Source organism: Pseudomonas sp. PvP089, assembly GCF_017875165.1.
In the GTDB taxonomy this organism is placed as follows: domain Bacteria; phylum Pseudomonadota; class Gammaproteobacteria; order Pseudomonadales; family Pseudomonadaceae; genus Aquipseudomonas; species Aquipseudomonas fortuita.
On sequence record NZ_JAGGME010000001.1, the window covers coordinates 4325576 to 4383009 of the forward strand.

Here is a 57434-nt window from a genome sequence, read left to right on the forward strand (position 1 = left end):
ACGCCATGACGGCGGAGGCATAGTCGTTGGAGCCGTTACCGATGGTGAGTGCGTTGGCTGCACCACTGGAGGTGATGTTGGCGATGGCGGGCGGGCTGGCTGATGCAAAGCGCATCCCCGTTGTGTCTTGCGTCTCTCCTGCCTTGAGGTAGTCAGCGATAGCGAAGTGAGCGCTGTTGTACACCGTGAGCCAGCCGGACCAGGTAGTTGCTGCCGTGGCGTAACGGAAGAAGCGCTCAGTGCCTGAGGAGAACTCCTGGCAGATTGCGGTCAGCGCCGATGAGTCCTTCCACTGCGCATGATTCACTAGGACGCCGTAGGTAGGGTCGCCTAGACCTGGGATAGCTAACCCTGCTGGCCCCCCGGAGATGAACCCCACCTGGGTGCCTGTGCCGTACAAGTCCGCTGGGGTTGCAGCCGCCATCGTGGTGCTTCGGAAGTCCACAACGGCCCCCAGGCCATGCGCCAGGTGGGACGGGAAGTATTCCAGCCCTGTTTCCGTGGAGTTCTGCCGAAGAGCCTGGAGCGCCTCCCCCGTTGCGGCAGGCAGCTTCAAGCTCGCAGCGTAACCGGCTGCCTGCTGCTCAGACGTTGCGGCATTGGTCTCGCTGGTTTTCGCAGAGGCCTGAGAGGCGGCACTGGCTGTCTCCGATGCCGAAGCTGCGGCTGCCGAGTTCGCGGCGTTGGTTTCGCTCGTTTTGGCAGCCGTTTGGGAAGCTGAGGTTGCGGCTTCTGCGGCCTGAGTGATGGTGTTGAGATCGTTCACAGCAGTCGTGTGAATCGCCTCCAGGTCACTGTTGGCGGCTGTACGGATAGCAGTGGTCTTGTCGATGGAGTCCTGCTCAATCGCAAGCATGGTGTTCTTGAAGTTGACGTTCATGTAGTTGAGCGTCATCAGGTCTTGCGCATCTACAGGGTCTGCGAAGTCAGTGCCACGGACACCTTGCCCATCCCATACGCCATCAGCGGTCAGGTGGATGCTAGCCTGGGTGCCGTCATACGCCTCCTGGGCGCAGTACAGGTTGTACGTGACCATCAGATCCAGGTCGGCTTCCAGGAGCGTGGAGCCATCCTGGAAAGAAACAATGGCGGAATCCTTGGGAGTGATCCGGCGAATCTCGACCACGCCACCAGCGACAGGCGCGGAGGCGATCTTGATGGTGTACGAATCTACCCAAGTGAAGTCCGTGACCACTGTGTCCACGGACACCTGGATATGGGCGGTGTCCAGGTAGGGGAAGTTGAAGGGGAAGTTTGTGGTTGCTCCGTCCGCTTTCAACTGGACGTAGCTGTAGGGTGTGTAAGCCAAATAGAGGGTTCCAAAAAAAAGAAAACCCCAGCCGAAGCCGGGGTTCCCGTTGAGGTGGTTATGTCAGTGCTGCTTCGAGCCGGTTGGGTAGTCGTTGGCGATCATGTTCAACATGGTGCTAACGGGCGCTACGTTGTTCAGCGGCAGGAGGCGAGCCCAGTTCTTGATGTCCGAAGCGGACGTTTGGGAGTCATCAGAGAGCCCGTTCTTGACGAGCTTCTTCATGGAGATGAGGCCGTTGATGGCCTGATAGGTTGGGTTGGAAACAAAGCTGGACAGGTCGCTGGTGGTCCGCATCCCCGAGAACAGCGGGTACGGAGACACCGTGTCATAGAGGTTTGGCAGAAGAGAAGCCTGAGAAATTTTGCCGAAGCTGTTGGCCACAATCTGGCCGGGGGCCATACGCTGGTCCAGGAACTTCTGGCGGTTCTCCTCATTCATCCCCATGGAATCCAGCATGGTTCGGCCCATGTAGGTCAGGCTCGCCAGGAATCCCCCGTGCAGGACAGTGGACAACGTGGCCCAGTCCCGGTGGTTCGCGGCGAAGAGCATGGACTTGTTCCAGCCGTGCATGGTGAAGGCCATGAACTGGAACATGGCTTTTCCTAGTGTGGTCCCCATGAGTGGAATCATGGAACTAAGGTCGTTCTCCTGGATGACACGGCGAGACTCACGGTGCATCGCAGTCATGAACCTGGAGTAGTTCTCAGGGGAGTCCTTAACCCAGGCCCCGAAGTCCAGCTTATGGGACGGCCCGAAGGCACCATTCCGGGGAGTGCTGTACTTCTTGAGGTCCGCCAGAACGCCGTTCGCTTGTTCTCTGCTCATCCCCATCCAGGCCAGTCGGTCATCGGTGAGGAGCTTGGACGCCGCACCATTGGCGTGATTGACCCAGTGATTCACCAGGGCGATAGCGTGGATGCGCTTCTGCTGGATCATGAGCGGTGTCATGCCGGTGCAGTCCAGGACGCCTTTGGCGACCTTGCGTAGCCCGTTGTCCACGGCATCCAGCTTGCGGTTGAACGCGGTGTCACCGTTATGGCGAACCCAATCGTCCTTGGCGCTGAAATTCAGGCGGGCCACGTAGTCAGCCCCGGCACCTCCGATTGTGTTCTCCAGGTGGTCCAGGAGGTCATCCGGGGCTTTGCCAATGGCGATGTCACGGCGCAGTGCTCGGAGAGTGGGCACGGCCTGAAGCGTGGCCTTCCATCCCATGGACCCAGTGATCTGCGACAGTTCGGAGACTTGGTTCCATACCGCCCCGCCCATGAGGCGGATGACGTTGAAGTTACGCCACATTTCCAGGCTCTTGTTGAGCGTGGAGAACTCCTCCATCGGGAGGCCCTGGATGCGATCGAAGGCGAACTTCAAGTCCTTTCGCATACCGGCCACGTTCGCGCCTGGGCGCATCCCTTCCCCGAACTTGTTCTCCGTGGCGGCCATGATGGCCTTTTCGATGTCCTGCCCCTTGTACACGTCCAGGTGCTTTGCAAGGGCCACGCTCCCTGCCATACGGCGCAGGTACGGCTCCACTACTTCGAAGGCGTTGGTGTGGATGAAATCGTTGAGAGAAACAGCGCTCTTCGTCCCATCGGCACCTGTCCAGGTCTCGGTGTGCAGCTCGTTCACGGAGTTCCGGTTCTTGAGGCTTGCGGCAGTACGCCCCGCATCAGTCCCCTTCGTGGGCAGCATATCGTCCATGACCCGGACGGCCTCCTCTTCGGAGTAACCGCCATTGAGCATCAGCGAGTGCTTCAAGGCTTCCCGGTCGGTGCCCATCATCATGGAACCCATCGCGTCCTGCGTGCGGTTCGCATGGGCCTCTTCGACAGTCCGAACGTACCACTTCGCCCAGCGGTTGGCGGCCTCATCCGAGATGCCCTCACGGGCTCCCTGATACGCCCTAGCCCACCATCCGGTGACAGCTTCGTGGCCCCAGGTGTTGACCATGGAGTTCCACTTGTTCACGTCATGCTTTCGCGGGAGGTAGTTCGGGTTCTTTTCCAGGGTGCCGACCACGGAGGTAGCGCCCGTGTCGGAGTCACGGATTTCCGTTTCAGTCAGGCCCAGCTTGATCCGCCCTTCATCCTTGAGCGGGTTGTTGATGTAGTCCGCCACATGGTCCAGGGTCTTTCGGACGGTCTCACCAGCACGCACTACCTCATCAGGGAAGTCAGCATCCCGGCCCCGGATGAAGTCCGACACCAGGCTACCGAAGTGGTCAAATGCCTCAGCCTTCTGGTGCCACTTGAAGCCGTTGGCCTGGAACCACTTCTGGAACTGCGGGAGCGAGGCTTTCTTCATCTGCGTGGCCCAGCCTTCTGCCCACTTCGTGGTGTCGTCCCAGGCATTGGGCCCGACCACGGAATGGTCCTTGTAGCCAATGGACGTGCCGAAGAGCTTGGCGGCCAGCGCACGGACTGCGGTTGGAGAGTCAGCTTTGCCAAGCTTGTTTTCCAGGCCGAGGCCCCAGCCGAACACTTCGGGGATGTGCGCAGCCTTCGCGGCCTGAGCATCCACGCTGCCTTCCAATGCGGGACTGCGCACCGTCCTGGACACGCCTCCTGGGCGGGTAAGTGGGTTCGCCAGCTCCACCAGGCGGGACAGGGCGTTGTGTTCGTTTTTGCCGATTCCTAGCAACTTTCGAAGGCCACCGACAAAACGGTCCCACAAGGAAGCATCGGGCTTGCCTGGAAGGGCCTTCCCCTTGAGCCACTGCTGGAACCGGGCATTAGTCAGTCCGTAGGCGATCATCTCCTTGGGGTTGTCCAGGTTAATCCCCAGGCGACCCTCCAGAGCGCTCTTCCAGTGTTCCCCGAACTCACTCTGCGCAGCCTTGAGCATCGAGTCGTGCAGCGTGCTGAGGTCCGTAGTGGCCTTGCTGATCTGCGGGTCCGTGGACATCAGGCGGTCGCTGGTGGCGTGCATCTTGTACACGGTGGCTGCGTGGACCAGCTCATGCACGAAGGTTTCTTCATTCAGGCCGGACAGGTCCGACAGACGCCCGGTGGGGCTCATGTAGGAATGGCCCCGGAGGAACATTTGAATGCCATCCCCGGTGGACTGGTGCGGGGTAAGAACCGCGCCCTTAGCAGTTTTAATTACCGCGTCCATCGCCGCATTGCCAAACTTCTGGCCCTGTTCGATGACCTTGAAGTTCATCTTGCGGAGGTCCACAGCCTTGAGGACACGGTTCAGCACTTTGACCGTCTCGGGGTTCTTTGAGTACGCCCGGACGTAATCGGCCAACTGGCTCACGCGGTTGACGCCACTGGGGAGGATCAGGTTGTCATCCCGGCCGCCACTGGCTTCGTAGCGGGGGGTGTCCCACTCTTCGCTCCAAGGCTGCTTGCGCCCAGGTGTACCCACTGATGGTTCCTGCGGCTCATCCCGTGGTTCACCCGCTGCCGGTGGTTCCTCTGGTGCCCGTGGCTCCTCGGGCGGCAAGTCCACGGTCTTGGGTTCCTCCCCCGGCGAATGGATGCGGGCGGAACCTCCGTCCTCCGTCCGCCAGATAATGGCGTTGCCAGGGGTGTTCTTCGTGTCCACGTCCTGGCCGAACCTGCGGAGAAACTCAGGCTGGCTCAGCGCGCCTTCACCGGGGCGCATGAGGCCCGCATCGGTAAGCTCCCTGATTTGCGCCTTGCCGGACTCCTGGCGACCCCACTGGGCCAGGCGGGCGTTTTCCTCAGCCAGCGGCCCCTCTACGCGAGCGAGGCTACCGCCAATGGCCCCGAGGCCCAGGCCCATCGCAGCGGAGATGTACAAGTCGTCATCCGTGCGGAGCGGGTTGTATCGGTTCATCAGCGCGTCATAGCCCACGTTGGTCCCAGCCCCGACCACGCCCATGCGGACTGCGTTGGCAATCCGTGAGCCAGCCGTGAGTAAGCCTTCGCCGCCCATACCGGGGACAAATCCGATGAGCGTGGGCAAATCCACCAGCCCGCCGACTAAACGGCCCCCAAGGCCTGCGACTCCCATTTCAGACAGCTTCTGCTCATCCTGCATGGACTGCTGCATACGGGAGCGCCGGAAGTCAGCATCGGAGTCACTTGTGGCCTGGAGGATGTAGTCCCAGTTCTTCTCGGGAATGCCCTCCAGGTACTTGCCAGCCTTGTAGTTGTCCCAGGAGAAATTCCAGTCCGTCGATTGGGTGCCCCTTTCCCGCCACCAGTTCACCACGGAGTTGTCCGAGGCGAAGCCCAGGGCCAGAGCTTGGGGGATATTCTCTACGTTGTTGATGAGCCCCCCGTTCTCTGCCCGCTGCTGGGCCTGCATCTGCACCAGGTCCGAGGCGGAAGCGCTCTGATCCGGGTTGACTGAATCGCCGGAGATGAAAGCGGAGGACAGGGGGTCAGGCTTTCCCGAGGGGGTCTGCCCTGCTGCGGGGGTGGTGCCGTTGAACTTGCTCAGGTAGTCCCGTGTTTCCGGCCAGGGACTCCCAGCGGCCAGCGCCTTGGCAGCCCGAGGGCCGCCGTTGTAGTCGGCCAGGGCCATATCAATGTTGCCGTTGTACTTAGCCAGGCTGTCCCGCATGTAGCGCCCAGCGGCATCAGCGGCCTGGGTGTAGTCGTGGGGGTCAGTGACGCCGTATGCCTTTTGAGTGGCGGGCATCAGTTGGAACGGACCTTCGGCGCCCTTGCCGCTTTCGGCATCGAGGTTGAACGATGATTCCTCACCGCTCATTTTGAACAGCGTCCCTTGAGGGAGGCCATATTGTTGCTCGGTCGAATCAGTGATTTTCCGGGCATCTTCCAGAGAAATTTGAGTCATTACTTACCTTTGTTATTGGAGATACTGCGGGTCAATAGGATTCAGCGCACGCTGCACTTCGGCGGCATGTTCTGCATTAGCTGCGGCTGTCTTGGCCTTGAGGTCTGCGGCGTAGGTGTTGCCAATCCACTTCTCAACCTGTTGGCGGGAGTAGTTGAGGACTTGGTGATTCACGCCTGTGAGGGGCACTCCCCCGGTCCACATGGTGTAACCGCCTCGGTCATTGGGCTCCATGCGGATGTTCCCCTTGCCGATGTCTTGCTCATCCGCGATCTTCCCTGGCACCTCGTCAATGAAGCGCTCGACCCACTTCCCCCGGTCTTCTCCCTTGGGGACTTGAGGCAGGTCTTTATTCAGGTACAGGGTGTTGTTGATGTTCGTGGAGACATTTGGGTCTTGCAGGTACTGCACGGTGGCCTTCACTGCGCTGGCCGCATCGGGCACCTGGCCGGACTTGAGGAGGAGTTCCGACCTTCGCCGGATGTCCGCTTGGACTGCCGTGAGGTTCGTCTGGTCATTGCCCCAAAGCCCCTCAGCCCAGTGGACGGAGCGAGATAGGAAGCCGGGGTTCACCACGTCATTCACAGCGCTCGCTACGTTGGCCTTCATGGCCCCCATATCGGCCTCGGTGACACCGGAGTTCCCGCCCTGATAGACCAGGGATGCCGCTGAGTTGGCATCGGGGAATCCGCCCTTCTCCATCAAGAACTGGATGTCGGAGAGCTTCTGGTATGCCCCACCGGCAAGCTGTTGGGCGTATGCGGGGTTCACCGCGTTGATGTGGTTGAAGGTGTCGATTGCGCCCTGGCCCTGCTGGTTAAGCTGGCCCTGCTGCTTCCCGTCCGGGGTCCAGCCGAGGGACGCCAGGTTGGTGAGACCCGACTGGAGAATGCTCTTCCACTGCGGGTTATCCACCTTGTTCGTGGAGTAGAACTGCACCTGCTTGTCGAACGGCATCTGCTCCTGCTGGACACGGTTTGCCATGTACTGCTGGGCGTACTGCTCAGTCTCGAAAGCCTTCATCTTGCCTTCGGGGCTCATCACCTGCTGGGGCTGGAGGTACGCCAGGTTGCCTTGGTCGATGGCTACCCGCGTGGATTGCTGGGCGTTCGCCATGGACTGCTGGGCGGTGGACAGAAGCTGGAAGCGGTTGATGTTGTTCTGCCGCTGATTCAACTGGGACTGGCTATGCTTGATGACAGCGTTCCAGGTGCTGGCTGTGACCCACCGTTCGTTCTTCTGCGCCCAGTCATTGAAGCCCTTCTGGTCCAGTTCACCGGCATCCGCTTGGGTCAGGAACGGGCGAATCTCATCATCCACACGCTTGCGCTGGTTCTGGTCATCCATGCTCTGCGCGTGGAGGCTCACTTCGGCAGCGGTGGTGCCGCCCAGTGTGGACGCCACAGTGGCACCGGATGACAGCTTCTGAGCCAGGAGCGCGTCCACCAGGGACTTGTTTCCGGTCTGCGCGATCTGGACCAGCGTGTTGTTCAAGGTGGTCTTGCGGGCATCGTCCCGGAGTAGCGAGGTGGACGACAGAAGGTTGAAGCGACTGGCGATGGCCTGGGCGGCTTGGTCAGTAGTGCCGTTGAACTGGTTCCCAGTGACATCCCCGACCACGTTCATGAGGTTGTCGCTGGACTGCTGGATGCCCTCAGTGATGGCCTTGGCGTTCATCGTCCGTGCGTTCGTGTCGAACACGTTCATGCGGAAGGCGTTATAGCCCTTGTCGAAGCCCGCAACGGCAAACTGGTTCTGCCCCTCAAGTGCCTCATTGCGGCTCTTCGTGAGGTACTCGTCCACCTGCTGCGGGTCGGTGAACTGGAGTTCGCCAGTCTGGATTTTCGACATGGTGTCCCGCTCCATGCCTTGCATCAGGTTCTCACCGTAGATGTGCTGGAGCGTGCCCTGGAAGGCTGGGGACTGGGAGGCCAGGATAGAGCCGTCTTTGATCTTCTGGCCCAGCTCGCCCACGGTCATGGAGTCGGCTGTGTCCTGGGCCTTCTGCCGCTCCTGTTGGTCCTCAGCGGAGCCGAACTGCTGGAGCGCCTGGGGGATCGCTGAGGAGCCCAGTGCCTGGGCCAATTGGTTCGCCTTCAATCCAGCCGTGTCATCCAGGTGCGCCCGGACTGGCTGGAAGGCGATTGGGTTTACTTGTTCCATGCCCTGGACGCCAGGGTCATAGTTCACTTGTCCACGCATGGGGCCTCCTTAGGAGCCATTAGGGGTGACGGTGGTTGAGCCGGAGTTGGCCCGGAGTTGGGTGCTGTAGGCCCCGAGAGCGCTGGAGCCGAGGCGGCTGGCCGCTTCCAGGTAGTTCGGGGAGTCCACAGAGCGGAGGGAGTTGAGCGCGCTTTGGGTGCCGTAGTAGTTGTTCTGTAGCTGGGTGTTGTTGTTCGCTACGGTCGTGCTGTAGTTCTGCTCTACGGATTGGTTGTAGTTGTCGCGCTGAGCCGAGAGGTCGGCCAGGAGCGCATCCACGGAGTTGCCCTCTACGCCCGCTTCACTCGCCTGGGCGCGCGCGGTGGACATAGCCGCTCGGGCCTTGAGGTTGTTCTGGTATTCCTGCTGAGAGGCAGACTGGCGGGCTTGCTCGTTCGCATACCCGGTCTGCGCTTGGTTGTCCTGAAACGCCTTCAAGTCGTTCTCAGACTGCTGCTCTTCATAGGCTGCGGTCGATTTCGCTTGCTGGTTCTGCTGGACCACGGACGCGGTGGTGCCAGCCGCTGCGATGGCCGTTGCGGCCCACGCTGCTGCTACGATGGTACACATGGGAATTGGACCTTCTGGAATTCCTGGAAGGCTTCGCCATCGGGGCCGAAGGGTTCCGGGTCGCAGAACTCAAAGCCCAGCCAGCGGAGCCACAGGAGATGAACAGGGTTGCCCGTCCACGCCCGGTTCATGAGGACCGGACGGAGTTCGTGCATTTGGTTGATGTAGTCCCGGCAGTGAGCCAGGAATGTCTTGCGGGCTTGCGGAAGCTCAGGGGAAGCGAGCATCCAGGGAGCGCCGACCATATCTGTCAGCGGAGCCACACCGAAGATGGCGACCACACGCCCATGAACCAGGAAGGTCCAAGTGCGCAGGGAATCCATCTGCCCAAGGAGCAATGCTTCCAGGGGTTGCAGGCGGGAGGACTTCCAGATTTCGTCCCGGTCCTCCTCCCGCATGTTGGCGGCCAACTCATGGCAGTGTGTCGGTGTCGTCTCAAGTACCCACGCGACCTCAGACAGCCTGGCTGCGTTTGACAAAGAAGCCCTCCCAGTCCGCGCTCAGGAAGGCCGAAGGCATCGGAGAGTCGTTCTGAATAACGATGGTGGCATCCGTGTTCTGCGTCATGATGGGGAACGTGAACTTGCCGGTGCTTAGCTCTGCCTGTCCTAATGTGGCGCTTGGGGTGCCCAGTACCTTGCCCGAGTAGGTATAGGTGTAAGTGTCCCGGTAACGTGGCGTCACCTTCACCTGGAAGTACCCGGTGCTGGCAAAGTTCACGGACGCCTTGCGAAGCTGGAGGCGGCCTTCGGTGTCGCTCTTGGTGCCCCCGCCTGCGCTTTGGGTCTTCACGGTGATGGTGCTTAGCTGGAAGCTGAACACGTACCGCCGACCGACGATAAGGTCCGAGGAGGTGTAATTCCCCTTCACCTTCGCTGTTGTCCCATCCCACACAATTTCAGCGACCACGCCAGGCTTGAGTGTCTGCCCGGTGGCGGTCACGGCCATGTACGTGCCGTCATCCATAGCCCACGAATGCGGGATGGTGGTGTAGCCATCCGCGTAACTCAGGGTGTCTTTCGTGACGTATTGCTTTCGGTCCAGGTGAACCAGGTACGGCTCATTGGTGCCCAGGCTGTCCGTGGCTACAGTGAGTTTTTCGAAGTACAAGCCATCGGCGCGGTTGATCGCCAGGAACACTTCGGAGTCCAGGAACTCCGCGCTCAGGATGGTATCGGTGTCCGGGAAGGTCCACTTGCTCCAGGAGCTTTGCACCTTCGTGTCACCGTCCCAGTAGAACTTGTACACGTAGATCGAATGGCGGTCCCCGGTAGTGAGGACGCACAACATATCCTCAGAACTGGATGAGGCGATCTTGAACACGCCCGAAGGGATGTACTGGGGAACATGCGAAGCCACGTCCGTGGAGTCGTTGGAGACATCGTTGGTGTCCGTGAAGTATTCCCGGATGGCCGTCCAGTTCTCCCGGTCAGAGGCGAAGTACACGTTCTTGCCCACGGATTGAGGAGTGGTCAAGGCGTTGCACACGAACTCCGTGGACGGCTTGATGGAGATGGTTTTGGGCGTGAGGGTGTCCCCGTTGTCGATCAGGAATTGGACCTCATCGGAGAACAGCAGGAGTTGCTTGTTGAACGACACCGCGTGCTTGAGGATCGCGACTTTGGTGTACGTGCTGGACACGTCGATAGGATCGCTGTCCAGAAGCTCCGTCACAGTGGTGCGGTAGAAGTTCCAGTATTTCCCCGACTCCGAGAAAATCACGGCCTCATCGGCTAGGAATCCCAGGCGGTTCCGGTAGAAGACAACATCGTTGATTGTCCGGCCCACAAAGGACGGGTCTTCGTTGGTGTCCGCATCGCCTGCCACTCTGTCCGTCCAGGTGGCTGCCTGGAAGGTGAAGGTGCCGTCCGCGTTACGGACCAGCGTGTGCGGCATGGTTGAGCCGTCCAGGCCCAGTGCCACGCCAGGGCCGACACACTCACGCCACACGCCAGTGCTGTCAGTACCGACATCGTAGTAGACGTAGTAGTCGTCCGAAGAATCGCCAGGGTCGCCGGTAATTTCGAACAGGCAGCCACCGGCCTGGGTGCAGTTGGAAGGCAGCGTGGAGAACGACTGGACTACCTTCTTGTACGCCTTCATGGCGTTGTTGTTGAAACCATCGTAACAGTCGATGGTGAAGTCCGCGGTGCTGGTGATGTACAGACAGGAGCCCGCCCGCACGCATGTGAAGCCCGCGCTTTGGATGCCCGCCACCAGCTCCGTGGCGATGTAGTCCGTGGAGGCCAGGGAGGTTTTCGTGGCATCGGACCCATCTGGGGTCGCGTATGTAGCAACGGTCACGCCGTTGAGGATGACCCCGTAGGTGCGCCCGTAGTTACCCTGGATGACACTGATGAGTGCCTCGGGCCCACGGGTGGCACTCACGGCTGCACGGTTCGCCACGGTGATGGCCTTGTTCACGATGAAGGTGTAGTCCGCCACGGTGATCGCGGTGAAGTCGCTTGCCGGGTCGCTTGCGGCTAGGTAGCCGGTTCCATCCGGGAAAGACACCGTGCGCTCAGTGCCGTCTACGGCAAATACACGGAGTCCGCCGTTGGTGATCGCCACTTGGTAGCGCTCGCTCGCATCGCGGTTGATGGTGTGGACGAATGCCGACTCCAATGGGGAGGCTGTCACTCGGGCCAGGTGGGTGGTTGGGGGGCGCTTCATCAGTCCCTCAGAGACGGTCGAGATGCCGTTCTCTTGGGCGTCCAGTTGGGAGGACAGACGGAGGGTGAATGGTTGCTGTGAGACGCCGTTAACGAAGTTCGGGATGGAGGATGAGATTAAGGACATAGGCTATCGGTCAAGTACCCGCATGACGGAGTAGTTGCCGGTCAGCACGTTGTAGCCCCCGGTCTCCGAGTCGTACTTGCGAATGGCGACCAGGGCCCGCGTTTCGTCCTTCTCGGTGAAGCCGTTGAGGACATCGGAGCCCACATTCCGCTGCTGGAACACTCGGGCGGCCCGGACGGTGATGTAGTGCCGCACCGATTGTGGAAGTTCGGAGAAGTCCAGGAGAACGATCATGTCCACGGTGATCGAGGAGCCGAACTCATACGTGTGGTTCTGGCGGTCGTAAATGCGCGTGCCCCGGAGAGTGATGTCCAGGGTGGCGCTCTTGCCGCTAGGTGTGACCTCCAGGCAGTTGCCGGGGACGGTGATGTACTTCGTGAGGAGAGCCGGAGTCAGCTTGTAGTTGCGCTCAGTGTTGAACTGCCATCCAGGCGATTGCACGTCGATGGTGACTTCGCGGAGGACTGAGCGGGCGATGGCGGCATCCGCTACGGGAAGGCCATCATCCAGGGAGTTGACTGGCGACTCGCCAATGGTATTGAGCATGATGTTTACGGCATCTAGCTCGGTCGTTTGGGCGAGTGTCTTCATTTTCTAGGCACGAAAAAAAAGCCCCACACAAGGAAGTCCTTGAGTGAGGCTAGGTTGGTGGTTAGGCGGTTTTCAGCTCTACAGCGGCTGCTGGGCGGAGGATGCCGTGGCCCATGGCGTACTTGGCGACCATGAGGGTGCCTTGACGGCGGATGTCGTAGTCCGACTCCATCGCCAGGTCCATCAGCTTGACGGTGCCGACAGCGGCCTTGTGCATGACCAGGGCTGCGGTGCTGGTGGCATCTACAGCGTACTTGTCGCTGGTGCCTGCGGTCAGCGCGGTGCCGCCATTCGCAACGGTGGCGATGTTGGAACCGAACGGAGCGTGGACAGCTTTCACCAGGTTGATGCCCGCCACTTGTGGCAGTTCGCCCTTGGCATAGCTGCCTTGGCCGCCCCACAGGGAGTTCATCAGTTTGGTGTTCTGAGCCAGCATGTAGTACGCCGCTGGGGTCAGGTAGGCGTAACGCTCATCAGCCGGGATGAATTTCTCATCCAGCTTCTGCGCGGCTGCGAACAGTGCAGCTACCAGGGCTTCGCCAGTGGTATCGGTCAGCAGCGCGGAGTCAGTTACCGAACCGCCACCAGCTTCGGTCGAGACCGGGGCCGATGCGCGGGCAGCCAGGACGCCCAGTTGCAGGATGTGCTTATCGTAGGTGTACGACAGAGCGCGGCCCATCTCAGTCGAGTACGGACCACGGACATCGTAGTGGTTCATGGCTTCGTCGATGGAAGCGATGAAGGCGTGCGAGATGAGCAAGTCGTCGATGGTGATAACTTGCTCGTTCGCAGGAACGCTCAGGCCAGCAATCTCAGCGCCCGGAGTGTGGTACTGGGCCGAGATTTTGCCCAGGATTGGGAACTGGGCAGACTTGCCGCTGGTAATGGTGCGGACCAGGTGCTTGTCAGCGGTGACGCACGACTCCTGAAAGGCAGTCAGGACTTCGCCCGAGAACACTTTCAGGAACAGCGCTTTGGCATCGCCAGTCAGGTTCGCTTGGCCCAGGCGGGAAACAGTTGCATCAGACATTGAGGGGTGAATCCTTGAGAAAAAGTCGATGGAGCGAGCCGGGATGAATCCCGTGGCCCGCGTTGCCACCGCGCAGGGGCGCAGTGCGGCTGGACTTTTCTGTTGCTTCTCAAGGTGCTGAGGCGGCCCGTATTAACGGCTACGGGCCAGGCCGGGTTGATCAGTTGTCAGCGACAACGGCACCGGATGCAGCGGAGGCGCTGGTGGCGCTCGCCAGGGTCGAAACAGCGGCAGATGCCACCGCCTGGATTGCATCAGCCTTGGTCACAGTGCCGTCAGCGGCGACTTCGGAGACCAGGTTTGCCAGGACTTTTGCCAGGAACGACTCAGCGTCTACGGCTACGGTTTTCAGAAAGCTCATGGGGGTGTTTCCTTTTATTGGGGTGGGTTGGGTAGGTGGACCAGGCCGGACGGCTGGGTCACGTTTGCGGCCAATGCGTAAGCACGCACGGCCCCATAAATTACGGAGCGTTTCCACAGGGGAACTCCAAGGTCGGTCATGGCCTGGAGCAAGATCCGGTCGCATTCTTTTCGGGTGATGCGAATAGGCACGCCATCCAGTAGGACGGTGAGGGTCTCGCACAGGTAGTCATGGACGATTGCCGCCTGGCCGTATGTGCCCCATGGGGGAATCAGTGACCAGAACGGACGGGGTACAGAAGCTCCATCAGTGATGAAGCCAGCGGGGACATCCACGTACCGGCCAGTCCCTTCGGGACCGATCCAGTAGCGGAAAGGCGAAGATGCCCAGTAGTCCACGCCATCCACTTCCTCCATCCACTTGATGGAGAAGTGTTCGTCGGTGAAGCCGCTCATTGTTGTTTTTCTTATTGCGGCCAGGCGTCAGAAGACGTTGGAACGGAGGAGCTTGGCCTGGACTCGGGCACGGTATGCCGGGTCACTGCGGTAGCGCTTATCGCTCATCGCCTCAGTCACCTGGGAGGTGGATTCGAAGACATCGGCTGCGGCTGCTTTGCCACCGCCAATGAGGTTTGGCTCGCTGCCAATTGCAGAGCGGTACTGCGCGTTGAGGCCGTTCACGGCCAGCTTCGCTTGCTCCAGGCTGCCATTTACTGCGGTGTTGAAGGCTTCGATTTGAGCCGGTGCCAGATTGGCCTCGGCCCATGTGACCAGGCTTGCGTACGCATCGGCACCGCCAGCTTCGCCCTTGATTGCGGAGATGTGCTGGTCTGCCAGAGCCTGCTGGCCCGCCACATATTGGTCGACCACGCCACGCGGATAGCCCGCTTTTGCCAGGCGGTCGTAGCTTTCGGCACTCAGTGCGCCAGTTCGGTCGAACTCCTGGGAGAACTCATCCAGGTCCAAGCCTTTCGACTCCAGGGCCTTGCTCGCCTCATCCGGGGTGGCCGTAGAGGGTTCGGGCTCTGCGGTCGCTGCTGGAGTCTCGGGGGCAGGTGCCTTGAGGTCGGCGTAGGCTTTCGCCAATTGGTCCCAGGATTCGAAGCCTTCGGGCAAGCCCTCGGGGCGCTCTACGGTTTCAGCAGGGGTCGTGATGTTGTCGCCTACCGGGCCAGCATTGGCCTTGTCGATGGCGGCAATCATTGCCTCATCATGCCCTTCGGGGGCAGACGGGTTCGGGGATACGATTTCGATGCTTTCCATTAAAGGTCTTCGAGAACGCGGCCATTAGCGAACACGCGGTATCGCTTGGCCTGGGGGTTGATGTTGAATTGAACTTGCTCTGCGCCCTCACCGAAGTATTCGATAAGGGGCTCTGTTACTGCGCCCTCTTCGGGCTCTTTAGGTTTGCGCTTGGCTGCCATCGGGTTGGCCTTTCTCCATCATGCGACCAGCGGCCTGCACTGCCGGGGCTACGCCCGACTGCATTGCCTGCTGCATCTGTTGCTGTTGTTGTTCCTGCTGTACCTCTTGATCGGTCTTCACCAGGCCGTCTGTGTCGATCCCGAGGGCGGTGGCCCTGCGGGTCATGTAGTTGCCCCAGTTGATCCGGGAGGCGGCATCAGGAATCTGCATGATGGTGGAGATGAACTGGTCCAGTTTGGTCAGGTCATTGCCACGTCCAAGGGCCTCCATACCCGTCACAATGGTGGGGCTAACGGTGCCCTTGGGCAGTTCGGGGAGCTTCTTGCGGCGCTGCATCGAGAACATGATGCGGTTGACTAGCGGAAGCTGGAATTCTTGGCTGAGGATGGAGTAGACACCGCCCAAGGCGGCTTCCAATTCCCCGGCCATGTACCGGATTTCTTCGGCTGTCACACGCTCACCATTCCGCTGAATCGCGGAGTTCAGCATAAAGGCGAACTCAAGGCGCTCAGTGATGGTGTTGATGGTCTCCAGTGCCACACGGAAGTCACCGGACTTTTGAAGCTGGAGGGCCTGGACATCAGATGCCACGCCATCCACAAAGTCGCCGTTCGGCGCTTCGGCCAGCTCGCTGGAGCTAGTGACCCCGTTGGGGTTCACCAGGAACAGGACTTTCGCGGAGGCTGCGGAGCCTTCCACGATGGCCTGAGAGAGACCTTCCAGGGACTTGATGTCGCCCAGGTACTCTTCCACGTAGGAGCGGCCATAGTTCTCACCGTCGATCTTGACGAATCGAATCGGGAGCCAGGCGCACTTGTCTTTCGGGTACGTGCCTCGGGAGCCGGGAACAATCTGACCCTTGACCTCCTGATACACGTTCCAGGTCTCACCCTTGAGGGTGATGTGGGTGTAGATCGAGACGTTCTTGTTATGGTCTCGGGGGGTGTCGCCGGAGTCATCGCCAGGCTCGACTAATGACCGGGCCTCTTCTGGCAGTACCGCCAGGGAGACCTCCTCCTTGACCACGATGTCCAGGACGTTGCCCATTGGGTCACGCCGGACCACGTAGCGGTCAAGGGGGTAGAACTTCATGCCGCCCTGCTGGGGCAGGTACACAAGGCCGTTGCCGCCAACAATCAAATGCTTGAGCAACTCAAAACCAGTCACACGGATGGCGGTGGTTTCAATCTCGGTTTGCACCGCGCGCTCAATCTTCGCTAGACCCGCTTGAACATCAGCGTGCATCTGCGGATTGCTGGTCAGCTTCTCTTCGGTGAACTCGTCGATTTCCAGGCGGAAGAAGGGAGAGTTCGGCGGGAGCAAGGCCATGAGCAATTTTGCTCCGAGGTTGTTAACTCCTCGGGCGGCCACCGCTTGCCATGGGGTGTAGAACTTCGTGCCACTTGCGTGACCGGCAGGCGGGATCAGGGTGGGGATGCTGTATTTGGAACAGTCCCGCGCCCTCTGTAGGAAGGTCTCGCGATCTGGTTCGAGCTTGGCATAAAGACTTGCGGCAAGGCCCCGTTCGGGTTCTTGCTCGGTCTTCGCCATGGGGTCTCGTTATAGAGGGATGTTCAGCCCCGAAGAGCTACTCCCGGTGGATGCTTGGGTCAGGTCGATGCGGAGGGACTTGCGCCCATTCGCTGCAGACTGAGCCTGTTGGGTGTCGGTGCTTTCTGCGGTGTTGCTTGTCGCAGGCGCGGACTGCACCGTGGGTGCGGCTGGGGCAGGCGTTGGAGCCGCTACAGTCGTCTTTGGTGTGCTTGAGTGCGAACACATTATTGTGATTCCAGAACAGTAGTGTTTTGGATGTCGAAGCGGCTTCGCAGGAGTCGGATGACCTCTTGCTGTCCTTGGCGGATGTTCACTTCGTTGATGGTGGTGTGAGGGTCTACAGGCAGGACGTTGGGGAATCTCTTCTCCAGTTCCACCAGTAGCTCACGGGGAATGTTGGGGAATCTTTCCGTTTTCACGGCTCAGTAATCCTACTGTGGGCCCACGAATGGGCCCGCGTTTTTCGAAGCTAATCAGTCTTAACTCTCAGCTCAAACATGAGCGCTTCGCCTTTCGGAGTCAGGCGCCATACCGATGAATGGTTCGGATTATCGGGGACCTGGACCGAAACAAGCCCCAAGGCCCGCATCTGGATCGCGACAGTTTGAAAGTCTTGATCGTTTAGCGTGTTGCGTAACTTATTAATCCCTCTGCTTTCAATCACCCCCAAGTGAAGGTGAGTACGGATGGTGTCTTCATTCGTAGGCTTCATCAAATAGGGCGAGATCAAGAAGAAAACCTCACGCCACGTCAGATTAGCCGACCATTTCTGCCTAGCATTGTTTGACCAGTATGTACCGCGAATCGTCTGAACTGCATCGAGATCGGCTGGTGAAATTTTAGTCAAATCAATTGGTGCAGATGAAGGAACTGCCTTCTTTAATGCATCGTTCTCCTTACGGAGATCGTTAATTTCGCGCAAAAGATCTTCACTAGCGGCATTGGATCCTCGAATCCATCCTACTCGCGGGAATCGGGACATTGTCATCGCCATGCTGACAGCAACCTGCCCGGCCAGCTCGCTGCCAGTGTTCCAAAACTTCACTAGCCGCCCCGTTGAGGCACGGGCTCTAAACGCCTCTAGGCGCTCACGCATTTCAGGATCAAGTTCAGACTTAGACACTGGCAATGAACTTGCGCTTCCATGGAGCAAGGCAATGACAGGAATCCCTTGACTTATAGCGTAATCAAATTCTTTTTCTGTATAGCTGACACCCTCTTCGGTAACAGAACCGTAGCGACCACCAATAATCAGAAGGTAGTAATCGCTGTCATCTATTACTTTTTTTATGAATTCAAATTGTTCTTCATCCGTAGCGGGGAACAACTCCATCCCAGCAGGGATGCAATCCATCTGCATCAAAACCTGACTAACCTGTCCACGCTCTTCCTTCAAGTCGGTATAGGTTGAGCTAATAAAAACTTGATAACGCTTCTGCATGCCATCTCCCTTGAGGCAAGGTAAGGTGGCAATACGATAGCGCCCTGCTGCCTGCAAGTCGAGAAGGGTTAGCTCATGCCTTAGAAAGCGCCTAAGGCATTGAGCGCATCGTAGTTTTCGATGCAGTGATCTAGGTAGTGTCGCGCCTTCAACAAATCTTCCTTTTCGTTTTTCGCAGTACACCGGAGAACATACTTGACAACGTTTCCTCGAAAAAACCCTAAATCCCACGCTTTGACGATGTCAAACGGCTGGATTTCGCGAAGGTAGTGCGTGCCCCCCACCTGAGTGAGCTGGGTGGAGGATTCTTTTTGGCTTGGGGACATGAATAGCGGTTTCCATAGGTTGTAAAAAGGGCCACAGCCCTTGCACACATTGGGTTCAGTCGAAGCAAGGTTTGCACAGGACGCGCAGTTCATCACGGGGTCCACAGCTTCACCTTCTGGTTCTTGAAGTCGTAATCCGAGGCACGAAGGATGCGGGCCACACGGGCCTGAATCAGTGCTTCCTCTTCGCAGAGACCGGCCTTGTCGAAGGCAGCCACTACAGTGTCCCAGGTGGGTGACTTGTCTAGGAGCCGCTTGGCAGCCACGGGCCCAATACCTGGGCAGCCGGAGTAGCCGTCCGTGGTGTCGCCCATGAGGGTCTGGTAGAGGTGCCAGTAGTCGGCCTCTTCCTCGGTCACTTCGAAGAACGTGTCTGTGTTGAAGTTGTAGTGGTGGCCGGGGACCGTCTTAAAGTCCTTGTCGATGGACGCGACCACGATTTCCTCACCGAACTTTCGGGCTCGGGTCAGGAGAATGCCGCACACGTCATCGCCTTCCAGGGTGGGCTTGGAGATGGACGGGAAGGTTTCTTGAGCCCAGGCCGTGAGGTGGGAGCGGAGCAACGGCTGGACGGTCTTGCTACGGTTGTGCTTGTAGGTCGGGAGAACGGTCTTGCGCCAGTTCACCTTGTCCGAGAAAACAAGAAGGGCCTCATCGGCCCCTGTCTTGTCTATCAAGTTTTGCACCATCCCGGTGAAGGTGGCTTCGCCATCCTCTTCAAATGCGTGGAGGGTCCAGAGGGCTCGTTCACCCTCCTCATCGCCTCCCCAGCGGATGGCTTTCTGGTTTACTACTGCTGCTTGGACGGATAGGACATCGGCGTCGATGATAACTCTGCGCACTCGCGAATCTCTGTCAGGTCTTCTTGGAAGATGAAGCCGTATTGGCCGAAGAGCTTCACTAAGTCAGCGCCCAGTTCCGCATCAAGCGGACGTGCCGGATACTCCAATGCGTGCTTGGTGCCGTTCACGTCGATGGTGATGGTCCAGGGTTTCAACATGGGAGTGCCTCTCTGACTTAGTGAAGTGATGGGGTCACAGGTAATCGTTTTCCCGTAGCAGGTCAAGGCCGGTGCCGGTGACACGCCACTTGCGACCATACTGGCCGTGACCTTCCAGGGTGCTGAGCAAGCCCAGCGATGCCAGCGATGCTACTGCCTGGGCTTCGAAGCGAGCGAAGTCCGATTGGATTTTGAAAGGGCTCTTGAAGGCTTCGTACAGAACTTCCAGGAGAACAGGGTCTTTAGTCATTTGCGTTTACTCGTTAGTGGGTTTCGGCCCAGTTCAGGCCCATTTTTGATTCACCGGCCAGGGGGCACCGGAAGTTGAAGGCTTCACCTGCTTTCGCCACGCACGCCTCAGCCGCTTCCCGAACGATGGCCGCGATGGCTTCGTTACGGCAGGCGATCTGCACTTCGTCGTGGACCCAGGCGCAGAAGGCGTAGTCGCCATCCCAGCCGTGTTTCAGCCCGCGTGCCTGGAGTTCGTCGTCCAGGAACACAAGCCACTGCTTACAGGCCAGCGCACCGGCCCCTTGCAGGAGGTAGTTGAGTGCCGCGTGGGCGGATTTGACGTGAACGTGGCGACCATCCAGGCCGACCAGGTGGCCGCGCTTGGCGGCTTCTTTCACAGCTTTGACCAGCTTTTTCAGGGCCGGGGTTTTGCGGAGGAAGGTTGCTTTCAGTTTCTTGCCAGCGGCCTTGAGCGCCTCTTCGTCCGGGTTGTCTTGCCCGTTGAAGAACACGTCCAGGAGGTGCTGGTAGTCGAGACCCAGCGCCTTGGCCTTCGCAACCATGCCGAACACAATGGTCCCGACCTTTTCATCACCGGCCCCATAGAGGAAGGCGTAGATGAAGGTCTTCGCACCATCGCGGTACAGCTTGTGCAGCGTGTTGTGGTCGTCACGCTTCTCACTGGTGATGCCCATGGCCTGGACGTTGGCCCAGTGGATGTCCCCGTTGAGGAGGATGTCCACGTACTTGCCACCATCGTAGCGAGCCATGAAGTGAGCCAGGCAGCGCAGCTCCAGGCCCGAGGCATCGGCACCGACCAGAAGCCAGCCGTGAGGCACCGTGAAGAGTTCGCGGCAGTCTTTACCGTAGGGGGAGCCAGATGCCGGCACCTGAGCCACGTTCGGGTAAGCGTGAGTAGCTCGCCCGGTGGCGGCACCGTTGGGGTTCACGGAGCCGTGGATGCGGCCCTGCTTCTCCACCAGCATCCACGCCTGCTTCCCTTCGGCCAGTTGCGAGATGCGCTTGGCGACCAGGAGGTATTCCGTCAGGAGCTTGCACGGCGGGTAGCTCAGCTTGGACATCACTTCGTCGTCCACCTGGGGCTTGCCGCCCTTGGTGAACTTCTCGGGAACCCAGCCGTACAGAGCCGTCAGCCGGTCAGCGATGTGGTCCCGTGAGGACGGGTTGAACTCCACAATCTTGACTTTGGTGTACCGGACGCCCTCGGTGTACTTCTCAAACCAGCCCACTTGGTTGAACGCGGACTGGCCTTTGAGCTTCACACGGCGCTCAGTGTTGCCCCGTGGGTCTTCGATAAAGACTCGCCGGGTTTTCTTGGTGAGCACTTCGCCTGCCGGTGCGTGCCAGAACTTGAAGAACTCTTTCAGCTCGCGCTCCAGGTCGCCCCTGCGCTGCGCCAATTTGGCGTACAGGAGGGCTGCCTTCTCGCGGTTGAAGTGGAACCCGTTGCGCTCCTGGGCGGCCATGAGCCAGGCCACTCGATGTTCCAGGGCCAGGGCCCGTGCCGAGTAGTTCTTGCCAAGGATTCGCTTCCACAGTGCGGAAGTGACCACAACGTCCTGGACGCAGTAGTCGAGCATCTCTTGCGAGAACTCCAGCCACTCCATGCCGTCCACGTAGGCATCGCCCATGCGCGCCTTGAACTCGGTTGCGTACTCGCCTTTCATCAGGCGCAGGCGGTAGCCCCAGGCTTCCAAGGAGTGGGAGCCGAAGAGCTTGCCGGGGAGGACTGCTTTCTTGAGGAGGCCGGTGTCGGTGTCCTTGATGTTCGACCAGATGAGTCGGGTGCAAACAAGGGTGTCGATGACCAGCGCAGGGTTCACGATGAAGCCGGGGTACAGCTTCTGGATGACGGGAATGTCGTACTTGATGACGTTGTGGCCGCCGATGAAGCGGCCTTGGGAATGTTGCTCCTGGAGCCATTTGACTCCCATGGCGATGAGGCCAGGCGGGAATTTCTTAACGTCCCCAGTTGCCGTGTCTTCGATGACAAGGCAATGGATGACGGAGACTGCCTCCAGGAACCCATTCGTTTCGAGGTCGAACAGAAGGGGTTCTTGCATTGGTCCCCCAGTCAGCAGGGGGTCGGCGTATGCCACAGCTCTCGGAAGAGCGTGCCGGTATCGGCCAGGGCATCACAAAAGCCGTGGTACAGGCCCTTGAGGGCTTCGCCCAGGATCATGATGGGAACCAGGGGCAGCGCGATCATGACTCGGGTGAGCGGGTAGCGGTTGAGCCAGAACGGGCGCAGGTCGGATTCAGTGGACACGGATTTGCTCCAGGGTGGTTTCGTCGTGGATGTACTCGGGGTACTTCTCTTGCAGGCGAGATACGCGCTTGAATGAGCGGCGTTCTTCCAGGTCGCTTTCGCAGCGGAGGATTCGGAATGCCTTGTCCCGCACGCCCTCTTCGAAGACCGCGGAAACGTGCAGGGAGTAGCCGTCATACGTGGCGCGGGACAGGTTCAGGTCGAACGAATCGGCCAGCTCTTGCGGGGTCATGAAGTCGGCCAGGATCAACTGGATGGGCAAGCCCTGTACGTCCTGGAGGAAGTCCCAGGCACCGTGCATATCCTTGCGGCCATAGAGGGCGAGGAACGCTGGCTGCTTCACCTTCACGGTGAGTTCGGAGTCCAGCTCGTTGTGGTCAATGCTGCGCATGAACACGTCGATGTCTTTGATCGGTCGGCCCAGGAGGGCGTCCCGGATGGCACCGCCACCGATGACCGGGTGCGAGCCAGGAAACTCCCAGCGCACCAATTCCAGCGCGTCATCGAAGAGCGGCTGGAGGTGGCCCGGAAGCTTCCATTCAGGCAAGGACGAACACAACGATGAAGAGCAAGAAGAGGTAGTAGTTGGCATCACTCATCAGCCCTCCCCTTAAAAGAACGCAATGAGGCCGTGGATGGCCCCAATCGGTGGGAAGGCGATGCCGACAATGCCCAGGAGCAAAGCGTCACCACACTGGTGGAAGGTCCAGACAACGTTGTAAACCCAGCCGAAGCACAGGCAGAAAACGACAAACAGGTAGGTCAGAATCAGAGGCATGGTTTTCTCTCAGGCACAAAAAAAGGCCCGCTTGGGGCCCGTGTGGTGGTGCGTTGGGATCAGTGCTTGGTTTCGGCGCGGTAGCCAGCCACCAGGTACTCCAGAGCGGCGTTGCCGTTTTCATCGTTGCAGACGTACAGGCGCACACCGGCCACCGTTTCGCGGTGGGTGTACACAGCACGGCGCATGTGGCGCGACACTGGCTCAGAAGCCAGCATCTGGCAGCGGGGGGATTCCATTACCGGGACTTCGAGATAGGGAACGCCCTGGACGAACATCCGGCGTCCATCTACCGGGCCCCCGATCATCAGTGCGGGGAATGTAGAGTTGCGCATGGGGCTCCTTACAGCCGGAAGTCTTCCAGCAATGCGTTGAGGTAGTTGCTCAGTTCGTAGCGGTTGGTGAACACGTTGCAGTCACCTTCGTTTGCCAGGCCCAGGATGTTGTCTCGGGCCCGGACGATGACTCCGTTGTCCACACGCTCAAAGCGCAGGGACAGTTCTTTCAGGCGCGGTGGCCGTTGGGCTGGAGTCGTCATGGTTTACCTGCGGGAGCGGAAGCTGGAGAAGCTACTGGTGCGGTAGCTGTAGCTGGCTCGCGGTGCCGAGTAGCTGGCTCGCGACGCAACGTAGGCTGGGCGTGGAGCCACATAGGCCGGACGCGGAGCCACGGTGGTCGCTCGGGTGTTGGTCGTGGTGTTGTTCACGATGGTGGTGTTATGGACAGCCGGGGCCGATGCCGAAGCACTGCCCAAAATGTGCCCCATCATCATGCCGGTGAGCATGGCGTTGGAGTTGTCCTGGAGCACGACAGGGGCTGCGACCACTGGCGCCGCTTGCACGATCGGGGCAGCCTGGACAACTGGAGCGGCAACCACAGGGGCCGGAGCTTCGACTACTGGGGCCTGTACAACGGCTGGGCTGTAGCAGGAGTGGCGCTCACAGGCGGCCAGGGAAAGGACGGCCAGGGCCGCGAAGATCAACTTGCGCATGGTTCAGTCCAGGAGTTTGGAAATACGGGAATGGATCATCGAAGCCCGGTCAGCCAGGGCGTACTGCATATCGGCGTGGTCGTGCAGATCGCAGGCGGTTTGCCGGGCCTGGCGTGCAGCTTCGCTATGGGAGGCTTCGGCCTGGCTCAGCTTGTCCAGGGTGCGCTCCAGGTCGGATACAGCGGACGCGGTGGTCTGCGGGAACACTTTTGCCAGCAGTCGTTTCAACATGGGGGTATCTCCAGTCAGAATTCGGATTCATCTTTAAAGGGTGAGGACGGCTCGGGCGCTTCGGTGAGCGAGAGCAACCCGGTATCGCGGTCGTATGCCAGGTACAGCACTTCCCCGGTCGCTTGGCCGGTGTAGCGGTCCTTGAGGATGCGGAAGGTGGTGGTTTGGCGAACCACGGGGTCTTCGGCCTGCTGGTCACGCTCAAGGCCGAACATGAAGTAGCTCCAGAAGCCGATGGCTCGGGAGCCTTTGAAGTGGCGAATCGTTACCCGCCCGCCTTCCTCATGGGGTTTGCCCTCGGGGGTGGTCAGGTGAGAGATGAACGTGATGATGATTCCCAGCTCGTTCGCCAGGCCCGCCATCTCTTTCATGATCTGCTCAAGCGAGCCCTTCTCATCTGCGGTGTCAGCCATCGCAGTGAGGTGGTCGATGTAGATAAGCTTGATGCCCTCTGAGACAGCCATGTAGCGCACCTTGCGCTTCACAATGTCCCACTCGGTTTCACCAAATGCGTCGTACATGACCAGGTTTTCGCCCAGCGCATCTACGGCTGCATCCAGCTCCTCATCGGTCCAGCCAGCGGTTTCCTTGGGAACGTGGAAGCGTCTCCCGGCGATCTTCCCGGCCACGCGCTTGGCGGTCTCGGTCGGTTTCTGCTCCAGGAAAATGGTGCCTACACGCTCGCCCAGGACTTGGATGTCGTATGCGATTTGCTGCGTGAGGAAGTCGGTCTTGCCCACACCAGTACCAGCGCCCAGCCCGTAGACTTCGCCGTAGCGGCGTCCATAGGTGAGTTGGGTGAGTGGATCAAGGAACCACGGCAAGCCCATGACCAGGGCCTTGCGAATCTCTTCGCGGAGGTCTCGGACGTTCACTACACCATCAGGCCGGTACAGCTTGGCGTTCCAGATGGCGGTGACGATTTCCTGCTCACGGCCCGCTACCAGAAGTTCGTTGGCGTCCTTCATGGATAGCGTGGCGATCTTGCACTTGCCTGGGCTGAATAGCTCTGCGCATTCCTGCGCTGCTTCGCGGCCCGGTTCGTCCATATCGAACATGAGGATGACTTCTTCGAAGCTCTCCAGATATTCGATGTTTCGCTGGATGGCCTTGCGTGCTGCCGGAGCCCCGTTCGGGAGCGACACCACGGGCCACTTGTTGTTTTGCACCTGGGAGACAGACATAGCGTCCAGCTCGCCTTCGGTGACAACAATCTTCTTGCCCCCACTCGCCCAAAGGTTCTGGCCGAAGAGGGTCAACTTTGCACCATCGCCCAGGATGGCGAAGCCTTTATCCTGATCGCGCAGTTTTTGGGCGACCATCACACCACTGTTGTCGAAGTAAGGGGCAACTTGAACTAGCCTGCCACGCACCTCACTTACGAAGTATCCGAACTTGCGGCAAGTCTCCAGGGTAAGTTTGCGCTTCATCAGCGGCTTGAATTCGCCGGAGATTAAACCTTCCATTCGTTTTGTTCGCCCTCCAGTAGTTGGGGTTTCGCCATCACCGTGAACGTAGTGCTCACAGGCGAAGCAATATTGGTGGTTGTCGGTATAGATAGAGTTGGCATCACTTGAACCACAGTTTTCACAGGGCAGGTGGCGCACGAACTCACTCTCTGTTTCATGCTTTCGATTTTTCATGGGCAATAAAGAGGGCCAGCCCGAAGGCCAGCCCTTTCTCAGAGTTGAGTGATAGACGTGGCGGCTGCCATATCCAACTGAGGGCCCACGACTCTTATAAGTTGGCCGCTACCCACGGTTTAACGTCGAAGCTCGGGCAAGCCTTGGCTACTTTCGGGAAGTCCCGGTGGCCTTGGATTGTCGCGCTGGGGTATTTCTCTTTCAGCTCGCCCAGCAGGTGCTTGAGACTTGCAAACTGCTCGGGCGTGAAGTTGTTTTCGGGGACGTTGATGTCCGCGTCGGTGACTCCACCGGCCATGCAAATGCCTACGGAGTTGATGTTATGGCCCTCTACGTGGGCGCCGATTTGATCCAGCTCGCGGCCCTCCTCCACCACGCCATTGCGGCGGATGACAAAGTGATAGCCGATGCACCGCCAACCTTTGGCGCGATGCCAGCGGTTGATGTCAGCAGCCCCGATGTCTTGGGATGGTCGCGTGGCGCTACAGTGAACTACCAGGTAGTCCGTCTCAGCGCGGGGTTTCGTTCCAGCGTTGTATGTCATTATTATTTTTCTTTGCTGAGGCCCTTGATGATCGACAGGGAGGCTTCATTGACCGGCTCGTTAAGCCAGGCATGGGGAACCAACTTGTCGGCATACTGGAAGCCGTTCTTGCTGCACCAATCCGCGTAGGTGGTGGTACTGCGTTTATTTATTTTTGTTTTTGAGTTGGAGAAGACAAAGCGCACGTCAAGTTCAGGGTGCTGCGCTTTGACCAGGAGTTGCTTTTGGCGGTCCTCGGTCAAAAAGCGGCCCTTAGTTTCGACAATGATGCCGTTCGCTAGTGCGAAGTCCGGGGTGTACTTGTGAACTTTCGCAGGTCGGGTATAGGGAACTACCAGACTTTCGAAAGTGAAGCCCATGCCGACAGCCGTTAGTTGGTCTGCGGCACGTTCTTCAAGCCCGGAGCGGAACCCATATTTGAGTCCCACTTTTTCGGCATCCAGAGGCGTCTTAGAAGTCTTCTTCGTAAGTGTTGCTTTCGCCACCTTCTTCCTCTTCTTCGAACTCGTCTTTTTCTTCTTGTTCTTGTTCGGCTACGGATTCAGCGTCGAAACCGCCTTCCTCTTCACCGAAGCCGTATTCGCCAGCGGACTTGTTGCCGCCACTGCGCAGCTCGATGACCTGGACTGCGTTCAGGCGCAGCTTGATACCGGCCAGGGCGGTGCCTGGGATGAAGTAAGGGGCCACTTCAAAGCTCACCTTGCCTTCGGTGCCGCCCCAGATGTCCGGGACTTTCAGCATTGGCTTGCCCTTGGCATCGAACAGGGCTGGCTTGCGGGTCCAGACGGAGCCGTCTTTCTTCGACTTGCCCGAGGCGGCCATTTTGATGTTGAAGAACAGGCGGCCAGTCGGCTCCTCGGTCTCCTTGTCGTACTCCTCGGTGAAGAGCGGCTGCACGGTTACGTCTTTCAGCTTCTTGCGGGCTTCGATCTTGAGCTTCTTGAACTCTTCACGGCCATTCTCGATGGCGGCTTCGTGCAGCGGTTCCAGCTTCGCCAGGAGAGGCGCCGCCTCTTCTTGGGTCAGGATCAGGGTGACTTTGTACTCACCGTCCGGCTTCGGGTACTCATCGGTGCCGAAGTCAGGTTTGGTCAGTGCCGGGTAGCGGAAAATGCCACGCGGCGAGGTCATGGTTACGTTCTTTGGGCGTTTCTGATAGGACATTTTGGGGACTCGTTTTGTGTGTGCGTGTTAGCGGCTGTGGCGCGCTTCCAGGGACGGAAGGTCAAAGCCTTGTTCAATCAACTCAGCGGCGAGGGCCATAGAGATGGAGCGACCCATGCCCCAAAGCGCGATAGCGCGGCCCAGGGCGGAGTCGTAGTTCTCGGGTTCGTTGCGTTGGTTGTCTGCGGTGCCGAAGCGATTCATTGCGGTTCTCTCAATACGGCCACGGGGTTGTGGCCTGGGTTGTCCGTTGGGGTTGCCTACGGGGCCCAGGCGCACGTTTCCCGTCCCTCTGCACCGGCACGGTGGAGGCTCTATGGCAAAGGTCAGGGGGAGTTGCGGGTGGTCCGTAGAGGTGATGCGAAGGTGTTGCTGGTTCATCCGAGGCGTTGCGGCACTGGCACGGTGGAGGCTCTATGGCTGCTGCTGCGGATGAATGGGGAATTGGGGGTGGTCTCAGGATCGGCTCATAAATGAGCGGATGGCGCACTGGCACGGTGGAGGCTCGGGCGGAGACTGGGGTGTTGCGGCTTGGTTATCCGAATGTGGTCCCTCGGGCCCAGCTCAGAAATGAGCGGGGGGGCCGCACTGGCACGGTGGAGGCTCTGGCGGAGGGATGCGGCTCGGTTATCCGAATGTGGCCCCACGGGAATCACCGGGGGCCATTCAGAATCGTTCACTCATGGAAACGTTGCCTTTATGGTTTATTTCCATGAATGAGAACGATCAGGCAAAGCAAAAGCGCGACTCTGCTACGGCTGCCAGGCTCAGGCTGCCGCGTTTCGGGAGTTCTGCGAGCTTGGCCCGCGCCTTGTCGCTCAGTTGTGCGGCCAGCTCATCCCGGAAGCGCTCCAATACGGCGGTCTCTTCGTACATTTCAATGAACGCCTTGCGGACAGTCATGAAGAAAAGCTCGGTCTCCCCTGCGGTGGTGCCGAAGCTGTCATGGATCATCGCGAAGCTCTTCAAGCCGGACTCCACGCCACGCACAACGGTGAGCATGAGGTGGGCCGCATCGCAGCTATGGACGAAGTTGGGGCTGATCCCCTGCGACTGCTTGCGCTTGTCCAGGGCGTCTTGCTCTTCGTTCATCAGGAGGCGCACACGGGCCCCGTTGATGGCCGTTTTGACGCGGCGAGCTACCACGGAGTTGTACGCCTGCATCACCGGGAAGCCCACGGCAGTGGTCCAGCACACCGGCAGCTCTTCTTTTGCGGCCAGGGTTGCAGCGTCCTGGAGCCACTTCATGGCCTCACCAGCTTTCACCAGAACCTGGTTCACGGCTTCCCAAATGGCCTTCGCCATCCAGCCAGCGGCCCGGAAGCCATCCCCGGTGAACGGGAAGTGGCGGGCGTCCACGTTGCCTTCGGCATCGGTGGCTTTCTTGCGTGCCGGGTCCAGGATGTCCTCCATTACCTGATCCTTGAAGCCGTACTCCTTGGAGCCGTAGGCCAGGGTCATCACGGAGCGCTTCGTCACCTTGCGGTTGATGCCAAAGCGGGTCCATTGCTGGGCCAGGTTCTTCGTGCCCTCCTGGACGTATGCCTTGCCATCAGCGTCATGTTTCAGGACGTCCTCAGTGCCGTGCTTGGCATCGTGAATGGCCCGCTCGATGACCTTTTTGGCTACCAGGCCGTACACGTCTGCGGGGAGGTCGCTAGGGACCAGGTTCACGGCTGCGCCACCGACCTCATCCCGGAGCATCGCGGAGAAGTGCTGGATGCCGGAGCATGAGCCGTCCATAGCAATCGGGAGCTTCGACACAAAGCGGTCGCCGTGCTCGCAGTAGCCCTTCCACTCCAGGCAGAACGCCAGGAACTGCCATGGTTTGTCGATGGCCTGCGCGCCTACGTGGTCGGCCCAGCCGCGTGCCTGGAACGGGTCAGCAGCAATCGCCAGGATTTCCGCTTGGTGACCGTGGACCCACTTCACGCGGTCCTCCAGGCTGGCCTTGTCGTACCCGGCCACGTTCGCCCCGTGGATTGCCAGCCACTTGGCCCCATGCTCGCCCAGCGGCTTGCCGTAGGCGAATCGGAGCAAGCCCTTCGTGTGGTCCGCGCCTTGGGGGTTCAGGTGCGGCACCGCGTAGATGCGGCCACGGAAGTCCAGTTGGTACGGGAAGTAAATCTTGCGGAACGGGGAGTAGCGGTTAGCGATGTCCAGGGACATGGAGACGTTGATGCGCGCGCCCTGAATCTCCAGGTTGTCCGAATGGGCCTTGAACGCGGCTTTACGCCAGGCAGCGCGGGCCACCTCGTTGGTGTCGATGTCGAACGGTTTGACTGGCTGGGGGATGCCTTCACGGGGTGGGAGGCCGCACCAGGTGGCGCCCTGCTCCCACAGCGTGGTCATGATGTTCAGGATTGGCGTGTTGATCTGCCACGCGGTGGCCTGGATGGCGTTGAGCGCGGTGTAGACCATCGGCATATCGACGTTGCCCAGCTCTTCCAAGTATGCCCGGTTGCGGGTCTTCACCATGCGCAGCGGCTTGAGGCTGGACGACAGGTAGCCCCCATCGGTCGGTGAGGTCCAGTTGCGTGGCGGGACAACCATCGGCTCATACACGGGGCGCAGCATGGCCGTGACGTTGTTCTTGCGGGCGATCCACTCCAGGGTGGACTCCAGCGGCTTCACGTACTTCAGTGCCTTCTCCGTGCCTTCGCCGTTGGTGGCAATGTGGATCAGCCCCACGGAGTTCATCAGCAGCTCCAGGAGCTTGGTCCCTACGTGGATGCGGTCGTTGTTGCTCCAGTTGCTCCAGGTGTCCAGCGCAGAGGCCACACGGGTGGCGTAGATGTGCTTGTGGCGCTGGCTGGACCGTTTGTTGGCCCGCTCTACCAGTTGGTCGTACTTCTTGCGCTCCTTGTCGCGGATGCCGGACAGGCGCATTTCGTCTTCCACGGACTGAGCGATGGAGACGGACACATGCTGGAGCGTGCGGGGCTGCGAGATGCCAGCCAGGGTGTGCTTGAGGGTCAGGTAGGCCAGGACATCCGCATCGTAGCCACGGAGGAGCTTGTATGCGCTGCCCCAGCGGGACGACACACCGGCCTCAGACTCATCCATCCACGCCTTGATGGCCTCAGCGAGCGCCTTCATGCGGCCGGAGACGATGATGGAGCCGTACTCGGTGCCATCCTCAGCGCCCATCCTCCGGGCGGCCTCTACGTTGCGCTGGAAACGGCTCACACCGCGCTGGGTCATCTCCTCTTCCAGACGGACTTGGGTGGCGATGAGGTCTTCACCATCCAGGCGGCCAACTAGAGGAGTCATAGAGGTAGTCATAAAGGGAATCTCTTAGTAATCATCATTAAGTAATCATTTCTAAGGATGTCTTTAAGGATGTCTCTAAGGGTCATCTCAGAGGGCATCGCTAAGGAATCCAATTGTGGGTCCGCGACTCTGGATGTGGTCTCCCACAGCGCCCTGGCGCGGCCCCGGATGCCCCCCAAACGGGAATGTCTCGTCAATGAGTCAGTCTCATTCGAGAGAACCATCAGGCGTAGCTACCCCCTCCAGGCAAAAACTGGCAGCCATAATGTGGTCCCATGACTTCACGCGGGCAGCACTCTCCCGCACTGGATTTTCCCCGGTCAAAAGGGGCCAGTGTCAGCCGGTAAAGTCCGACGAACGGTCAGTTAGGGATTCAGTGGATGAGGGGCTCAGAAGAGGTCAAAAAGGGCCTTTGTGTCCCAAAAGTGTCCCTTTTGCTCTCTTTGCTGAGAAGGCGATTATAGGTGAAAAGGTATCATTCGTGCAAGTGATAGGCGAAAAAAATCCCCGAACCCTTGAGCCGTGTGGCTTTCAGGAATTCGGGGAGATTTTTTCTAATTCGTGGTGCGGACGAAGAGACTCGAACTCTTACAGCTTGCGCCGCTGGAACCTAAATCCAGTGTGTCTACCAATTTCACCACGTCCGCGTAACGCTTAAAACAAAGGCGCCAGAAGCTATCGAGGCGCCTTTGAAGAATATGGGGTGGACGATGGGAATCGAACCCACGACAACTGGAATCACAATCCAGCGCTCTACCAACTGAGCTACGCCCACCATATTGCATTACAACTTTACTTGCTTGCCCAAGCTGCCTAATGGCGCACCCGGCAGGACTCGAACCTGCGACCATCCGCTTAGAAGGCGGATGCTCTATCCAGCTGAGCTACGGGCGCTTAAGCTTGAAGCCTAACCGAACAAGTCATTAACAGGTAACTGCTAAACCACTCATTCTGCCCGACTTAGCCAACCAGTGCTAGGCTGTGCCCGACAAGTGCGGCGAATCTTATAGGCGACCCCGAAAGTCGTCAACACCTTTTTCAAAAAAATTTAAATTATTTAAGGGGTTAGGGGATTTGCCCGACCACCCGCCTTTGCCCTTGGCGCGTGTCGTGCGAGAATACGCGTTCTTTATTGTTTCCTTCTCGATGGTTAATCACGCGTCTATGACTGCACACCTAATCGATGGCAAGGCGATCGCCGCCAGCCTGCGCAAGCAGATCGCTCAACGTGTCGTGGAGCGTCGCCAGCAAGGCCTGCGTACGCCGGGCCTGGCAGTGATCCTGGTCGGCACCGACCCCGCCTCGCAAGTCTATGTCTCGCACAAGCGCAAGGACTGCGAAGAGGTCGGTTTCATTTCGCAGGCATTCGACCTGCCCAGCGACACTTCGCAGCAGGCCCTGACCGAGCTGATCGATCGCCTCAACGACGACCCGGCCGTAGATGGCATCCTGCTGCAACTGCCGCTGCCGGAGCACCTGGACGCCTCGCTGCTGCTCGAGCGCATTCGCCCGGACAAGGACGTGGACGGCTTCCACCCGTACAACGTAGGCCGCCTGGCCCAACGCATCCCGCTGCTGCGCCCATGCACACCGAAAGGCATCATGACCCTGCTGGAAAGCACTGGTCAGGACCTGTACGGCATGGATGCGGTCATCGTCGGCGCCTCCAACATCGTGGGTCGCCCGATGGCCATGGAGCTGCTGCTGGCCGGCTGCACCGTGACCGTCTGCCACCGCTTCACCAAGGACCTGGCCGGCCATGTCGGGCGTGCCGACCTGGTGGTTGTGGCTGCCGGCAAGCCGGGCCTGGTCAAGGGGGAGTGGGTCAAGGAAGGCGCCATCGTCATTGACGTGGGCATCAACCGCCAGGAAGACGGCAAGCTGGTGGGCGACGTGGTCTACGAGACCGCCCTGCCGCGCGCTGGCTGGATCACCCCGGTGCCGGGTGGCGTCGGGCCGATGACCCGGGCCTGCCTGCTGGAAAACACGCTGTATGCGGCGGAAGAGCTGCATAAGTAACAGTACGTGATGTGAAAACGGCACCTCTGGCAGATGCCGTTTTTTTTGCCCATAAGCAATGCGCTGGCAGCACGCTGGCAGGCCTGAGTCTTTACCACCCTCCGCGGGTGGCCGCTCAGGGCTGGCGCCACTGCACCGGCTGCCGGTAGGCCTGCGCCCAGGCTTGCACTTCGCCGGCCGGCATCGGCCTGGCAATGCAATAACCTTGCGCCAGCTCGCAGCCCAGGCCCATCAGCACCCTGCCGTGCTCCACACTCTCCAGCCCTTCGGCTACCACCTCGCGACCGAAGGCTCGCGCCAGGCCGATGACGGCGGCGGTCAGCGCAAGGTCGTCCTGGTCGTGCAGGATGTCGCGCACGAACGACTGATCGATCTTGATCGTCTGGGTGGGCAAGCGTTTCAGGTAACTCAACGACGAATAGCCGGTGCCGAAATCGTCCAGCGAAAAGCGCACGCCCAGTGCACGACAGGCATCCAGGCAGCGGCTGACGTGCTGCAGGTTGTCGATGGCCACTGACTCGACGATTTCCAGGTCAAGCCGGGACGGGTTCACCTCCGGGTACTCTGCCAACAGCTGCTGCAGCCGCTCGGTAAAGTCACTGCGCTGTAAATGCCGCGCCGCAATATTCACACTCAATGACCAAGGCTGCCCCTGCCGCCCCCAGGCCTGCAACTGACTCAGCGCCTGGCCGATCACCCACTCGCCGATTTCAACGATCAGGTCGGTCTGCTCAACCCAAGGCAAAAAGTCGCCGGGCGGCACCACGCCCCGGCCAGGCCGCTGCCAGCGCAGCAAGCCCTCGAAGCCCAGCACCTGACCACTGCGCAGGTTCACCTTGGGCTGGTAATACAGGCACAGCTCGCGGTCGGTCAGTGCCCGTCGCACCCGCGCCACCGTCTGGTGGGTAGCCTTGAGCTCCTGCTCCTGCGATACGTCGAACAGGTGATAGCGGTTGCGCCCGCGCTGCTTGGCCAGATACATGGCCTGGTCGGCGTGGCGTACCAGCGTATCGGCATCTTCGTCATCCTGCGGGTACAGGGTCACGCCAATACTGGCGCTGAGCGACAGCGTGTGTTCACGTACCACACAGGGCGCCGCCAATGCCCGCAACACCCGCCTCAGGGCTGCATGCAGCTGGCGCTCATCATCAACATGGCGCAGGATCAGCACAAACTCGTCACCCGACAACCGGGCCACGGCATCACCCCCTCGCAGGATACCCTTCAAGCGCTGCGCCACTTCCACCAGCAGCAGGTCGCCCACGGCATGCCCGTAACCGTCGTTGACCGCCTTGAAGCCATCCAGGTCGAGCATGCACACCGCCAGCGAGATGTCTTCGCGGCGTGAGTAGGCCAAGGCCTGGTTCAGCAGGTCGGAGAGGTAGGCACGGTTGGGCAGGCCCGTCAGCACATCGTGACCCACCCGCCACTGCAAGGTATGCAGCAACTGGCGCTTCTCGGTGACGTCAAAGCGGATCGACACATACTTGCGCACCTGGCCAGTCAGCGGATCGACCAGTGGCACCATTGTGCTGTCGACCCAATACAGCGAACCGTCTCTGGACCGGTTGCAGATCTCCCCCTTCCACACCCGCCCGGCGGCGAGGGCGCGCCACATGCCGACAAAGAACGCCGGCTCGTGCAGGCCGGAGTTGAGGATGCGGTGGTTGGCGCCCAGCAGCTCCTCACGGCTGTAGCCCGAGATGCTGCAGAACTGCTGGTTGACGTAGGTGATGTTCCCACGCAGGTCGGTTTCGGAAAAGATCGCGGCCGCATCTACGGCCGCGCGATAGTTATCATCCATAAAGCATCCTGCCTTAGCGGTTGAAGCGCTCCACCAGGGCGCGCAATCCGGCGCACACCTGTTCCAGTTCGGCGCCGCGCGAGGCGGCGGCGTTGGCGCTGTGAGCGCTATGCTGGGCAATTCCGGCTACGCCGTTGATCTGCCGCGAAACGTCTTCTGCCACCGCCGACTGCTGCTGCGAGGCGGTCGCCATCTGCTGGCTCATGTCACTGATACGCTGCACCGCGTCACGAATGCCATGCAATGCCTGCTGGGCTTCCTGGACCTGAGCAACACCTTGCTCGGCGCCAATGATGCCTTGGCTGGCAATGGCCACGGCCTCCTCGGCGCCAGTGCGCAAGGTGTCGATGATGGCCTGGATGTGCAGTGTTGACTGGCGGGTCTTGTCAGCCAGTGCACGTACCTCGTCGGCAACCACGGCGAAACCACGGCCTTGTTCGCCTGCACGCGCAGCTTCAATGGCTGCGTTGAGGGCCAGCAGGTTGGTCTGTTCGGCAATACCGCGGATCATCCCGGCAGCTTCGGCGATGGCACCGGTCTGACCGGCCAGGTGGCTGACCGCCTGGTTGATCTGGGTTACGGTGCTGGCCAAGGTGCGAATCGCCGCGCCACTGGCATCGGCCACCTGGCTACCCTGTTCGGCCAACTGGTGCGCAGTGCGGGCTTCGACAGCAGTCAAGTGCACGTGGTTGGCCACTTCACCGATGGAGGCCGCCATCTGGTTCATCGCTGTGGCACTCAGATCGGTTTCTGCGCGCTGCTCCAGCGACGCCGCCTCAGTGCTGCGTGACAACTGCCCGGCATCGTGGGCCGCCACGGCCATTTGCCCGGCCAGGTCGCTCAACCGCGTCAACGCGGTTTTCAGGCGCGCTTCTTCGCTGATCAGCATCAGTTGCAGTTGCCCGGCAGCGCCAGGCAGGTCGCTGTAGGTCAAGGCCGCGACCGGGTCGGCGAACGTACCTTCGGCACCCTCGACCACCTGTTGCATCCGGCGTCCGATGGCGTTGTGCGCCCACAGCCCGTAGGCCAGGAACAACCCCACGGTCAGCCCCTGCCCCACCAGGCCAGGCCACAGCTGGTTGGCGCCCAGCGCCAGCAGCCCGCCGGCCAGTGGCAAGGCCAAGGCCTGCACCAGCATGCTCAGCCGGCGCGGTACCGACAGTGCCGCCTGGCCGGCACGCATCCGCGCATACAGGGCCTCGGCGCGTGCCACCTGCTCACGCGTGGGGCACACCCTTACCGACTCATAGCCCACCACCCGCCCACCTTCGAGGATCGGCGTGACATAGGCGTTGACCCAGTAGTAGTCGCCGTTGCGGCAGCGATTCTTGACGATACCCATCCAGCTCTTGCCAGCCTTCAGGTAGCGCCACATCAGTTCGTACACCGCCGGCGGCATGTCCGGGTGGCGCACCAGGTTGTGCGGGCTGCCGATCAGTTCAGCGTCGCTGTAGCCGCTGATGGCGGCGAATTCGGGGTTGCAATAGGTGATCAGGCTGGCGGTATCGGTAGCGGAAATGAGCCGCTGATCAGAGGGAAAACGTTGCTCGACCGGGGTTACCGGCAAGTTGAGACGCACAGTGAGACTCCATTCATGGGGGGTGCCAGGCGGCTGCTACCGAGCGTTTTGCGGGATAAATAATCCCGCAAACACCTGCTTGGTGACTGCCCAGTCAGGCGCGGATTCTACGAGCCCCAACACATAAAGCAAATAAACCTTACGGATCATGGCGTTATCTATTATTCAAGGCTCTCGGCTGGGCTTGGCAAGCTGATTGCAAAGCCCTTGAGGCGCTGGTCAAGCCCTGCACAATTTCGTACGAGCCACCTGCATGGCGCGCACCGAACTAGAGCCTGGCAAGCCAGAGTGCCCCATAACTGGTCAGACCGGTAAGGCCAAAAACCCTTGCAATGTCGGATTTTTCGCGCTTTTATGGCTTCGCGCTGAACAAACCGGTAAGACCACAATAATTAAGTCCTGCGCTCTTTCGCCCCGTGCGGCTACCGAAGCAAGGACACCGATCAGAGACTCCCCCCATGCTCAAATGGTGCTCGCGTTCGATATTCCTGCAAGTCGTGCTCGGCCTTGCCCTCGGCATCGCCTGCGGTCTCAGTTTTCCCGACCTTTCCCTGCAACTCAAACCCCTCGGCGACGGGTTCATCAAGCTGATCAAGATGCTCATCGGCCTGATCGTGTTCTGTGTGGTGGTGAGCGGCATCTCGGGCGCGGGCGACCTGAAAAAGGTCGGACGCATCGGCCTGAAGTCGGTGATCTACTTTGAAGTGCTGACCACTCTGGCGCTGGTGATCGGTCTGGTGTTCGCTTTCAGCAGTGGCATCGGCAGCGGTGCCAACATCCACCTGGACCAGTTATCCAGCGCCGATGCCAATGGCCTGGCCGAGCGCGGCCAGCACATCCATGGCGCCACGGCGTTCTTCATGGACCTGATCCCCACCTCCGTGGTAGGTGCCTTCGCCGACAACAACATTCTTCAGGTACTGCTGTTCTCGGTGCTGTTCGGTAGTGCACTGAACCTGGTAGGTGACTCGGCCGCCGGTATCTCGCGGCTGATCAACGAGCTGAGCCATGTGATCTTCCGCATCATGGGCATGATCGTACGCCTGGCCCCCATCGGCGTATTCGGCGCCATCGCCTTTACCACCAGCAAGTACGGCCTGGAATCGCTGCAACACCTGGGCGGCTTGGTGGCATTGTTCTACCTGACCTGCGCCGGCTTCGTGCTGATTGTGCTGGGTACGGTGATGCGCCTGTCGGGGCTGAAACTGCTGCCGTTGATCAAGTACCTGCGAGAGGAGCTGACCATCGTCCTTGGTACCGCGTCTTCCGACGCTGTGCTGCCCCAGATCATGCGCAAGCTGGAGCACCTTGGCATTGGCAGTTCCACGGTCGGCCTGGTGATCCCCACCGGCTACTCGTTCAACCTCGACGGTTTCTCCATCTACCTGACCTTGGCCATCGTGTTCATCGCCAACGCGACCGGCACGCCGCTGGAAATGACCGACCTGCTGACCATCCTGCTGGTGTCGCTGGTGACTTCCAAGGGGGCTCATGGCATCCCAGGCTCGGCACTGGTGATCCTCGCCGCCACCCTGACTGCCGTGCCGGCAATCCCGGTGGTAGGCCTGGTGCTGGTGCTGGCGGTGGACTGGTTCATGGGCATCGGCCGGGCGCTGACCAACCTGATTGGCAACTGCGTGGCCACCGTGGCCATCGCCCGCTGGGAAAAGGATATTGACCTGGAACGCGCGCAGAACGTGCTCGACGGCAAGCTCGGCTTTACCCCAACCCCGCGCAAACAGCCCAATACGCACCATCAACAGGAATTTTGACCGAAAGTGGCCGGCGATGACGCCGGCCCTTGCAGGAGCGAACCGTGATCAGCTCATCGACCGTCGTCAACTCAGTGGTGGAAAAACTGCGCCAGGCCCTGGCCCGGGGCCAATGGCGCACCGGCGACATGCTGCCGGGCCAGCGCGAGCTGGCCGAACAGCTGGGCATCAGCCGGCCCAGCCTGCGCGAAGCGGTGACCGTACTGGAAACCTTGGGCCTGGTGCGCTCGCTGCCGGGCAAGGGCGTCCTGGTGCTGGATGCCGACGCCGTCACTCAGGAACAGGGCATGGACACCGGTGCTGCGGCCAGCCTGGCCGATGTGCTGGAGCTGCGCTACACCCTCGAGCCTTTCATCGTCGGGCTGGTGGCGCAGTCGGCCAATAGCCAGGACGTCGGCCAGTTGCGCCTCACCTTGATGGACATGCGTGAAGCGCTGGAGGCCGATGACAGCGAAGCCGGGGTAAAAGCCTACATCGCTTTCCATGAGGCGCTGTTCACCCTGACCACCAACCCGATCTTCCAGAGCGTGGTGCAACAGACCGGTAATGCCTTGAAGCAAAGTGCCGACATGCTGCGCAATTCGCCCGAACACCTGGCAGCACGGCTCAAGGAAAACGAAGCCGTGGTACGCGCCATTCGCGAACGCAACAGTGCCCAGGCCAGCGCCCAGATGCGCCAGCACATTCTGGCCGAAGGCCAACGCATGGGCATCCCGCTGAACATCCCGGACGAACACCCGCGCCCATGACCCCAGGAGAGCGACCATGAATGCCGCCCCCCACCTGCCAGCCCTGCTGGCTGCTGGCGAAACCCGTCTGTCGGCCGAGCAAATCTACCCTCGGCTGTTCGACGCCATTCTCGAACAGCGCCTGCCACCGGGCGCCCTGTTGCCCGAGCAGGCGCTGGGCCATGCCTTTGGCGTCAGCCGCACCGTGATACGCCGTGTGCTTGGGCGCCTGTCCGACCAGCAGGTGGTGGTGCAGCGGCCCAGCCACACCGCGCACCTGGCGGCGCCCGACCCGGACCAGGCGCGCCAGGTACTCAGTGCCAGACGCCTGGCCGAAACCACGCTGATCACCTTGGCCGCCCAACGCGCTCGGCCGGCGCAGGTGCGCCAGCTGCGGCAACTGGTGGAACGCGAACGCCAGCACCATGAAAGCGGCGAACGGTGCGCGGCAATCCGCCTGGGCGGCGAGTTTCACCTCAAACTGGCGCAGGTGGCAGCCAATGCGCCACTGGCGCGGTTTCTCAACGGCCTGGTTCCAATGACCTCGCTAATCATTGCCCGCTACGAATCGCCGTGCTGCGACCACTGCGCCTGGCAAGAACATGCGGCGATCATCGATGCCGTGGAGCAAGGCGATGCCGAGGCGGCGCTTGGGCTGATGCACAAGCACCTGGACCGCCTGGAACAAAAGCTCGACCTGAACTAGCCGCTCATGCTGACGCGGTCCCTGTAGGACCGCGATGACCGGGCGATGGGCTGCACAGCAACCCCACTCACCCGGCCCTATACTGCGAGAACCACCCCAGCCTCTACCAGGGAGGCGGCCGCGTGAGTTCTCGAATCCTTCTGTTGCTGTGCCTTCTGCTGGCCCTCACCGGTTGCGCGGGCAAGCGCCCAACAGCCCCGCCGCCCCCTGCGGTGCTCACCCCGGCCACCTGGCAACGCATCGATCAGGAATTGATCGACGCCTCGGTCGGCGCAGCCGGCTCGGCCAATGACTATGCACGGCGCTCCATGCGGGTGTGGCGGGAACAGGTACAACAGCGCACCGAAAGTGACTTCATCCCCTGGTTCACCGGCTACTGGACCCAACAGTGGCTGACCCTCAAGGTGGCCTGGTACAAACTCGACAGTGGCACAGGCCGGGAGCCGGCAGAAAAGCGCCTGGCCCTGTACCTGCAGGAGCAATACCACGTGCGGGTGATCGAGCCGGTGGCCGAACAGATCAACCCCGAGGGCATCCGTGACCGGGCCTGCGAGCTGTACCTGCAACTGTTCGGCCAGCAACTGCCAGCCATCATCAGCCGCTACAACGCGCCGCCCGAGCAGCTCAGCCAGCGCCTCAACCGCATCCCCGCCATCGCCCTGGGGCCACCGGATGCCCGCAATGCCAGCCTGTATCAACTGCTACGGGCCAAGCCGCTGGACCAGCAGCCGGCCTGGCAAGCCATGCGCCAGCACCTTCATCAACTGGCCAGCAAGGGCCCCGGGAGAACCGATGTCGGGCTTAATTCGGTGGCCACCCAGGCGAGCGACAAGCTCGGCGCTACCCTGGCCCCACGCGGCATCGCCAGCGCCGTCGCATCAGCAGTCGGCAAAGTGGCAGGAGCGATGATTTCAATCGCCGCGGCCGGCTACGGCATGATGACCCATGACCGCGAACAGCCGCAGATGGTCGAGCAGTTGCGGGTGATCCTCAACGTGGCACTGAACCAGGAATGGCAGGAGTTGATGGAGAACCGCCAGAGCGGGGCAATGGCGGGGGTGTATTACCTGTCGGGGCAGGTTGAGGACAGCTTGCTCGCCAGCGCACCACGGCCAGTTGAACAACCGGTGGAACAGCAGGTAAAGCAGCAGCAAGAACCTTTGATCATCCGCCTGCCGCCTTAGTGGTTACAGGCTGGATCAAGCAGCAGCCATGGCAGAACGTGGCAGCCCAAAGACCCGGTCGAACGCCCAGTTGTAGGCGAAGGTGTAGCACGGCACCAGAATGATGAACGCCATATCGACCAGCAACGCCTCCATCAGCGTCATGTCCAGCCACCAGGCAATCAGCGGGATCAGGTACACCACCAAGGTCAGCTGGAAACCGATGGCATGCGCCACTCGGCGCGCCACGCTGCGCCCGCGCCTGGCCTGGCGGCTCTCCCAGTACTCGAACAGGGTGTTGTAAATCAGGTTCCAGAGCATGGCGATGGTGGTGATCATGACCGCCAGTGGCCCGGTATGCGACGCCTGGGTGTCCGACAGGTAGGCCAGGCCGAGGGTCGACATGCACAGCCCGATCAGCTCATAGAAAGTCACGTAGACCAGTTTGCGTTTTAGTCCCTGCATCGGGATTACTCCAATGACAAAAGCGATGGGGCGCGATCATGCGTCATCATGCTTGACAGCAAAAGTCAGCGGCTGTCAGATCTACTGACAGGAGGCTGCCATGAATTTTTCCAGCGACAACATCCAGCTGTTTCTTGCCGTACTCGACCGCGGCTCGTTTTCCGCCGCCGCACGCGCCCTCCAGCGGGTGCCTTCGGCCGTGAGCATGGCCATCGGCAATCTTGAGGCCGAGCTGGGCTACAGCCTGTTCGAGCGCGGCTCACGTGAGGTTCGCCCTACCGCAAAGGCTTTGGCCCTGGAGCCACACGCCAGGCTGATTGCCGAACAACTGGGGCTGCTACAAGTGCATGCCCTGGAGCTGTCCCAGGGGTTGGAAAGCAGCCTGAGCGTGGCCGTTGTGCCAGACATCGACCACCGCCCGTTGCTGGCGGCCATCGCCAGCCTGGGCGAGCGCCACCCGTTGCTGGATATCGCCCTGCTCAGCGCCCCGCAGGAAGAAGCCCTGCACTTGCTGGACAGCGGGCGGGCCGACCTCTGCGTGGCCTTTGCCGGCCTGCAGGTCGATGCCCGCCGAAGCTTCCAGCACATCGGCGTGGAGTCGCTGGTGGCCACACTGTCGCCCACCCACCCGGCCTTGCGCGAGGGGCGCATTCACTACCTCGAAGACCTGACCCGGGTGCGTCAGATTCTGGTGCGCAGCCGCGACCTGCCGCTGGCTGACCCGCGCCCGCTGATCGGCGCCACACACTGGTCCACCGACAGCTTCGACCTGGCGTTGCAAATGGTGGAAGCCGGCCTGGGCTGGGGCGACCTGCCACTGTCGCGGGTCGCGCCGCGGCTGGCCAACGGGCGCTTGGTACGCCTGGATTTTCGCAATACCCGCAACGAGTTGCAGTTGCCGGTACACATTTTGTGGCGCAAACAACAACCGCTGCAGCAGGCCGCACGGCTGTTGATCGAACAGCTGACGAATCAGTGACTGCCGTCTGTCGAAACGCCCAGAAGAAATTACTGTAAGTGCTTCAATCTTTTACCCCTTGAGCCGATATCTCGGTCGACAGGCACCGCATCGCGTCATGAGCGTGCTGCGCCCTCCCCTCATTGGCTCAAGGTCTCGAAACATGAACCTGAAATTTCGCCACAAGATCCTGCTCAGCGCCTGCGGCGTCGTGGTCCTGGCATTTGCCCTGTTCACGCTCTACAACGACTACCTGCAACGCAACACGATCCGCCAGAACATCGAAGCCTCGGTACAGCAATCCGGCGCACTGACTGCCAGCAGCGTGCAAAACTGGATGAGCGGGCGCATCCTGGTGCTGGAAAACCTGGCCCAGGATATCGGCCAGCAAGGCGCCGGCGAGACCCTGACCGGGCTGATCGAGCAGCCTTCCTACACGCGCAATTTCCTGTTCACCTACCTGGGCCAGGCCAACGGTGTGTTCACCCAGCGCCCGGATACCCAGATGCCTGCCGGTTACGACCCTCGCCAGCGCCCGTGGTACGGCGCCGCCGCCAGCGCCGGGCAGACTGTGCTGACAGCCCCCTACCAAGGCGCTGTCGGTGGCCTGATGGTGACCATCGCCACCCCGGTGAAGCGCAAGGGCAATGGTGAACTGATGGGTGTGGTCGGTGGCGACGTGACTTTGGACACGCTGGTCGAGATCATCAACTCGGTCGATTTCGGCGGCATCGGCCACGCCTTCCTGGCCGACGCCAACGGCCAGGTGATTGTCAGCCCCGACAAAGACCAGGTGATGAAGAACCTCAAGGACATCTATCCGGGCAGCAACCTGCGGGTTGCCGCCGGCATGCAGGATGTCATCCTCAACGGCCAGGACCGCATCATTTCCTTCGCCCCGGTGGCCGGCCTGCCGTCGGCACAGTGGTACATCGGCCTGTCCATCGATAAAGACAAGGCTTACGCGGCGCTCAGCCAATTCCGCACCTCGGCGATCATCGCCATGCTCATTGCCGTGGCTGCCATCGCCGGCCTGCTGGGCCTGCTGATCCCGGTGCTGATGCGCCCGCTGACCACCATGGGCCGCGCCATGCGCGACATCGCCGAAGGTGAAGGCGACCTGACCCGCCGCCTGACCGTGCAAAACAAGGACGAATTCGGCGAGCTGGCCACCTCGTTCAACCGCTTTGTCGAACGCATCCATGCCTCCATCAGCGAAGTGTCCTCGGCCACCCGCCTGGTGCATGACCTGTCGGAAAAAGTGGTCAGCGCGTCCAACGCGTCAATCAGCGGTTCTGAAGAACAGAGTATGCGCACCAACAGTGTGGCCGCGGCCATCAACGAACTGGGGGCTGCCACCCAGGAAATCGCCCGTAACGCCGCCGATGCCTCGCAGCATGCCAGCGGCGCCAGCGAGCAGGCCCACGGCGGGCGTGCAGTGGTCGAGGAAGCGATCAGCGCCATGACCGCCCTGTCCCAGCGTATTAGCGAGTCCTGCGCGCAGATCGAAACGCTTAACGCCAGCACCGACGAAATCGGCAAGATCCTCGATGTGATCAAGGGCATCTCGCAGCAGACCAACCTGCTGGCACTGAACGCCGCGATCGAGGCCGCCCGTGCCGGTGAGGCCGGCCGTGGTTTTGCCGTGGTGGCCGACGAAGTGCGCAACCTGGCACACCGCACCCAGGAATCGGCCGAAGAGATCCACCGCATGATCACCAGCCTGCAGGTCGGCTCGCGCGAAGCGGTGCACACCATGAACACCAGCCAGGTTTCGAGCGAGCAGACCGTGCAGGTGGCCAACCAGGCCGGCGAACGCCTGGCCAGCGTGACCCAGCGTATTGGCGAAATCGATGGCATGAACCAGTCGGTGGCGACCGCCACCGAAGAGCAGACTGCCGTGGTCGAGAGCCTCAACCTGGACATCACCCAGATCAACGCCCTGAACCAGCAAGGCGTCGAGAACCTGAACGAGACACTGCTGCACTGCGATCAACTGGCTCAACAGGCTGGCCGCTTGAAGCAGCTGGTAGGCAGCTTCAGGATCTAAGCCCTGTCATAGACGGCAACAGCCACTGCCTGTTGCCGCCTCTTAGAAAACATGGGTTATTGATTTGCCAGGGACTCAGCCCGGTCAGGCTTCGCCGACAAACGCCTGCACTTCAATTTCCACATCCACACCCAGCGCCAACGCCGAGGCCACAGTCGAACGCACTGGCAGCGCCGCGCCAAAAAACTCCTTGTAGACCTCGTTGAAACCGGCAAAGTGGCTCATGTCCGACAGCCAAACCGTGGCCTTGACCACTTGATCGAAGCGCGCGTCGCAGGCCGCCAGGCTTTCGGCGATGCGCTCGCAGGCTGCGCGGGTCTGGGCCTGGATATCACCGCGCACTACTTCACCACTGGCGCTCATCGGCACCTGGCCGGAGAGGAACAGAAACCCCCCGGCCTTCACTGCACGGGAAAACGGAAACGGCAGGCTACTGGGGAAACGCTGGATGTCATTGCTCATGGGATGCTCCTTTCGAGGTTGCTGGAAACGGGCCGGGGAAGGTGGGGGCGCTGCGCCGGCAAGGTGACAGGCCGACCCTCGCCATGCCGCACTGATCGGCTCCGGTCCAAGCCCGGATTATCGCCCGCGAACGGGCGCCAGTTCGACGATTTTATCTGCAACCCCGGGCAAGCGTTCGCCCGGGGCCTGAACACATGCCGGTTATAACCTAATAACGAACAAGTCTATTTGGCTATAAAAAAATCTATATGCTGGCTGCATCCGATAACGGGCAAAGATGGGCAGTCGAGTAGCGTATGGATGTAGGTTCTTTCGGTTTCACCATTGCGGGCCTGGTCGTGGGTTTCATCGTCGGCATGACCGGCGTCGGTGGCGGCTCGCTGATGACCCCGATCCTGTTGTGGTTTGGCATCAACCCGGCTACGGCCGTTGGTACGGACCTGCTCTATGCAGCCATCACCAAGGCCAGTGGCGTCTGGGTGCATGCGCGCCACAAGAACATCGACTGGAAGATCACCGGGCTGCTCAGCCTGGGCAGCGTGCCCGCCGCAGCACTGACCCTGTGGTTCCTCAGCACCCTGCACACCGACACCTCGGCGCTTAACGCCATCATCAAGCAAGGCCTGGCAGTGGTGCTGATCCTCACCGCGCTGGCCATTCTGTTCAAATCGCGTCTGCAGGCCTTTGCCAGCCGCCATGCCAGTGACCACTATCACCTCAGCGACCGCAGCCTGAACACCCTCACCGTAGTCACCGGCGTGGTGCTGGGGGTTATGGTCACCCTCACCTCCATCGGTGCTGGCGCCCTGGGCACCGTGGCGCTGTTCCTGCTGTACCCGTTTCTGGTCACCCGCCGCCTGGTCGGTACGGAAATCGCTCACGCGGTGCCGCTCACCCTGGTAGCAGGCCTGGGCCACGCGGGCATGGGCAACATGGACTGGTCGCTGTTGGGCTACCTGCTGCTGGGCTCGCTGCCGGGCATCTACCTGGGCAGCCACCTCACCGGACGGATCTCGGACCGCGTACTGCGCCCGTGCCTGGCGGCGATGCTGCTGCTGATCGGCTACAAGCTGGCGTTCTGACCCTCAGCCCAGGCGCAGGCGCCACTGCCCGGTAAAGCTCAACTCGAGGCGCGAAAGCGGCGGCACGTCGATACGCTGGCTAGCCTGCATCGGGCACCCCAACACCTCTACCAACACGGCGCGCATCACCATCGGGTGAGTCACTGCCAGCCACTCACCCGGCGTGTCGAAGGCCGCCAGCCAAGCGGCCACCCGCTGGCATACTCTCGCGAAAGATTCCCCCCCATGCACCGCACTGGCCGGGTCCTGCAGCCACTGCGCCAACGCCTGCGGTTGTTCGGTTTGCAACTGCTTCAGCGGCAAACCCTGCCAACGCCCCAGGTCGCAATCGGCCAATGCCGGCTCGATCTGCACCGGCCCCGACCACCACGCCGCCGTCTCGCAGGCTCGCCGTTCTGGCGCAGTCAGCATTTGCACGCCGGGCACGATGGCGTCGGGCTCTTGGGTCAACGGCAAGATGGCGTCATCTGCACGGTGCAGGCGCCCGGTCTTCTGGGCCTGGGTCAGAGCATGGCAGATCAGGGTCAGGCGGACGGCTTTCACCGGGGCTCTCTCGCAGCAGGCAGGGGCCCATGGTTTAGCATGCTGCGAGGCGTTTGGCTGCAACAATGTCGCCGCCCGCACAAACGCGTATCCCTTGTAGGCGCGCTCAGTTCATAGATAGGTAACCACCTGCGCCAAACCCCACACCGGCAGCGCCCCCACCAATCCCACCGCCAGCCGTGGCCAGTACGGCAGTAACATCACCAGCACCAACCCCGCCAGCGACAACACGCCGAACCAGGCCACCGGCCCCATGGCCCAGCCCCAGGCCTGGGCGCACAGCGTCAGGCTCGCCAGCAACGCCAACCAACCGGCACTGCGCAGGCTGATACTCCACACGCGCGGGCAGGTGCGATTCCACACCTGTTTGTAATGCCGCTCCAGCCCCTGGCACAGCCCGAGCATACCGGCATAAGCGAACAGCACTGCGCCTGCAATCCACATCATCATGCCTCGGCCTCCTGTTGCCGGCCTGCTCGGGCCTTGCGCTGCACCGGTTGTACTTGCCGCACCCGCCAGGCCACCAGCCCAATCAACACGCCCAGCACCAACGCACAGGCCGCTACGCCCAGGCGCATGGCGTCTTCGAGGCCGCCAAACGCACCCAGGCCGATGCACAGCAATGCCGTCAGCAACAGTTGCTCGGCCCATGCACGGCGTGCCGGCCTGACACCCGCATGCAACAGCGCCAGCAGCCATACACCAAAGAACGCACGTACTTCCCAGCTCTCCCGCTGTAGCAGTTCCACCGGCAACAAGCGGCTGGCCCACAGCAGCCCGACGCATGCCAGTAGCAAACCGCTGATGAAGCCCACGTTGCACACCTCGGCCACCCGGTACCAGCGCCGTGCCGAAGCATCGGCAGTGGCACTGACATACTTGCGCCCGCGCTTTACGCAGAACAGCACCAGGCCGCTGGCGATCATCAGGCAGCTGACCAGCCCGCACACGAAGTACAACCAACGCATCGGGTAGCCGCCAAATTGGGCAAAGTGCAGCCCGACCATGACCCGCTGGGTCAAAGGCACCGCGCGCCACTCAGGTACGTCGCTGAGCAGTTGCCCGCTGACGCCATCGAAGACCATGGCCTGCCCCTTGGCCAGGGCAATCCGGTTGCCCAGCTCGGGGCGGATTTCAACGCGCGCCGCCGCCGTGTTCGGGTTGCGGATGTTCAAGCCGCCGATCGGCCCCAACCGCGCCTCGGCCTGGGCCAACAGCGGGGCTACATCCACCAGCGCGGCCGGCTGCCTGGCCAGGCCACGGGGCTGTTCCACGCGAGCATTGCCTTGGGCCTGGAAGTAGGCGCGTGCGTCGCCGGCAAAGAGCGCATCGACCCCGGCGGGGATGTAGATGAGCATGAAGATTACCAGGCCGGTGTAGGTGATCATCAGGTGGAACGGCAGCAACAGCACCGCGCTGGCGTTGTGGAAATCCAGCCACGAGCGCTGGCCCTTGTTCGGCCGGAAAGTAAAGAACTCCTTGAAGATCTTCTTGTGGATGACGATGCCGGTCACCAGTGCCGCAAGCATCACCAGCGCCAGCGCACCGACCACGAAAATACCCCAGTTGCGTGGCAGGTCGAGGGTGAAGTGGAAGCGGAAGAAGAAGTTGCCGCCGACACTGTCACGCACCTCGATGGCCTCGCCGGTGCGCGGGTCGAGCTGCACGCCACCGCCGTGGCGGCGCTCGCCGGTAGAAACGCGCAGCCCTGGCGCGCGTTCGCTCGGCAGGCTGATGCCCCAGTTGCCTGCTTTTGGTTCATGGGCCTGCAGGTAGTCGATAGCGCGCCGGGCAGCGTCGGCCTGGGGCACCTGGGTGGCCGGGATTTCCGGCTGCATCCAGTGGTTGAGCTCCTTGTCGAACACCGCCAGGGTGCCGGTGACGAAGATGGCGAACAACAGCCAGCCGAAGATCAGCCCAGCCCAGGTATGCAGCCAGGCCATCGATTGGGTGAAGGTATTCTTCATGTCAGCCGCTCCATTACCTGGGGCCAGAAACCGATCAGGGCAAGGGGCACGGCCAGTGCCAGCGGCGCCCAGGCGCGCAGGGCATCACGGCAGGCGAAGGCCCAGAGGATGGCAACGGTGTAAAAAATGAACGCCGGCAGGGTCGCGACGATGACCGCATCGGCGGCAGATAGCGGCAGGATGCGGGCCAGGCAGGCACTGGCGGCGTAGCTGAGGGCGTAACCGCCGAGCAACGCGGCGGCGCTGCGAGAGAGTAGTTGTAGCCAGGCAGGGGCTTTGATCATCGGAGGGTTCCTTGAGGTCCGGTGATGAGGCCAGGGCTGTGCGCAGCCCAATCGCCGGCAAGCCAGCTTCCACAGGCCCCGCACAGCATTCGAGGGCTGTGCGGTACCTGCAGGAGCGGCCTCGTGTCTCGATCGGGCCGCGAAGCGGCCCCCGCTGTCAGAAGTTGATATTCAGCGCAGCAAACACCGCCCTGCCCGGCTGGTTATACGTGTTGGCCCCCGAACTGCTGGCGTTGCCGCCACGCAGGATCTGCTTGTCGAACACGTTGTTCACGCCCACCCGCACGTCATAGTTGGCGTTGAACTTGTACCCGGCGCTCACATCCACCAGGCCATAGGCCTCGACGTCCTGCTGCGCGGCCTTGTCGTAGTCTTGCTGGGTGCGGTAGTTGTAGGTCGGCGATTTCTGCTTGCCAAAGTAGGTGCCCGCCACCTGGAACGACAGCTGCTCGGTGGCGCGCCAGTCCAGGGTGGTGTTGACGGTATATTCCGGGATCACCGACAGCGGTTCGCCAGTCTCGCGATTGTCGTTGTCGAGCATCCAGGTCAGGTTGGTGTTCCAGTCCAGGGTCGGCGTCAGCTCGATGAAGACGTTGCCTTCGATCCCTTCCACCCGCGCCTTGCCGGCGTTTTCCCACTGGGTCACGCGGCGGCCGCTGTTAATGGCATAGAGCACATCGGTACCGCCGATGATCTTGTTCTTGTAGTCATTGCGGAAGTAGGTGGCGCTGGTACGCCAGGTGCCGCGGTCGTACAGCAGGCCAATCTCCTTGTTGACGCTGATTTCCGGCTTGAGGTCGGCGTTACCCTGCAGGTAGCAACCACCGGAGTTGGTCTGCTCCACACTGCAACCTTGGCCGCGGCTGTAGAGCAGGTAATTGGGGTTGGACTGGTACAGGTTCGGCACCTTGTAGGCGCGAGCAATGCCGCCTTTGACCGACAGCGCCTCGGTGAGCTTGTGCGACAGGTTCAGGCTGGGGCTGAAGTTGTCGCCAAACATCTCGTGATGGTCAAAACGCAAGCCAGGCGTCACCGTCGTGTCGCCGATGACGATATTGTCCTCGACGAACAACGCGTAGCTTCTGGCGGTCATCTTCGATTCGCTGCGGTCGAAACCGCTGATCGCGTCATTGCCCGACCCACTCGGGTCGAAGCTCTGCGGACGGAACGAGCCCTGGTCGTTGAGCGACTCGTACAGGTACTCGCCCCCCAGGGTCAGCACATGCTCGGTGCTGCCCAGGGCGAACGGCAAGTTGACCTCACTGTTCAAGCGCGTGTTACGCAACCGCGACATCGCCGCGCCGCTGTCGTTGATCGCCCCTTCCGGGCCACCAGCCAAACCCTCGTTGAGGCGCCAGTTGCGCACGTATTCGTAGGCCAGTGTGGTCTTGCTGGTACCCCAGGTGAAGTCGCCCAGGTGGGTCAGGTCGTAGGTGCTGCGCTGCATGACGTTGGTTTCGTGGCCATACAGGCTGGAAATCAGTGCGACGTCGCTGCCGCCGTTGCTGTTCATGGTGTCGCCCGCGTAGATATTGCCTTGGCGGCTGTAGCCGGCACTGGCTTCGAAGCGGTGCTCGTCGTTCAACTTCCAGCTGAGCAGGCCGTTGATGTCCTTGTTGCGCACCCCCTCGCGCCCGGCAACCAGTGCGCTGTTGGCGTGGCTGGCGTTGATATCGAGGTCGTCAGCGTCAGTCTTGGCCAAGCCGCCGAACAGCCGGAAACCAAGGTTATCGGTGAGGCCGCCACCGAGGTTGAAGTTGGCGCGGCGGCTGGCACCCTCGGCACCGTCTTCCGGCAACTGGGTGAACAGGCTGACGCTGCCCTTGAGCTCGTCGGTGGGGCGTTTGGTGATGATATTCACCACCCCGCCCATGGCGCCGGAGCCGTAGCGAGCGGCGGCTGGGCCACGCAAGATCTCGATACGCTCGACGGCCTCGGCGGGCACCCAGTTGGTTTCACCCCGGGTATCACGGTCACCGTTCCAGCCATAACGCACAGCGTTGCGGGCGCTGGAGGGCTTGCCGTCGATGAGGATCAGGGTGTTTTCCGGGCCCATGCCGCGCAGGTCGATCTGGCGGTTGTTGCCGCGCGCGCCGCTGGCGCTGTTGCCGGTCAGGTTGACGCCGGGCTCGCGGCGGATGATATCGGACAGGTCATTGGACGGCGGGTGGCGCTTGATGTCGTCGGCGGTGATGATCGACGAACCCAAGGCCTGACGCGCCTCGCGCTCGGCGGTGATCAGGGTGTCCTGAATCACCAGCGCGTTGTCGGCAACCGGCACTTCCAGCACCTCACCCGTACGCTGCTCTTCAGCCTGGGCCGCGGTGGCCACCATGGCCGGTGACGCCAGCGCCACGAACGCCAGGGCCAGGCTGTTGGGTGAAGTTCTGCACTGCATGGGTACATCTCCTGCGATTCATGAGCGAAACGGCACATCCCTGTCGCAAACCGGGAGCCCTCGCCCACCGGCCTCGCAAACACAGTCTGGTGGCCAACAGGGGTGGTAAATATAGGGAATTGCAAATGAGAGTAAATCGTATTTACGAAGTTTACATGTTTGTAACCGAACTTTGCTGAAGCGCGCGGTAGAGCGCCGTATTCCCGCTCACACAGAATCCTGGCCATGCTGCAGTAATTGGCTGCTGCACTGGCTACACTGGCCTTCCTCTAACCCGAGCCATCTGTTCATGCTCCCAGCCACGCTGATTTTCCTGTTCACCCTGACCCTGGTCATCTGGCAACCCAAAGGCCTCGGCGTCGGCTGGAGTGCCACCTTCGGTGCGCTTCTGGCCCTGCTGTGCGGCGTGGTGTCACTGCACGATATCCCCACCGTCTGGGCAATCATCTGGAACGCCACCGCCACCTTCATCGCCCTGATCGTCATCAGCCTGTTGCTGGACGAAGCCGGTTTCTTCGCCTGGACGGCGCTGCATGTGGCGCGTTGGGCCCGAGGCGACGGGCGTCGCCTGTTTGCCTTCATGGTGCTGCTGGGGGCAGCGGTATCCGCGCTGTTCGCCAACGATGGCGCAGCCCTGATCCTCACCCCCATCGTCATGTCGATGCTGCTGGCGCTGCGCTTTTCCCCCACGGCAACCCTGGCCTTCGTGATGGGCGCCGGTTTTATCGCCGACACCGCCAGCCTGCCGCTGGTGGTATCGAACCTGGTCAACATCGTGTCGGCGGACTACTTCGGGCTCGGCTTCAACGCCTACGCCGCCGTGATGGTGCCGGTGAACCTGGTGGCGGTCGCGGCCACGCTGCTGGTGCTGTGGCTGTATTTTCGCCGCGACATCCCGCTGCGGTACGCCACCGACGACCTGCAAGTGCCTGCCCTGGCAGTGCGCGATCGCGCCACGTTCCGTGCGGGTTGGGTGGTACTGGTGGTGTTGCTGGCCGCGCTGTTCGTGCTGGAGCCGCTGGGCATCCCGGTCAGCGCCGTGGCCTCGGCCTGCGCCGCCGTGCTGTTTGCCGTGGCCGCCCGCGGCCACGTGATTTCAACCCGCCGCGTGCTGCGCGAAGCACCGTGGCAGATCGTGGTGTTCTCACTGGGGATGTACCTGGTGGTGTACGGGCTGCGCAATGCCGGCCTGACCGACGCCCTTGCCGGGGTACTGGACTGGCTCGCCGGGCATGGGCTGTGGGCGGCTACGCTGGGCACCGGGCTGATTGCAGCGCTGCTTTCGTCACTGATGAACAACCTGCCCAGTGTGCTGATCGGCGCCTTGTCGATCCATGCCAGCGAAGCTCAGGGCGTGGTGCGCGAGGCGATGATCTACGCCAATGTCATCGGCTGCGACCTGGGGCCGAAGATCACCCCGATCGGCAGCCTGGCCACGTTGCTGTGGCTGCATGTGCTGGCGCGCAAAGGGGTGGTGATCGGCTGGGGGTATTACTTCAAGGTCGGCGTACTGCTGACCGTGCCGGTGCTGCTGGTGACCTTGGCGGCCCTGGCACTTTGGTTGAGTGTTTGAGGTTGCCGAGCAGCTGGCTCCAATCCCTGGAGCACAGCTTCAGCCAGCGCAAAACCTCTCGTCAACCAATGCTCAGTTGCCGTCAGCGGTTTCAGCCGTCTTGCGCAAGAAGCCCTGCTGGCCACCGTTGCGGTTTGGCGCGAACCCATTGGCCTGCAGGCTTTCTTCGACGGTGTCGTAGAACACGCCGATCTTGCTGATTTCGCGGGCTTGCCTGGCGGTGGCGATCGGCCGACCGAACTCGCGCGACATGCGCACCAGCTGCTCGATCTGCTGCACCGTGGACATCTTCTCGGTCTGCGCCTGGTTCCACAGGTTGTCCTCGATGCCGCAGCGCACGTGCAGGCCCATGGCGATGCCCATCATGTTGATCGGCAGCACGTTGCGCATCGAGCTTTCCACGGTGAGCACGGCGCCGTCCGGCACGGCCCGCACGATGTTGGCGAGGCTGTAGATGTTCGGCACGTCCATGCCGCCGCCGATGGCCACCCAGTTCATCACCAGCGGGCCTTTGTAGATGCCACGGCGCATCAGGCGCTCGACCGACTCGAAACTGTTCAGGTTGTAGCACTGGAAGGCACTCTGGATACCCGCGGCGCTAAGGCGGCGCACGTGCTCCTCGACCCAGCCGGGCTGCGCGGGCACGGTCATTTCCTTGTAGGCCTCGTACACCGCCGGGTCTTCCATCGAAGTCCCGCGCACATCCTGATAGCCCCAGTGCTCGACCACGTTCATCTGCGAGGTGTTGACCGTCACCGTGACCTGATCGGGCTTGGGATCGAGCTCGGCCAGCATGTGGCGAGTATCGTCGCTCAGCCACTTGGCCGCAGCGCCTTCGGTCTCGGGGGCAAAGCTGATCGAGCCCCCCACCTGGATGATCATTTCCGGTACCGCTTCACGCACACCGGCAATCAACTCGTTGAACTTGGACAGGCGCTTGGAGCCCTTGCCATCCAGCTCGCGCACATGCAGGTGGAGCACCGTGGCACCGGCGTTGTAGCAATCCACGGCCTTCTGTACCTGCTCGGCCATGGTCACCGGGATGTCCTCGGGGAAGTCGGACGGCACCCAGGAAGGCGCATAGGGCGCTGCGGTGATGATCAACGGCTGCTGGTTCTCGGTGAACAGGTGGCCATCAAGGAAGTTCATGGGGTGTTCCTTATATTGGGATTGTTGGAAAGGTGTCGGTACAGACCGACGGCTATTGGGTTTCAGCAATGCATCTCGCGGATCAGCTTCTTGTTGATCTTGCCGACACTGGTCTTGGGGATGTCCGCCACGAAGTGCACCTGGCGCGGAATCGCCCACTTGTTGATCTGGCCACTGTCGACAAACTGCTTCAGGTGCGCTTCGAGCCCTACCTGATCGAGGCTGTCACCCGGCATGCACACCACCAGCGCAATCGGCCGCTCGCCCCAGTGCTCGTCGGGAATGCCCACCACCGCCACGGCATTGACCGCAGCGTGCTGGCTGATCAGGTTCTCCAGCGCCAGCGAGCTGATCCACTCACCCCCGGTCTTGATCACGTCCTTGATGCGGTCCTTGATCTCCAGCACCCCGTGGCGGTCGATCGAGCCCATGTCGCCGGTGTGCAGCCAACCGTCCTGCCACAGTTCGGCACCCTTTTCCGGCTCGTGCAGGTACCCCTGGGTCAGCCACGGCGAACGCACCACGATCTCGCCCAGCGACTCACCGTCGTGGGCCACCTCGACGCCCGCCGCATCAACGATGCGCAGGTCGACCATCGCCACCGGGGCGCCGGTCTTGATCCGCTGCGCCACCTGTTCGCACATGGGCAAGGCCAGGTCTTCGTCGTGCAGGTGGGTCAGGGTCAGCAGCGGGCAGGTTTCCGACATGCCGTAACCGCTGAAGATCAGCATGCCGCGCTCGCTGGCCTGACGCGCCAGGCCGTGGGTAAGCGCGCTGCCGCCGAGCAGGATCGTCCAGCGGCTGAAATCGGTGTGCCGGCCTTGCTCGCTGTCGAGCATCATCTGCAGCAAGGTGGGTACGCAGTGGGAGAACGTCACCCCCTCATCGCGGTACAGGCGCACCAGCTTGTCCGGCTCGTAGCGGCCCGGATACACCTGCTTGATGCCCAGCATCGTGGCCGTGTAGGGCACGCCCCAGGCGTGCACATGGAACATCGGGGTGATCGGCATGTACACGTCGCTGGATCGCAGCAACGGCTGGCCGTCGTAGGCGGCGAAAGTGCCTAACTGGTTCAGGGTGTGCAGCACCAGCTGGCGGTGCGAGAAGTACACCCCCTTGGGGTTGCCGGTGGTGCCGGTGGTGTAGAACAGCGTGGCCACCGACTGCTCGTCGAAGTCCTCGAACTCGGCCTCGGGGCTGGCTGCATCCAGCAGCGCTTCGTACTCGCCGAGCACCGGCAGCGACGTGGCCGCAGCCTCCCGGTCCGTCAGTTGCAGGTAGCCTTTGACCTTACCCAACTGGCCGTGCAGCTGCTCCAGCAGAGGCACGAAGTCGTCATGCACCAGCACCAGGTCATCCCCGGCGTGGTTCATGGTGTAGGCCACCTGCTCCGGCGACAGGCGAATGTTCACTGTGTGCAGCACCGCGCCAATCATCGGCACGGCGAAGAAGCATTCCAGCGAACGGTGGCTGTCCCAGTCCAGCAGCGCGACGGTGTCACCGGCCTGCACGCCGGCCGCGCGCAGCACGTTGGCCAGGCGCCGCACCCGCTGCTCGAGCTCGCGGTAGGTGTAGCGCAGCGTGTCGGCGTAGACGATCTGCTGGTCCGGCTGGTGTTGCACACCCGCCATCAGCAGGCGTTTGATCAGCAAGGGGTAGGCATAGGCGCCGGCTGCCGGCGGCATTATTTTTGTCTTGGCCATGACGTTGGTTCCAGTTTCCATGTTCGAATCGACTAAGAGCTGACTACGCCTGCACCCGCGCTTGCGCGCGTGGTACCTGGGCACTGTCACGGGGCTGTGGTGCGGCTTCGCAATGCGCGGGGGCCGCCGCGACAAAGCGCTTGTCCGGCAGCAGGAAGTGCGACAGGGCCGGGATCAGCAGCAGTGCGCCGAGCATGTTCCAGAGGAACATGAAGGTCAGCAGGATGCCCATGTCGGCCTGGAACTTGATTGGCGACCACGCCCAGGCGACCACGCCGGCAGCCAGGGTGATACCCACCAGCCCGACCACCCGGCCGGTGAAGGCCACGGCGTTCTGGTACGCCTCGCCCAGGGTGCGGCCCTGCCGCTGGTAGTGCAGCTGCACACTGAGCAGGTACAGCGCGTAGTCCACGCCGATGCCGACGCCCAGGGCGATCACCGGCAAGGTGGCCACTTTCACGCCAATGCCCATGGCCACCATCAGCGCTTCGCACAGCACTGAAGTCAGCACCAGAGGCAGCAGCGCCACCAAGGTCGCGCGCCAGCTGCGGAAGGTGATCAGGCAGAACAGCGTGACCGCCAGGTAGACGAACAGCAGCATGGTGCGGTTGGCTTCGCGCACCACGATGTTGGTGGCAGCTTCGATACCGGCGCTGCCGGCGGCCAGCAGAAACTGCCGGTCGGGGCTGCTGTTTTCGCGGGCGAAGCGGTCGGCGATGGCCACCACGTCGTCCAGGGTCTGGGCCTTGTGGTCCTTGAGGTAGGCGATCACCGGCATCATCGAGCAATCGGTGTTGAACAGCTCCGGGGCGTTGACCGAAGCCTGCTGGGCGGCGTAGTTGAGCATGTCCTGGTTGCGCTGCAGGCTGCTCATCTTCGGGTTGCCTTCGAAGGCGCCTGCGGTGATCTGGCGCACGGCGTTGACCAGCGACACTGTGGTCTGCACCCCGGGGTACTGCTGCAACTGCCAGGCCAGGCGGTCGGCGAGGATCAGCGTCTTGTAGCTCAGGCAGCCTTCCGGCGGGGTCTTGATCATCACCGCGAACAGGTCGCTGGACAGCGCGTAGTGGCTGGTGATGTAGGCGTTGTCGCGGTTGTAGCGCGAATCGGCGCGCAGCTCCGGCGCGCCGCTGTCGAGGTCGCCGATCTTCAGCTGCAGGCTCACCCAGAAACCGCCCAGGCCCAGCAACGTGGCTACCAGCAACGCGCCGGTGGCCCACTTGCGCGTGGTAAAGCGGTCGAGGGCGTCCCACAACTTGCCAAAGCCCCGGTGCTCGGCGGCGCGCTGGTCGATACGCAAGGCACGCTCCGACGCCTTGCGGCCAACGCCAACGTAAGACAGCGACACTGGAATCAACAGCAACGAGGTGAAGATCAATACCGCCACGCCGATGCTGGCGGTGATCGCCAGGTCCTTGATCACCGGAATGTCGATCAGCATCAGCACGGCAAAGCCCACGGCGTCCGCCAGCAGCGCCGTAACCCCGGCCACGAACAGGCGGCGGAAGGTATAGCGCGCCGCCACCAGCTTGTGGGTGCCACGGCCGACGTCCTGCATGATGCCGTTCATCTTCTGCGCCGCGTGCGACACGCCGATGGCGAAGATCAGGAACGGCACCAGGATCGAGTACGGGTCGATGGCATAGCCGAGCCAACCGACAATGCCCAACTGCCACACCACCGCCGCCAGGGAGCAGAACACCACCAAGAGGGTACTGCGCACGCAGCGGGTGTACAGGAAGATAATCACCAGCGAGGTGACCACCGCCAGGGCGAAGAACATCATCACCTGGATCAGGCCGTCGATCAGGTCGCCCATCAGCTTGGCAAACCCGATGACCCGCACCTTGTACTTGCCCTCGCCTTCCTTGCCAGACGCGCGCGCCTTGCTGTCGCCGCCGTATTCGTACGTGTCGCGCAACTGCTGTTCGAGCATCTGCGAGAACTGCCGGTAGTCGATACCGCGCCCGGTAGCCAGGTCGTGGTCGAGCAGCGGCACCACCAGCATGCTGGACTTGAAGTCGCTCGCCACCAGGCTGCCGACAATACCGGCACGGTTGATGTTCTGGCGCAACTGCTCGATGTCGGCCGGTTTGCCCTGGTAGTCATCGGGCATCACCGCGCCACCCTGGAAGCCCTCCTCCGTGACCTCGGTCCAGCGCACGCCCGGGCTCCACAACGACTTCATCCAGGCACGATCGACGCCCTGGGCAAGGAACAGCTCGTCGTTGATCTTTTTCAGCACGTCCAGGTATTCGGGGTCGAAGATATCGCCCTGGGTGTTCTCCACCACCACCCGCACCGAGTTGCCCAGGCCGCGCAGCGACTTGCGGTTGTCCAGGTAGTTCTGGATGTAGGGCTGGCTCTGCGGGATCATTTTCTCGAAGCTCGGCCGCAGTTCCAGGCGAGTGACAGCCACATAGCCGAGCACCAGCGTGGCCAGCACCATGAACAGCATGAACAGCGGGCGATAGTTGAAGATCATGCGTTCGAGCAGGTTGCCG

At 61.3% G+C, this 57434-nt stretch carries 52 protein-coding genes and 3 tRNA genes (2 of these 55 running past the window's edge); 9 read left to right on the forward strand and 46 right to left on the reverse strand.

What is annotated here, in order from left to right; all coding sequences use genetic code 11:
- The 34 genes from J3A71_RS19750 to J3A71_RS19915 all read right to left on the reverse strand — a co-directional run.
- Nucleotides 1-1309 carry the 5' portion of a phage tail fiber protein gene (locus J3A71_RS19750; RefSeq protein WP_209953123.1) on the reverse strand. Its footprint begins 332 nt before the window's first position, so only the first 1309 of its 1641 coding nucleotides appear in the window; it begins with the start codon at nt 1307-1309; its stop codon lies beyond the left edge, outside the window.
- Nucleotides 1310-1372: 63 nt separating this feature from the next.
- A complete protein-coding gene (locus tag J3A71_RS19755) occupies nt 1373-6082 on the reverse strand; it encodes a lytic transglycosylase domain-containing protein (RefSeq protein ID WP_209953125.1) in 4710 nt (1569 codons plus the stop codon).
- Nucleotides 6083-6094: 12 nt separating this feature from the next.
- The gene (locus J3A71_RS19760) at nt 6095-8284 is read right to left on the reverse strand and encodes a hypothetical protein (protein ID WP_209953127.1); all 2190 of its coding nucleotides are present in this window, start codon (nt 8282-8284) and stop codon (nt 6095-6097) included.
- 9 nt (nt 8285-8293) lie between these two features.
- Nucleotides 8294-8854: a hypothetical protein gene (locus J3A71_RS19765; RefSeq protein WP_060518953.1), complete on the reverse strand. Its 561-nt coding sequence runs from the start codon at nt 8852-8854 to the stop codon at nt 8294-8296.
- On the reverse strand, nt 8839-9333 hold the full coding sequence (locus J3A71_RS19770) for a hypothetical protein (protein WP_155952726.1): 495 nt from the start codon (nt 9331-9333) through the stop codon (nt 8839-8841). The genes J3A71_RS19765 and J3A71_RS19770 overlap by 16 nt, the downstream gene beginning before the upstream one ends.
- Nucleotides 9308-11653: a hypothetical protein gene (locus J3A71_RS19775; RefSeq protein ID WP_182337317.1), complete on the reverse strand. Its 2346-nt coding sequence runs from the start codon at nt 11651-11653 to the stop codon at nt 9308-9310. The genes J3A71_RS19770 and J3A71_RS19775 overlap by 26 nt, the downstream gene beginning before the upstream one ends.
- A 3-nt stretch (nt 11654-11656) precedes the next feature.
- The gene (locus J3A71_RS19780; RefSeq protein WP_060518957.1) at nt 11657-12244 is read right to left on the reverse strand and encodes a hypothetical protein; all 588 of its coding nucleotides are present in this window, start codon (nt 12242-12244) and stop codon (nt 11657-11659) included.
- Nucleotides 12245-12305: 61 nt separating this feature from the next.
- On the reverse strand, nt 12306-13274 hold the full coding sequence (locus tag J3A71_RS19785; protein ID WP_009682613.1) for a phage capsid protein: 969 nt from the start codon (nt 13272-13274) through the stop codon (nt 12306-12308).
- A gap of 160 nt (nt 13275-13434) precedes the next feature.
- On the reverse strand, nt 13435-13635 hold the full coding sequence (locus tag J3A71_RS19790) for a hypothetical protein (RefSeq protein WP_028692652.1): 201 nt from the start codon (nt 13633-13635) through the stop codon (nt 13435-13437).
- 14 nt (nt 13636-13649) lie between these two features.
- On the reverse strand, nt 13650-14090 hold the full coding sequence (locus J3A71_RS19795; protein WP_209953129.1) for a DUF1353 domain-containing protein: 441 nt from the start codon (nt 14088-14090) through the stop codon (nt 13650-13652).
- A 27-nt stretch (nt 14091-14117) separates the two neighbouring features.
- A complete protein-coding gene (locus J3A71_RS19800; protein WP_209953131.1) occupies nt 14118-14897 on the reverse strand; it encodes a hypothetical protein in 780 nt (259 codons plus the stop codon).
- Nucleotides 14898-15035: 138 nt separating this feature from the next.
- On the reverse strand, nt 15036-16610 hold the full coding sequence (locus tag J3A71_RS19805) for a portal protein (protein ID WP_209953137.1): 1575 nt from the start codon (nt 16608-16610) through the stop codon (nt 15036-15038).
- A gap of 472 nt (nt 16611-17082) precedes the next feature.
- Nucleotides 17083-18054 (reverse strand): DUF4062 domain-containing protein, encoded by a 972-nt coding sequence (locus J3A71_RS19810; protein WP_061203039.1) that lies wholly within the window; start codon nt 18052-18054, stop codon nt 17083-17085.
- A gap of 80 nt (nt 18055-18134) precedes the next feature.
- Complete coding sequence (locus tag J3A71_RS19815; protein ID WP_061203040.1) at nt 18135-18380, reverse strand: DUF3310 domain-containing protein; 246 nt, start codon at nt 18378-18380, stop codon at nt 18135-18137.
- 92 nt (nt 18381-18472) lie between these two features.
- Nucleotides 18473-19069 (reverse strand): hypothetical protein, encoded by a 597-nt coding sequence (locus J3A71_RS19820; RefSeq protein ID WP_281068608.1) that lies wholly within the window; start codon nt 19067-19069, stop codon nt 18473-18475.
- 101 nt (nt 19070-19170) lie between these two features.
- Nucleotides 19171-19380, reverse strand: coding sequence for a hypothetical protein (locus tag J3A71_RS19825; protein ID WP_010953247.1), 210 nt, complete (start codon nt 19378-19380; stop codon nt 19171-19173).
- A gap of 34 nt (nt 19381-19414) precedes the next feature.
- Nucleotides 19415-19630 (reverse strand): hypothetical protein, encoded by a 216-nt coding sequence (locus J3A71_RS19830; protein WP_009682626.1) that lies wholly within the window; start codon nt 19628-19630, stop codon nt 19415-19417.
- Nucleotides 19631-19643: 13 nt separating this feature from the next.
- The gene (locus J3A71_RS19835) at nt 19644-21566 is read right to left on the reverse strand and encodes a DNA polymerase (protein WP_245353451.1); all 1923 of its coding nucleotides are present in this window, start codon (nt 21564-21566) and stop codon (nt 19644-19646) included.
- 140 nt (nt 21567-21706) lie between these two features.
- Complete coding sequence (locus J3A71_RS19840; protein ID WP_028692657.1) at nt 21707-21901, reverse strand: hypothetical protein; 195 nt, start codon at nt 21899-21901, stop codon at nt 21707-21709.
- On the reverse strand, nt 21891-22448 hold the full coding sequence (locus J3A71_RS19845; protein WP_245353450.1) for a hypothetical protein: 558 nt from the start codon (nt 22446-22448) through the stop codon (nt 21891-21893). The genes J3A71_RS19840 and J3A71_RS19845 overlap by 11 nt, the downstream gene beginning before the upstream one ends.
- A 63-nt stretch (nt 22449-22511) precedes the next feature.
- The gene (locus tag J3A71_RS19850) at nt 22512-22679 is read right to left on the reverse strand and encodes a hypothetical protein (protein WP_155952727.1); all 168 of its coding nucleotides are present in this window, start codon (nt 22677-22679) and stop codon (nt 22512-22514) included.
- Between the two features lie 59 nt (nt 22680-22738).
- Nucleotides 22739-23014: a hypothetical protein gene (locus J3A71_RS19855; protein WP_155952728.1), complete on the reverse strand. Its 276-nt coding sequence runs from the start codon at nt 23012-23014 to the stop codon at nt 22739-22741.
- An 8-nt stretch (nt 23015-23022) separates the two neighbouring features.
- Nucleotides 23023-23217: a hypothetical protein gene (locus J3A71_RS19860; protein ID WP_028692659.1), complete on the reverse strand. Its 195-nt coding sequence runs from the start codon at nt 23215-23217 to the stop codon at nt 23023-23025.
- A gap of 3 nt (nt 23218-23220) precedes the next feature.
- A complete protein-coding gene (locus J3A71_RS19865; RefSeq protein WP_209953145.1) occupies nt 23221-23670 on the reverse strand; it encodes a hypothetical protein in 450 nt (149 codons plus the stop codon).
- A gap of 3 nt (nt 23671-23673) precedes the next feature.
- Nucleotides 23674-23901 carry a hypothetical protein gene (locus tag J3A71_RS19870; RefSeq protein WP_209953147.1) on the reverse strand — a complete coding sequence of 76 codons (228 nt, stop codon included), beginning with the start codon at nt 23899-23901 and terminating at the stop codon, nt 23674-23676.
- Nucleotides 23902-23915: 14 nt separating this feature from the next.
- The gene (locus J3A71_RS19875) at nt 23916-25508 is read right to left on the reverse strand and encodes a toprim domain-containing protein (protein ID WP_236232162.1); all 1593 of its coding nucleotides are present in this window, start codon (nt 25506-25508) and stop codon (nt 23916-23918) included.
- Nucleotides 25509-25638: 130 nt separating this feature from the next.
- Nucleotides 25639-26088 (reverse strand): N-acetylmuramoyl-L-alanine amidase, encoded by a 450-nt coding sequence (locus J3A71_RS19880; RefSeq protein WP_209953155.1) that lies wholly within the window; start codon nt 26086-26088, stop codon nt 25639-25641.
- A gap of 2 nt (nt 26089-26090) precedes the next feature.
- On the reverse strand, nt 26091-26573 hold the full coding sequence (locus J3A71_RS19885) for an endodeoxyribonuclease (protein WP_232014084.1): 483 nt from the start codon (nt 26571-26573) through the stop codon (nt 26091-26093).
- Nucleotides 26539-27252 carry a single-stranded DNA-binding protein gene (locus J3A71_RS19890; RefSeq protein WP_028692663.1) on the reverse strand — a complete coding sequence of 238 codons (714 nt, stop codon included), beginning with the start codon at nt 27250-27252 and terminating at the stop codon, nt 26539-26541. Before J3A71_RS19890 ends, J3A71_RS19885 begins: the two co-directional genes overlap by 35 nt.
- Nucleotides 27253-27279: 27 nt before the next feature.
- Complete coding sequence (locus J3A71_RS19895) at nt 27280-27456, reverse strand: hypothetical protein (protein WP_009682639.1); 177 nt, start codon at nt 27454-27456, stop codon at nt 27280-27282.
- A 522-nt stretch (nt 27457-27978) separates the two neighbouring features.
- Nucleotides 27979-30525, reverse strand: a complete 2547-nt coding sequence (locus J3A71_RS19900; protein WP_245353449.1) for a DNA-directed RNA polymerase — start codon at nt 30523-30525, stop codon at nt 27979-27981.
- A gap of 562 nt (nt 30526-31087) precedes the next feature.
- Nucleotides 31088-31172: transfer RNA gene (locus J3A71_RS19905), tRNA-Leu, on the reverse strand.
- A 52-nt stretch (nt 31173-31224) separates the two neighbouring features.
- A tRNA-His gene (locus J3A71_RS19910) sits at nt 31225-31300 on the reverse strand.
- Nucleotides 31301-31342: 42 nt separating this feature from the next.
- A tRNA-Arg gene (locus J3A71_RS19915) sits at nt 31343-31419 on the reverse strand.
- Between the two features lie 270 nt (nt 31420-31689).
- On the opposite strand from J3A71_RS19915, the gene folD reads away from it, so the two are divergent.
- The gene (gene folD / locus J3A71_RS19920; RefSeq protein WP_016485882.1) at nt 31690-32544 is read left to right on the forward strand and encodes a bifunctional methylenetetrahydrofolate dehydrogenase/methenyltetrahydrofolate cyclohydrolase FolD; all 855 of its coding nucleotides are present in this window, start codon (nt 31690-31692) and stop codon (nt 32542-32544) included.
- 115 nt (nt 32545-32659) lie between these two features.
- Here folD and J3A71_RS19925 read toward each other — a convergent pair whose 3' ends face one another.
- Entirely contained in the window at nt 32660-34348 is a 1689-nt protein-coding gene (locus J3A71_RS19925; RefSeq protein ID WP_016485881.1) for an EAL domain-containing protein, read from the reverse strand.
- Between the two features lie 13 nt (nt 34349-34361).
- Complete coding sequence (locus J3A71_RS19930; protein WP_096425866.1) at nt 34362-35927, reverse strand: PAS domain-containing methyl-accepting chemotaxis protein; 1566 nt, start codon at nt 35925-35927, stop codon at nt 34362-34364.
- 458 nt (nt 35928-36385) lie between these two features.
- Here J3A71_RS19930 and J3A71_RS19935 point away from each other — a divergent pair, with 458 nt between their 5' ends.
- From J3A71_RS19935 to J3A71_RS19950, 4 genes are all read left to right on the forward strand, one after another.
- The gene (locus J3A71_RS19935) at nt 36386-37699 is read left to right on the forward strand and encodes a C4-dicarboxylate transporter DctA (protein WP_016485879.1); all 1314 of its coding nucleotides are present in this window, start codon (nt 36386-36388) and stop codon (nt 37697-37699) included.
- A 44-nt stretch (nt 37700-37743) separates the two neighbouring features.
- Nucleotides 37744-38448 (forward strand): FadR/GntR family transcriptional regulator, encoded by a 705-nt coding sequence (locus tag J3A71_RS19940; protein WP_016485878.1) that lies wholly within the window; start codon nt 37744-37746, stop codon nt 38446-38448.
- A gap of 16 nt (nt 38449-38464) precedes the next feature.
- A complete protein-coding gene (locus tag J3A71_RS19945; RefSeq protein WP_016485877.1) occupies nt 38465-39133 on the forward strand; it encodes a GntR family transcriptional regulator in 669 nt (222 codons plus the stop codon).
- Between the two features lie 122 nt (nt 39134-39255).
- On the forward strand, nt 39256-40317 hold the full coding sequence (locus J3A71_RS19950; protein WP_060518990.1) for a hypothetical protein: 1062 nt from the start codon (nt 39256-39258) through the stop codon (nt 40315-40317).
- Nucleotides 40318-40332: 15 nt separating this feature from the next.
- On the opposite strand, the gene J3A71_RS19955 is transcribed toward J3A71_RS19950, so the two are convergent.
- Nucleotides 40333-40761, reverse strand: coding sequence for a PACE efflux transporter (locus J3A71_RS19955; protein WP_016485875.1), 429 nt, complete (start codon nt 40759-40761; stop codon nt 40333-40335).
- A gap of 100 nt (nt 40762-40861) precedes the next feature.
- Here J3A71_RS19955 and J3A71_RS19960 point away from each other — a divergent pair, with 100 nt between their 5' ends.
- Nucleotides 40862-41740 carry a LysR family transcriptional regulator gene (locus tag J3A71_RS19960; RefSeq protein ID WP_016485874.1) on the forward strand — a complete coding sequence of 293 codons (879 nt, stop codon included), beginning with the start codon at nt 40862-40864 and terminating at the stop codon, nt 41738-41740.
- 142 nt (nt 41741-41882) lie between these two features.
- Complete coding sequence (gene mcpA / locus J3A71_RS19965; protein WP_209953160.1) at nt 41883-43769, forward strand: methyl-accepting chemotaxis protein McpA; 1887 nt, start codon at nt 41883-41885, stop codon at nt 43767-43769.
- Nucleotides 43770-43853: 84 nt separating this feature from the next.
- Here the strand turns inward: mcpA and J3A71_RS19970 are convergent, their stop codons facing one another.
- Nucleotides 43854-44231: a RidA family protein gene (locus J3A71_RS19970; RefSeq protein WP_023047830.1), complete on the reverse strand. Its 378-nt coding sequence runs from the start codon at nt 44229-44231 to the stop codon at nt 43854-43856.
- A 296-nt stretch (nt 44232-44527) separates the two neighbouring features.
- Here J3A71_RS19970 and J3A71_RS19975 point away from each other — a divergent pair, with 296 nt between their 5' ends.
- Nucleotides 44528-45313: a sulfite exporter TauE/SafE family protein gene (locus J3A71_RS19975; RefSeq protein ID WP_016485871.1), complete on the forward strand. Its 786-nt coding sequence runs from the start codon at nt 44528-44530 to the stop codon at nt 45311-45313.
- 3 nt (nt 45314-45316) lie between these two features.
- Here the strand turns inward: J3A71_RS19975 and J3A71_RS19980 are convergent, their stop codons facing one another.
- From J3A71_RS19980 to J3A71_RS20000, 5 genes are all read right to left on the reverse strand, one after another.
- Nucleotides 45317-45856: a histidine phosphatase family protein gene (locus J3A71_RS19980; protein ID WP_209953162.1), complete on the reverse strand. Its 540-nt coding sequence runs from the start codon at nt 45854-45856 to the stop codon at nt 45317-45319.
- A 111-nt stretch (nt 45857-45967) separates the two neighbouring features.
- Nucleotides 45968-46306 (reverse strand): DUF3325 domain-containing protein, encoded by a 339-nt coding sequence (locus tag J3A71_RS19985; protein WP_016485869.1) that lies wholly within the window; start codon nt 46304-46306, stop codon nt 45968-45970.
- Nucleotides 46303-47823 (reverse strand): PepSY-associated TM helix domain-containing protein, encoded by a 1521-nt coding sequence (locus J3A71_RS19990; RefSeq protein WP_145914466.1) that lies wholly within the window; start codon nt 47821-47823, stop codon nt 46303-46305. The genes J3A71_RS19985 and J3A71_RS19990 overlap by 4 nt, the downstream gene beginning before the upstream one ends.
- The gene (locus tag J3A71_RS19995) at nt 47820-48107 is read right to left on the reverse strand and encodes an iron transporter (RefSeq protein WP_095114676.1); all 288 of its coding nucleotides are present in this window, start codon (nt 48105-48107) and stop codon (nt 47820-47822) included. Before J3A71_RS19995 ends, J3A71_RS19990 begins: the two co-directional genes overlap by 4 nt.
- 157 nt (nt 48108-48264) lie before the next feature.
- Nucleotides 48265-50505, reverse strand: a complete 2241-nt coding sequence (locus J3A71_RS20000) for a TonB-dependent siderophore receptor (RefSeq protein WP_209953164.1) — start codon at nt 50503-50505, stop codon at nt 48265-48267.
- A gap of 289 nt (nt 50506-50794) precedes the next feature.
- Between J3A71_RS20000 and J3A71_RS20005 the strand changes: the two genes are divergently transcribed.
- Complete coding sequence (locus tag J3A71_RS20005; protein WP_016485865.1) at nt 50795-52078, forward strand: arsenic transporter; 1284 nt, start codon at nt 50795-50797, stop codon at nt 52076-52078.
- 72 nt (nt 52079-52150) lie between these two features.
- Here the strand turns inward: J3A71_RS20005 and J3A71_RS20010 are convergent, their stop codons facing one another.
- The 3 genes from J3A71_RS20010 to J3A71_RS20020 all read right to left on the reverse strand — a co-directional run.
- Complete coding sequence (locus J3A71_RS20010) at nt 52151-53227, reverse strand: 3-keto-5-aminohexanoate cleavage protein (protein ID WP_016485864.1); 1077 nt, start codon at nt 53225-53227, stop codon at nt 52151-52153.
- A 62-nt stretch (nt 53228-53289) separates the two neighbouring features.
- Nucleotides 53290-54930: a fatty acid--CoA ligase gene (locus J3A71_RS20015; RefSeq protein WP_209953166.1), complete on the reverse strand. Its 1641-nt coding sequence runs from the start codon at nt 54928-54930 to the stop codon at nt 53290-53292.
- A gap of 43 nt (nt 54931-54973) precedes the next feature.
- A protein-coding gene (locus J3A71_RS20020) for an MMPL family transporter (RefSeq protein ID WP_060519000.1) crosses the window boundary here: on the reverse strand, nt 54974-57434 show its 3' portion. It continues 65 nt past the right edge of the window; the window shows 2461 of its 2526 coding nt (coding positions 66-2526); its start codon lies off the right edge, out of view; its stop codon occupies nt 54974-54976.

Bases quoted from the DNA above. Each gene is read 5' to 3' on its own strand.
- J3A71_RS19755 (WP_209953125.1), bottom strand. From the start codon at position 6,082: ATGACTCAAATTTCTCTGGAAGATGCCCGGAAAATCACTGATTCGACC.
- J3A71_RS19760 (WP_209953127.1), bottom strand. From the start codon at position 8,284: ATGCGTGGACAAGTGAACTATGACCCTGGCGTCCAGGGCATGGAACAA.
- J3A71_RS19765 (WP_060518953.1), bottom strand. From the start codon at position 8,854: ATGTGTACCATCGTAGCAGCAGCGTGGGCCGCAACGGCCATCGCAGCG.
- J3A71_RS19775 (WP_182337317.1), bottom strand. From the start codon at position 11,653: ATGTCCTTAATCTCATCCTCCATCCCGAACTTCGTTAACGGCGTCTCA.
- J3A71_RS19780 (WP_060518957.1), bottom strand. From the start codon at position 12,244: ATGAAGACACTCGCCCAAACGACCGAGCTAGATGCCGTAAACATCATG.
- J3A71_RS19785 (WP_009682613.1), bottom strand. From the start codon at position 13,274: ATGTCTGATGCAACTGTTTCCCGCCTGGGCCAAGCGAACCTGACTGGC.
- J3A71_RS19790 (WP_028692652.1), bottom strand. From the start codon at position 13,635: ATGAGCTTTCTGAAAACCGTAGCCGTAGACGCTGAGTCGTTCCTGGCA.
- J3A71_RS19795 (WP_209953129.1), bottom strand. From the start codon at position 14,090: ATGAGCGGCTTCACCGACGAACACTTCTCCATCAAGTGGATGGAGGAA.
- J3A71_RS19800 (WP_209953131.1), bottom strand. From the start codon at position 14,897: ATGGAAAGCATCGAAATCGTATCCCCGAACCCGTCTGCCCCCGAAGGG.
- J3A71_RS19805 (WP_209953137.1), bottom strand. From the start codon at position 16,610: ATGGCGAAGACCGAGCAAGAACCCGAACGGGGCCTTGCCGCAAGTCTT.
- J3A71_RS19810 (WP_061203039.1), bottom strand. From the start codon at position 18,054: ATGCAGAAGCGTTATCAAGTTTTTATTAGCTCAACCTATACCGACTTG.
- J3A71_RS19815 (WP_061203040.1), bottom strand. From the start codon at position 18,380: ATGTCCCCAAGCCAAAAAGAATCCTCCACCCAGCTCACTCAGGTGGGG.
- J3A71_RS19820 (WP_281068608.1), bottom strand. From the start codon at position 19,069: ATGGTGCAAAACTTGATAGACAAGACAGGGGCCGATGAGGCCCTTCTT.
- J3A71_RS19825 (WP_010953247.1), bottom strand. From the start codon at position 19,380: ATGTTGAAACCCTGGACCATCACCATCGACGTGAACGGCACCAAGCAC.
- J3A71_RS19830 (WP_009682626.1), bottom strand. From the start codon at position 19,630: ATGACTAAAGACCCTGTTCTCCTGGAAGTTCTGTACGAAGCCTTCAAG.
- J3A71_RS19835 (WP_245353451.1), bottom strand. From the start codon at position 21,566: ATGGGAGTCAAATGGCTCCAGGAGCAACATTCCCAAGGCCGCTTCATC.
- J3A71_RS19850 (WP_155952727.1), bottom strand. From the start codon at position 22,679: ATGCCTCTGATTCTGACCTACCTGTTTGTCGTTTTCTGCCTGTGCTTC.
- J3A71_RS19855 (WP_155952728.1), bottom strand. From the start codon at position 23,014: ATGCGCAACTCTACATTCCCCGCACTGATGATCGGGGGCCCGGTAGAT.
- J3A71_RS19860 (WP_028692659.1), bottom strand. From the start codon at position 23,217: ATGACGACTCCAGCCCAACGGCCACCGCGCCTGAAAGAACTGTCCCTG.
- J3A71_RS19865 (WP_209953145.1), bottom strand. From the start codon at position 23,670: ATGCGCAAGTTGATCTTCGCGGCCCTGGCCGTCCTTTCCCTGGCCGCC.
- J3A71_RS19870 (WP_209953147.1), bottom strand. From the start codon at position 23,901: ATGTTGAAACGACTGCTGGCAAAAGTGTTCCCGCAGACCACCGCGTCC.
- J3A71_RS19880 (WP_209953155.1), bottom strand. From the start codon at position 26,088: ATGACATACAACGCTGGAACGAAACCCCGCGCTGAGACGGACTACCTG.
- J3A71_RS19890 (WP_028692663.1), bottom strand. From the start codon at position 27,252: ATGTCCTATCAGAAACGCCCAAAGAACGTAACCATGACCTCGCCGCGT.
- J3A71_RS19895 (WP_009682639.1), bottom strand. From the start codon at position 27,456: ATGAATCGCTTCGGCACCGCAGACAACCAACGCAACGAACCCGAGAAC.
- J3A71_RS19900 (WP_245353449.1), bottom strand. From the start codon at position 30,525: ATGACTCCTCTAGTTGGCCGCCTGGATGGTGAAGACCTCATCGCCACC.
- folD (WP_016485882.1), top strand. From the start codon at position 31,690: ATGACTGCACACCTAATCGATGGCAAGGCGATCGCCGCCAGCCTGCGC.
- J3A71_RS19925 (WP_016485881.1), bottom strand. From the start codon at position 34,348: ATGGATGATAACTATCGCGCGGCCGTAGATGCGGCCGCGATCTTTTCC.
- J3A71_RS19935 (WP_016485879.1), top strand. From the start codon at position 36,386: ATGCTCAAATGGTGCTCGCGTTCGATATTCCTGCAAGTCGTGCTCGGC.
- J3A71_RS19945 (WP_016485877.1), top strand. From the start codon at position 38,465: ATGAATGCCGCCCCCCACCTGCCAGCCCTGCTGGCTGCTGGCGAAACC.
- J3A71_RS19955 (WP_016485875.1), bottom strand. From the start codon at position 40,761: ATGCAGGGACTAAAACGCAAACTGGTCTACGTGACTTTCTATGAGCTG.
- J3A71_RS19960 (WP_016485874.1), top strand. From the start codon at position 40,862: ATGAATTTTTCCAGCGACAACATCCAGCTGTTTCTTGCCGTACTCGAC.
- mcpA (WP_209953160.1), top strand. From the start codon at position 41,883: ATGAACCTGAAATTTCGCCACAAGATCCTGCTCAGCGCCTGCGGCGTC.
- J3A71_RS19970 (WP_023047830.1), bottom strand. From the start codon at position 44,231: ATGAGCAATGACATCCAGCGTTTCCCCAGTAGCCTGCCGTTTCCGTTT.
- J3A71_RS19975 (WP_016485871.1), top strand. From the start codon at position 44,528: ATGGATGTAGGTTCTTTCGGTTTCACCATTGCGGGCCTGGTCGTGGGT.
- J3A71_RS19985 (WP_016485869.1), bottom strand. From the start codon at position 46,306: ATGATGATGTGGATTGCAGGCGCAGTGCTGTTCGCTTATGCCGGTATG.
- J3A71_RS19990 (WP_145914466.1), bottom strand. From the start codon at position 47,823: ATGAAGAATACCTTCACCCAATCGATGGCCTGGCTGCATACCTGGGCT.
- J3A71_RS19995 (WP_095114676.1), bottom strand. From the start codon at position 48,107: ATGATCAAAGCCCCTGCCTGGCTACAACTACTCTCTCGCAGCGCCGCC.
- J3A71_RS20000 (WP_209953164.1), bottom strand. From the start codon at position 50,505: ATGCAGTGCAGAACTTCACCCAACAGCCTGGCCCTGGCGTTCGTGGCG.
- J3A71_RS20005 (WP_016485865.1), top strand. From the start codon at position 50,795: ATGCTCCCAGCCACGCTGATTTTCCTGTTCACCCTGACCCTGGTCATC.
- J3A71_RS20010 (WP_016485864.1), bottom strand. From the start codon at position 53,227: ATGAACTTCCTTGATGGCCACCTGTTCACCGAGAACCAGCAGCCGTTG.
- J3A71_RS20015 (WP_209953166.1), bottom strand. From the start codon at position 54,930: ATGGCCAAGACAAAAATAATGCCGCCGGCAGCCGGCGCCTATGCCTAC.